Origin of the sequence: Streptomyces sp. 891-h, from assembly GCF_022760275.1 — a bacterium.
Taxonomy (GTDB): Bacteria; Actinomycetota; Actinomycetes; order Streptomycetales; family Streptomycetaceae; genus Streptomyces; species Streptomyces spirodelae.
Genome location: NZ_CP050693.1, coordinates 4207703 through 4263446, shown reverse-complemented (window position 1 = coordinate 4263446; position 55744 = coordinate 4207703). Strand labels below are relative to the sequence as shown.

Here is a 55744-nt window from a genome sequence, read left to right as displayed (position 1 = left end):
TGACGCATCCCACCGACAACCGCGCCGCCCCGACCGTGTGCCGGTATCCGCAGCGTGCTGCGGACGGTTGACAGGAGAAAGGTCCGGACCTCAACGTGAGCGCCGTACTACGGAACGGAACCGGGTCCGATCACCTCGCCCGGTCCACGGTGACGGACGCGAGGGGCGCGTATGGGCGAGCAGACCGGCGAGACGGAGCAGTCCCACAGGGTCGCGCAGGGCGACGCGGGGACCACGGCGGCGCGGGAGTTCTTCGACGCGGCGATCGCGCTGCTGAGCCGGATCAGGGACGGCGAGGCGGCGGGGATCGAGGCGGCGGGCAAGCTGCTTGCCGAGACGGTGACCGACGGTGGCCGGATCTTCGCCTTCGGCGCCGGGCACTCCTCCCTCCCCGCGCAGGACACCGTCTACCGGGCGGGCGGACTGGCCGTGATGAACCTGCTCAACGTGCCAGGGGCACTCGGGGTCGCCGTCCGCCCGGCCACGCTGGGCAGCGCGCTGGAGCGGGTCTCCGGGCTGGCGGCCGCAGCGCTGGACTCCAGTCCGGCGCGTGCCGGGGACGTACTGATCGTCATCTCCCTCTCGGGCCGCAACGAGCTCCCGGTGGAGCTGGCCCTCAACGCGCGCGCCCTCGGGCTCAAGGTCGTGGGCATCACCTCGGTCGCGTACGCGGAGCAGACCCGCTCCCGGCACGCCACCGGCACCTTCCTCAAGGACCACTGCGACATCGTCGTGGACAGCCGGATCGCCGTGGGTGACGCCGTGCTGACGGCCGAGGGCGTGGCAGCCCCGTTCGCGCCCGCCTCCACGGTGGTGACCAGCGCGGTGATGCAGGCGATCGTCGCCACGGCGGCGTGCGAGCTGGCGCGCCGGGGCGTGGAGCCGCCCATGCTGCGCTCGGGCAATGTGGACGGCGGCCACGACTGGAACGCGCACGTCATGGACGAGTACGCGGACCGGATCTTCTACCGCTGACCGTCCCCGAGCGCGTGACCGCTCCCCAGCGCGCCCGCCAGGTCCACGGCTGCCGCGACGTGGGTGGCGATCTGCTCCGCGTAGTCCGCGTCCTCCCGGTCGAAGGGGCGGCGGCCCGCGTCCCTCAGGAAGGTGACGACGCCGAGCGAGCGGCCCCGGCAGCGCAGCACCGTGCACAGCCCGTGCACGGTGCCCTGCGGCCACTTGCGGGTCCGCGCCCACTCGGCCGCGTCCGGCCCGCGCTGCGCCCCGCAGCTGGCCCGTACGGAGGTGCAGCGCTGGTACGCCTGGAGGGCCGGGTGCCCTTCCGGGTAGGCGACGGGGATACCGCTGGCGGTACCGGGCTCGATGAACGGCGGGCGGCCGCGTTCGGCCGCGGGTGTCAGCGCCGCCCGCACCAGCCGCGGATCGCGGGGCGGCAGCGCGTCCAGCGAGGTGTCCTGGGTGCGCGAGGGCTCGGGTCCGGGGTCGGCGGTCAGATCCAGCAGCGCGTGGTCGGCGAATCCGGCCAGCGCGAACTCCAGGTGGAGGCACGCGGCTTCCATGGGGTCGGCGCACTCGGCGGCGGCGCGCGCCGCGCGGTGCGACTGGCCGTCGCGGAAGCGCAGCCGGGCCGCCTCCCGCTCGGCCTGCTTCTGGTCGGTGGCGTCCTGGAAGAGCCAGGCGACGCCGAGCGGTACGGGTTCCTCGGCCAGCGGTGAGGACAGCCGCAGGAAGCCGCTGCGCCAGCAGCGGCGGCGCGCCGACTCCGCGGTGGGCGCTGCCGCCCGCCCCTCGCCGTCGCTCATCCGGGCGGTGTCGCCCTCGGCGGCCTCCCCGGGGGCGGAGGCGGGGTCCGCGCCGTCGCCGCTCTCGCCGTCGGCAGGACCGGTTCCGGTACCGGTACGGCCCGTGCCCGTACGGTCGCTGGGCGCTCGGAGCGTCACCCAGATCTCGGCGGGCGCGGGCGGCGCCCCCTCACCGAGCACGTGCTGGAGTGCGCCCTCCAGCTCCTCCATGCCCTGTTCGAGCAGTTCGCCCAGCGGGCGGCCGAGCATCCCGGCGCGCGCCGGGACGCGGAAGGCCCGCGCCGCGTACGCGTTGACGACGGTGGGCCGCAGGTCGGCGTCGACCAGGACGACACCCCACGAGGCGTCCTCCAGCAGCGCCTCGCTCAGCGCTATGCAGCGCTCCAGATCGATCTGGGCGTGCACCTCGCTGAAGGCGCAGTAGACGCCCTTGGGACGGCCGTCCGCGCCGCTGACGCCCGAGGACTGGATACGCACCAGCACCCGTCCGCCGTCCTTGGTCAGCAGCGCGAACTCGTGCACCTGACGGCCGGGCGAACGCATCGCGTCCAGCAGCCGGCCCTCGACCTCCTCGGCGTCGGCCGGGCGCACCGCCCAGCCCGCCAGGCCCTTGCGGCCGACGGCCTCCTCCTGCGTCCACCCGAGCATCCGCTCCGCCTCGCGGTTCCAGTGGGTGACCACGCCGTCGGCGTCGAAGGCGCACAGCGCGGCGTCCATGCCGTCGAGCAGCGCGGCGAGCAGAAGTTCGTCGTCAGGCCCGCCGTCACCGTCCGAGGACGACGCGGAGTGAGTCTCGGATCGAGCCGCCACCTCGGCACCCCCCTTGTTGCTGTGCCCGTCTTGTTGCCGTACCCGTCTGCTGCGTCGTCGCTCAGCGCCACGACGTATGTACGGATCATTCAACTCGAACGTGACGCACCCCACAGGGAGTTCCCCGAAATCGTTGTCGCCCCGAAATTCGTTTGCCGCCCACCGGAGCGGTGCCTACGGTGTGGAGCACACAGGAAAGGAGGTGATCCGGCTGATGATCAATCACCGGACGTGTGAGGTGGCTGCGGCCTGAGGCCGACGCCACTAGCGTGACGCCGGTTCGCCGGCCAATCCACAGCAGTCACCCGGCCCGTGGGCTCGTCGGACTCGTCCGACCGACGCCGCCGCCTCCGGCGGTGGAGTCGCCCACGGGCCGTTTCCTTTTCGTGCGCCCCATGGGGCGGTACGGGGCGCGGGTCCCCTCAAGGACAGAGCCGCTCGATCTCCCACGTGCCGGCCGCCGCGAGGCGGTACCGCAGGCGGTCGTGCAGGCGGTTCTCCCGGCCCTGCCAGAACTCCACCGTCTCGGGCCGCACCCGGTAGCCGCCCCACTGGGCCGGTGCCGGAACGTCCTCCCCCTCCGGGTAGCGCTCCGCGAGTTGTGCGTACAGCCGGTCCAGCTCCTCCCTGGAGGCCACCCGCGAGGACTGTTCGCTCGCCCAGGCGCCCAGCTGCGAGCCGTGCGGGCGGGTGCGGAAGTAGGCGGCCGTCTCGTCCCGCCCGGTGCGCTCGACAGCACCCGAAATGATCACCTGACGGGCGATGCCGTGCCAGGGGAAGAGCAGCGAGGCATACGGATTCGCCTCGATCTCCCGCCCCTTGCGGGAGCCGTAGTTGGTGAAGAAGACGAAACCGCGCTCGTCGTAGCGCTTCAGCAGGACGGTGCGGGAGCTGGGGCGGCCCTGCTCGTCCGCGGTGGAGCAGACCATGGCGTTGGGTTCGTGCAGCCCGCTGGCTGTCGCCTGGGCGAACCAGAGCGCGAACTGGGCGAAGGGGTCGGGCGCCAGGTCCTTCTCACTGAGCCCTTCGTCCCGGTAGTGGGCGCGCATCGCGGCGGGATCGAGAGTGGTCGAGGCCACAGGCGTCTCGGGGGCGGTCGCGTCGGGAGCGTCGTCGGTCTCGGCAGTGTCATCAGCGTGAGGCACGTCGCTATCTTGCAGCATCCATCCAGGCCGCGGTCGGACAGTCTGCCCGGTGGACACCCTCCGCACACCTGCCGGACGGGAATCGGCCGCTGTGCCGCTTCTCACCCTCCCCTACAGGTGCCGGAACCGACAGAATCCTGCCCCGAGAGCTGTGGTGGCCGCACACCAAGAGCTATCGTTGCCGCTCCGCCCAGCAGCGTGCTCCAGGCCACAGGCAGCGGAGCGTGACCACCGTCCGGGGCGGGCATGACCGAGGTGACGGCCCGGTCCGTGAGCCGCAGACGCCGGCAGCGGAACCGTTCGCCGCGCTCACACAGCATGCGCCGCATGCGCCGCACGCGCCGTATGCACGCAGACCACGCTGCCCCGCGCAGCCCACGCCAGCAGGTCGTTCCGCCGTCAGCACAGCTTGACGACGCTTTACGAGGGAGCCGCCAGATGTCCGACTTCGTACCCGGACTCGAGGGAGTCGTCGCGTTCGAGACGGAGATCGCCGAACCCGACAAGGAAGGCGGCTCGCTCCGCTACCGAGGCGTGGACATCGAGGACCTGGTCGGCCACGTCTCGTTCGGCAATGTGTGGGGCCTGCTGGTCGACGGCAGCTTCAACCCCGGCCTCCCGCCCGCCGAACCGTTCCCCATCCCCGTGCACTCCGGGGACATCCGGGTGGACGTCCAGTCAGCGCTCGCCATGCTCGCGCCCGTCTGGGGCCTCAAACCGCTCCTCGACATCGACGAGGGCACCGCCCGTGACGACCTGGCCCGCGCCGCCGTCATGGCCCTCTCCTACGTCGCACAGTCCGCACGCGGCCAGGGCCTGCCGATGGTGCCGCAGAAGGAGATCGACAAGGCCGACACGGTCGTCGAACGCTTCATGCGCCGCTGGCGCGGCGAGCCCGACCCCAAGCACGTCGCCGCCGTCGACGCCTACTGGACCTCCGCGGCCGAGCACGGCATGAACGCCTCCACCTTCACGGCCCGCGTCATCGCCTCCACCGGCGCGGACGTCGCGGCGGCGCTCTCCGGTGCCGTGGGCGCCATGTCCGGCCCGCTGCACGGCGGTGCACCCTCCCGCGTCCTCGGCATGATCGAGGAGATCGAGCGGGAGGGCGACGCGGACGCCTATGTGAAGCGCCAGCTGGACCGCGGCGAGCGGCTGATGGGCTTCGGCCACCGCGTCTACCGCGCCGAGGACCCGCGAGCGCGCGTGCTGCGCCGTACGGCCAAGGAACTGGGCGCCCCGCGCTACGAGGTCGCCCTCGCCCTGGAGAAGGCCGCCCTCGCCGAGCTGCGCGCCCGCCGCCCCGACCGGGTGCTGGAGACCAACGTCGAGTTCTGGGCCGCGATCGTCCTGGACTTCGCCGAGGTCCCGGCCCATATGTTCACCTCGATGTTCACCTGCGCCCGCACCGCCGGCTGGTCGGCGCACATCCTGGAACAGAAGCGCACGGGCCGCCTGGTGCGCCCCTCCGCCCGCTATGTGGGCCCCGGCCCGCGTGACCCCCGCGAGATCGACGGCTTCTCCGGCTGACGCCTTCTCCGGCTGACGCCGCACACACGCGTCCCCGCCACCTGGTGTGGTGGCGGGGACGACGTGCGCGGGCTCACGTGTCCGTCGTGCCCGTGTCCACCGGCCGACGGTCACTCCGACGCTGCAGAGCCCGGAAGTCCTCGAACCACGCCTGAGTGCGCCCGTCCTCGCCGTCGGCGTGCCTCCGGACAGTCCGGGTGGCGTACAGGCTGTTGAGCAGCCACGGCCGTTTGTCCGGACCGATGTCGCGCACCATGGCTTCGGCCTGTGCCACGCCATAGGTGGCCACGGCGAGCTTCCCCGTGTCGCGGAACCGCTGCACCTGGTCCGCGAGGTAGTGCCTGTTTCTGCTGAACCAGGGACACATGGACAAGAAGGCGTTCCACTTCCGCTCCGGGAACGGGTTGCGGACAGCGCTCCGGAGAAGCTCCCACACCCGCGTATCCGGATCGATGCCGTAGCGCCGGGCGAACCGGGCCGGAATCCTGTCCCGCATGTGCGCACTCCAGTCGAGCACCAGGGAGAACTCGGTGGCAAGGAACCTCTGATCTGCACGGAGCAGTGGGACCACGTAGTCCAGGTACTGCTGGGCGGCGTCGAGGGAGGCCACATGCGGGTGGATGTCGACGCCTTCGATCTCCCGCGTGTCCTGGACGAACTCCATCCACCGACGGGTGGCCGCGGTCCGCCAGGCCGGGTCGTCCAGGTGATTCAACGCACCCATGTACAGCCGGGTCCTGCAGCCTTGCGCGTAGTGCTTCTTGCGGTACGCGACAAGGTGCTGTGCCAGATGCTCGTAGAAGACGTTGAGGTCCGGGCCGCCGCGCTCGGCCCGGCGACTCTCGATGAACGGCTCGTTCCCGATCACCAGGATGTCGACCTTGTCCAGCACGGCGCTCGCCACCTTCTCCACGCGCGCGAGTTCAGCATCCATGAGCGCGCTGCCGACTGCGGGGAACGCACGCTCGTGGTAGGGGAACTTCAACGACAGGACGGTGCCGTACCCCTGCTCGTGCGCGTCCAACAGCGTGGCCACGGCCCGCTGGCGCTCCAGTGCGCCTTTGCCGACCTCCCGCATCGGAAGGAAGCCGCGCAGCCAGCCCGCGGAGAGTCCACGTAACTGGGCGAAGCTCAAATCGCGGGGGTCTCCGTTGAAGTTGGCCCCCAGTGCGCCGCTCGGGGCCACCCCGCGGCCCGAGCGCCCGGCTCCTGACTCATCCGGCGCCCGCTTCTTCTCCGCACTGCATCCCGCCGCCAGGAACGCGGCGGCGGACGCGCCGAGCAGCAGACGCCGCCGCGACACTCCGGGCTCCTTTGCGCGGCGCGTACCGGACTCCGGCCGCGACTGGTGAGCCATCCCGTCCTCCTCCTCGGTGTTCCAAGGGATACGCGTACGCGGGGCCGGACGTGTTCAGCTCGTTCAGCCCGAGCGACCGGCCCCGCCCGAGCGGTGGGTTCAGCCCAGGACGACCGGGTTGACGAAGGTGCCGGGACGCGTGGCGCTGGACTGGTCCAGGATGGCGCCGCCGTAGGGCCAGTCGAGAGTGACGTGGGTCGTCTCGTTGGGCGGGGTGATCAGGACCTTGCTCGGCACGAAGAGCTTGGGACCCTTCATGTCACTGGGCACCGGCAGGATGTTCATGCTGACCGCGGCGGTGCTCTCACCGGGATGCAGGGTGATGGTGCTGGGCGTGTCCGCGGAGCGGCGCAGGTCCCAGGTTTCGCCGGACTTGCTGACCAGCTGGACCCCCGGGAAGCCGCGCAGGGTGCAGGTGCGCCCGCTGTCGTTCTTCAGTTGGACGGTCGCGATCTGCTGGTGGTCGGCGTCCATGTCCGGGGCGCCACCGTGCGGGCCGCCCCAGGTGAAGTCCAGCTCGCCGGTGTGGCAGCGCTTGCTGCTGCCGGCGGCGGAGGAAGTGTTCACCGCGTCGGTCCGCGACCCCTTCTGGGCGGCCTTCTTCACCTTCACACCCGAGGAACCCTTCGCCTCGGCGCCCGAGGAACCCTTCGCCGCGTCGGCGTGCGTGCCCGCCTTGGAGGAGGACGCGTCAGTGGACGAGCTGCACGCGGTGGCACCTGCGCCGACCGCGACGACGGCCAGCACGGCGGCAGTGCAGCGAACGGCGCGAGTGAGCTTGCGAGTCATGGTTCCTCTTTCCCGGCGCCGGACCTCTCCGTCCGGCGCTCCCCGTCTCATGGAGTGCGTCTTACGGGAGGTGTGATGCGGCCCCTCCTGCGGAGGTTCACGACCCTGGCCGGAAAGATTGTCCGGAACCTGTAACAGCCATCCACGCCGGCACGTCCCGCCCTCGCAGTCCCCCCGACATACGTCGTCCCCGCCACCTGTAGCGGTGGCGGGGACGGTGGGGCCAGCCCTTTCTCGTACTCAGTCCTTGTAGTACGGGGTGACCGAGACCGTGCCGTTGTCGTTCACCATGCAGGCGTAGCCCTCGATCAGCCCCTCCTTCTGCAGCGCGTCGCCGAACGCCTGGCAGTCCTTGATGGAGTTGCCGGGCACCACGAGGTCCCGGCCCTGATGAACCGCCGGAGCGGCCTGGGCCGCGCCGATCGTGAAACCCGAGATGGCCAGAAGACCGGCGCCGACAACTGCTGCACGCTTCAGCTTGCGCATACTCTCCCTCTCTGCGGGCACGCCTTGGTGACGTGCGGTTTTGCAGAGAGTTCGATGGCGGCACCACCGAGAAAGTTCACGCCCGATGGCAGCTTTTTGATCTCTGTTCCGCCACGCTCTCCATGAAGACCGCCCACTGGGCGGACGGGAGGGAGAGGACGGGACCGCGCGGATCCTTGGAGTCGCGCACGTGGACGCTCGTGACGGTGTGCGCTACCTCCACACAGTTGCCACCGTCCGAGCCGCTGTAGCTGGACTTGCGCCAAGAGAGCCCGCTCATCCCTACCGCGCCACCTCCGCAATGAAAGCTGCCCACTGGTTGGACGGTACGAAGGCTCTCTCCCACAATCCGGAAGCCTCGACTGACTTCTTCGGCCACCCGAACGAGCAGACAGGAGCGGACGGCAAGGGCGGACAGTCCCACTTCGACTACCTGTTCAAGGACCGCGAGTGGGAGTCGCTCCCCGGCTCGGAGGGCGGGAAGCCAGGCCGCGATGCGATGGGTGACGCGCTGGAAGCCGGTGCGACCGGCCACGTCGCCGGCGCCAAACCGGACTCCCTGGTACACACCCCCGCCCAGGCGCGAATCATGGAAGACGTCGTCAAGGCCGTCTCGGACGAGCCGTCCCGCCTCACCGACCACCTGGAAATGGGCGACAGCCTGGGCCGCATGGCCCGGGAGTACATGCCCGACATCTATCGAGGCCTGGAAAGCGGCACGCCCCCAAAGGATCCGGGAATGGCCCATCTGCCCGAGGACCAGCGGTTGACCTCACTCGAGCGGCTGTTCCCTATCGCCGGGGAGCCAGCGGTATTCGGATCCTCTGGAGAGGCCGAGTCGAAAGTGGCCAGATTCCTGATATCTCTCGGACAGAGTCCAGAGGGCTACCAGGAAGTGCTGGCCGGGCAGAAGCTCTACGGTGACGCGGTCCTGAAGCACCATTTGGACCCGGACGTGCAGGCCCAACTGCAGCCGTACGAACGGTTCGAGGGGTCGGAGACAGATGTCAAGGACCGAGCAGCGCATATCGTGGAGCGCGTCAGCCGACAGTCAGGATATGTCACAGGGGCACTCACACTCGGTCGGCAGGAAGCTGTGGTAAGCGAGGGGCTCGCCCACGACGCCGCTTACGAGAAGGCGCAGACCCGAGTAGGAACGTGGGGCTACGGTGCAGGTGCCACCGCTACCAACGTGTTGTTGGCGCGCACCGGCGTCAAACCAGTCGCCAGCGCAGTAATCTCCGGCTTGACGGGTTCCGGACTCTTCGTCGGCCCGAGCGAGTGGAACATGGCCAACGAGCAGAACGAGGGCGCCGAGAAGGCGAAGCTGACATCGGACTACTGGTCGCACGCCAAGGCGGACGACGTCACGTCGACCAATAAGATGTATCACGGATATGACGGTGACAAGTACGGGCCGGACCATTGGGACACTTGGGTGCGGGCAGGATCCACAGACGGCTTCAATGAGGCGCTGGTCGCCGGCCAGACAATGGCCACTGAATTCACTAACAGCGACCAAGTGAAGTCTCTGAAGTAGACGGAGGAACAATGGCGGTTCTTGGCGAACGCCGCAATGTCACAGTGTGGTTGCTCGTTGCGGTGGCTGTTCTTCTTGTCGCGGTGGCCCTCGTGTCTTATGCCCTGATTTCGAAAGAAGACGGTGGTCCTTCATCCCATTTCGACTCCACGGAGGCGGACTGTTCCTCGGTGACTGGGACGAGTAACACCGAGGAACTGCGCCGCATCGTCCCGGACGCTTCTTCCTACTCGGTGAAGGCCGAGCGAGTCATCCAGGAGAGGTCTGCCAAGTTCCTGTGTGAGGTGCGCGCAGATGACCGGGTCGCCGTGCGGTTTCTGGTGAAGGAGACAGCGGGGGACCGGAACGACTGGGCGAGGTACATCACACACACCGACATCGACTGGTCTTCCGACCGGCACAGGGTGGACGCATACGGAGGAGGCTTCTCCGACGCGCACGCAGCAGCACTGTTCCTACCTTGTCCAGGGCGGGCCGAGTCGATGGGTGCGAATCAAGGCATGAGCCTGACCGTCACCGCGCCGTCAGGTGACCACGAGGAGGACCTGCTCCGGCTCGCCAAGCGCACCGCGAAGTACGCCTCACAGCAGTTGGGGTGCCAGAAGTAGCAGTGCGGCGGGCGGCCGTACCGCGGTAGGGCCGCCCGCCGCCTAGCGGAGCTCCAGTGGGGGGAGGGTGGCCGCGTCGGGGGTCGCCGGCTGGGCTTCCGCTCGGGGGTCCTCCCCCAGGGAGTCGACGATGGCGTTGCCGGCCGTGGTGTGGACCGGGCGGAGGAAGCCGACGGCCAGGTAGAGGGCCAGTGAGGTGAGCAGGGGGAGGCCGACCGTCATGGGTTGGGAGGCGTCCTCCACGCCCCAGTAGAGGATCGCCCAGACGGCGATGCCGCCGGCCCAGGAGGTGATGGCGGCCAGCGAGCCGTGCCGTTTGAACCAGGGGAGGAGGCCGAGCATCAATGGAATGGAGATCGGGCCCATTGTGGCGGCGACGATGCTGACGACGACGGTCATGATGAAGCCGTCGGGGTCGGAGAAGAGCGCGAAGCCCATGCTGAGGGTGACGAACGCGACCGTGGTTATTCGGGCGAAGAGGAGTTGGCCGCGCTCGCCCAGGGTGCGCAGCCGGCGTACGAGTACGGGCGCCAGGTCTCGGGTGATGACCGCCGTGATGACGTTGGAGTCGGAGGCGACCATGGCCATGGTGTGGGAGAAGAATCCGGCCAGCAGCAGTCCGACCATGCCGCTGGGCAGCAGTTCCTGGGCGAGTTTGATGTACGACTCCTCGCCGTTCTCGATGCCCGGCACGATCAGCGGCGCCGCGATCATCGGGATGAAGAGGATCAGCGGCCAGATCAGCCACAGGGCGCTGGACAGCAGCGCGGACTTCCTCGCCCGGGAGCCGGAGGGCGCGGCCATGTAGCGCTGGGCGAGGTTCCACATGCCGCCGTTGTACTCGAACGTTTTGACCAGCAGGAAGGCAAGGATCAGCGTCGTGGTGACCGGGCCGGCGACCGGGTCGCCGTGGCCGGCCGGCAGCTCGCCCCACATGGTCCACAGCGTCGAGAAGCCGCTCAGCTGCGCCATGACGGCCACCAGCATGGCGATCCCGGCCGCGAACTGGATGATGAACTGGCCGAAGTCGGTGAGCACATCGGCCCACAGCCCGCCGAAGGCCATGTAGATCATGGTGCAGACGCCGGTGAGGGTGATGCCCCAGGCCAGCGGTATGTCGGCGAAGCCCTGCAGCAGTACGGCGATGGCGACCCACTTGGCCGCGATGTCGACGACCTTGAGCGCGGCGCCGCTGTAGGCGAGCACCTGCTGGGTGGGCAGGTTGTAGCGCACCGCCAGGTACTCCAGCGGGGAGTTGACGCCGTGCTTGGCGCGCAGCCGGTTCCAGCGGGGCGCGAACAGGAAGGCGCCGATGCCGACGCCGATCCCGATGGTCATCGGCCACCAGAAGTAGACGGTGACGCCGTAGTCGTAGGCGACGGCGGCGAAGGTGACGAACATGATGGCGCTGTAGCCGGACATATGGTGCGAGATCCCGGACAGCCACCAGGGGATGCGGCCGCGCGCGGTGAAGAAGTCCGCGACGTTGTCGACCCGGCGCGTCGCGTACAGGCCGATCGCCAGCATGACGAGGAAGTACGCGCCGACAACTCCCCAGTCCAGTCCGGACATGGCGGCTCCCCTGGTTCGGTTCGCATCAATCAATTCATGTGCGTGAACGCGTGCCAGATCGCTGAACGAGCGTCACCCTAGAAGTGGGCTATAGGGGCGTCAAGACTGCGGACACGGGCCGGGCACCGCCGCAACACACAGCAGCACCCCGCCGCTTCACATCCATGTCGCTGAATGTGATTCGACGGGGTGAGAGGGGAAGGAAGCCGATAGGGAAGGCAGCCGTCGTCAGCCGTGCAGCGCTTCCTCCAGCAGCCGGGCCCACTGTGCGACGACCCGCTCGCGCCGCGCGCTGTCATCGGTCAGCAGATTGGCGAGCCCGAGCCCCCGCGCCATGTCCAACAGCCCCTGCACCGTCTCCCGGACACCGGGCCGGCTCTCCTCGACGCCCAGCAGTTCGACCGCCATCCGGTGCGTCTCCCGCCCGATCCGGGCCTCCAGCGCCGTCACCCGCGGCCCCAACTGCGGCTCGTTGGACGCCGCCACCCACAGCTGCAACGCCGCACGGAAGAGCGGGCCGGTGTAGAGGCGGACCAGTGTCTCCACCCCCGCCCGTACCGAAGCCGGGGTCGGCAGCTCCCGCAGCGCGCGCGACCGCTCCTCCGCCACGTACTCGACGGCCGCCGTGAACAGGTCCTCACGGGTGGGGAAATGGTGCTGCGCCGCGCCCCGCGAGACACCCGCGTGCTCGGCGACCACCGTGACCGTGCTGCCCGACCAGCCGTGCTCGGCCAGGCACGTCACCGCGGACTCCAGCAGCCGCTGCCGGGTCGCCCGGCTGCGGTCCTGCTTGGGCGCCTTCGGCGTGGCGCCTCGGGCCGTGGCCGTGCCGCCACCGCCGGGGGCCGTCGTCCGCTCGTTCCCCGCCCGCGTGCTCACCGCGCGGGCGCCTGCCGCACCGCCCATTCGGGCTCCCGTCGCTCGAGGAAGGCCGTCATGCCCTCGCGGGCCTCGTCCGACGCGAACAGCCGCGCCGACAGTTCAGCGAGCGTACCGGTGTCCCGGTCGAACGCGGCCAGCACCTCCCTGGTGACCAGCCGCTTCGACTCCGCCAGCCCCTGCGGGGAGCCCCGTCGCAAGCCGTCGAGTATGGGCGCCAGCGCCTTGTCCGGATCGTCCGCCGCCAGCGTCACCAGGCCGATACGGGCCGCCTCCCGGGGGCCGAACCGTTCCCCCGTCAGGTAGTACCGCGCCATCGCCCGCGGGTCCGTACGCGGCAGCACCGGCATCGAGATCACCGCCGGAGCCACCCCGATCCGCGCCTCCGTGAACGCGAACGTGGCCCCCGGCCCCGCGACGGAGATGTCACACGCCGCCAGGAGTCCGGTGCCGCCCGCCCGGACGTGCCCGGTGACCCGGGCCACGACCGGTTTGGGGAAAGCGACGATCGCACGCAGGAGGGCGGCCAGGGCCGTCGGTCCGTCGGACGGCGCCGCGTCCGCCTCGGCCTTCGCCTCCGCTCCCGCACCCGCACCCGCACCCGCCTCGTTCAGGTCGGCGCCCGCGCAGAAGGTGTTGCCCGTGTGGGTGAGCAGTACCGCCCGTACCGAAGTGTCCTCCTCCGCACGCGCCAGCTCCTCGTACAACTCGCCCACCAGGCGCGCGGACAGCGCGTTGCGGTTGTGCGGCGAGTCGAGAGTGAGCGTGCGGATGCCGTCCTCCGTCGTCGTACGGAGCGCGTTCTCCGGCGCCGTCATCCGTTCTCCCGTCCCCATCAGTACGACTTCGGGAGGCCGAGCGTCTGGTGGGAGACATAGTTGAGGATCATCTCCCTGCTCACCGGCGCGATACGTGCCACCCGGGACGCCGTGATCAGCGCCGCCAGCCCGTACTCACGGGTGAGACCGTTGCCGCCCAGCGTGTGCACCGACTGGTCCACCGCCCGCACGCAGGCCTCGGCGGCCGCGTACTTCGCCATGTTCGCCGCCTCACCCGCGCCGACATCGTCCCCCGCGTCGTACAGCTGTGCCGCCTTCTGCGTCATCAGCCGCGCGCACTCCACCTCGATATGCGCCTGCGCGAGAGGGTGCGCGATGGCCTGGTGCGCGCCGATCGGCTCCTTCCACACCTGCCGGGTACGTGCGTACTCCACCGCTTCGCCGAGGGCATGACGCGCCATTCCGAGAGCGAACGCCGCCGTCATGATGCGTTCCGGATTGAGCCCCGCGAAGAGTTGGAGAAGCCCCGCGTCTTCGTCGTCTTCGCCGACGAGCGCTTCCGCGGGCAGGCGTACCTCGTCCAGTACGAGCTCGAACTGTTTCTCCGGCGCGTCGATCTCCATATCGATCCGGTTCCGGGAAAAGCCGGGCGCGTCGCGCGGGACGATGAACAGGCACGGTTTCAATTTGCCGGTGCGGGCGTCCTCCGTGCGGCCCACGACGAGGGTCGCGTCCGCGATGTCGACCCCCGAGATGAAGACCTTGCGGCCGGTCAGCACCCATTCGCCGGTCGCCGCGTCGCGGCGGGCCGTGGTCGTGATGCGGTGCGAATTGGAGCCGGCGTCCGGCTCCGTGATACCGAATGCCATCTTCAGGCTGCCGTTCGCCATGCCGGGCAGCCATTTCTTCTTCTGCTCCGCCGTGCCGAAGCGGGCTATCACCGTGCCGCAGATTGCTGGTGAGACCACCAGCATGAGGAGCGGGCAGCCTGCGGCGCCCAGCTCTTCCAGCACGATGGAGAGTTCTTGGATGCCGGCGCCTCCCCCGCCGTATGCCTCCGGCAGGTTGACGCCTAGGTAGCCCAGTTTTGCGGCTTCCGTCCAGAGGGTGTCCGTGTGTTTTCCCTCGCGTACTGTTTCTGCGAAGTATTCGCGGCCGTAGCGGTTGCCTAGGGCGGCGACCGATGTTCGGAGGTCTTTCTGCTGAGCGCTCTCAATGAGTCCGGTCACAGATGTCTCCCTTTCATTGGCTGAGGGCCGAGCCCTGTGGCCCCCTCCCGTTTATGGGGGCTCCGCGGGTGGGTGGGCGCCGCTTCCATCGGTTGGGGGCCCGGCCCTGTGGCCCTCTTCCGTTTATGGGGGCTCCGCCCCCAAACCCCCGGGTCCTCGCCGGACGGGCGCTGGGGGGCTCCGCCCCCCAACCACCCCCCGCTACGGGGGCTCCGCCCCCCTAGGAGCCCCCTTCCGCAACAGCACAATCCCGTAGACGTTCGCCCACCCCGCCTTGAGGCGGATGCCCTTGGTTCGGCCGGTGACTCCCGCAGGGTCGTCACCGGCCGGTCCAAGCACCCGCACCAATGAGGGTGGCCTTGAAAGGCAATGGAGAGGCACGAGGCGGCAGGGGGGTCCTAGGGGGGCGAAGCCCACCTAGCGGGGGGCCGTTGGGGGGCGGAGCCCCCCAACACGACCACTCGGCGGCGAGCCGGGACACAAACGGGGCGTGCGTCCACAACGCGGCGGGCCACCCCGTGAGGGACTCGCCCCCCGACACGACCACTCGGCGGCAAGCCGAAGCAACAAACGAGGCGTGCGTCCACAACCGGGGAACCCCGAAGAGAGGGAGGTCTCATGGGGCGACGACCACCAAAACGGTGCCCACTTCGACCTGTTGCCCCGCGGCAACGTGCAAGGCGGCGACCCTCCCCCCGGAGGGGGCCACCACGCGGTGTTCCATCTTCATCGCCTCCAGCCACAGCAAGGGCTGCCCCGCGGCAACCTCGGCCCCCTCCGCCACACCCTCCGCGAGCCGCACAACCGTGCCCGGCATCGGCGCGAGCAGCGAACCCGGCGCGGCGGCCGCCTCGGGCTCCGCAAGACGCGGTTGAGCCGTGAAGGCGTGGCGCCCGGCGAAGACACGGTTGCCGTCGCCGTAGACGGCAACCGGATAGCGCCGCCGTACCCCGTCCACTTCCAGAACGACACAGTCCGGCCGCACGGAAACAGCCCGTACCCCGGGATGCGCGGAGGGGTCCAGAAAGACGCCGCCCCTCCCCCACCCGTACCGCACCTCGTACTCGGCGGCCCCGCCCTCATCCGCGTACCGCCGACTGGCGGTAGCCGACCGCACATTGCGCCAGCCCCCCACCCGCGCGGCGACCCGAGGCCGCCCCGGCACCTCCCGTACCGCCTCGGCGAGTCCGGCAGCCAGCACAGCGACGTCCGCGCCGTCGGGTGCCCCTCCGCTCTCGCGAGCGAGCAATTCCGCGAGGTGCCGGTCATAGAAACCCGTGTCCATCCGCGCCCCGCAGAAGTCCGGGTGCCGCAGCGACCGGACCAGCAAGTCGCGGTTGGTCACCGGACCATGGACCGTCGCCGTCTCAAGGGCGTGGGACAGCTTGCGGACCGCTCCCTCCCGGGTGGGCGCCCAGGCGACGACCTTCGCCAGCAGCGGGTCGTAGTGGACGGTGATGCCGGTGCCGTCGCGGACGCCGGAGTCGACCCGTACGTCACCGGGGACATCAAGCCGCCACAGCCGCCCCGCCTGCGGCTGCCAGTCCCGGCGAGGGTCCTCCGCGTACAGCCGGGCCTCCACGGCGTGGCCCCGCGCAGCGGGTGGCCCCTCGGCAGGAAGGGGCGCGCCCTCCGCGATCGCGATCTGGTGCGCCACCAGATCCACGCCGTGGACGCACTCCGTCACCGGGTGCTCGACCTGGAGCCGGGTGTTCATCTCGAGGAAGAAGGGGCGGCCCGATGACGGGACGAGGAACTCGACAGTGCCGGCGCCCACGTAGCCCACCGCGCGGGCCGCCACCACGGCGGCCCGCTCCAGCGTGCGCAGCACCTCGTCGCCGAGCCCCGGCGCGGGGGCCTCCTCGATGACCTTCTGGTGCCGCCGTTGCAGGGAGCAGTCCCGGGTGCCCAGCGCCCACACGGCACCGTGCGCATCCGCGAGCACCTGCACCTCGACGTGGCGTCCCCGCTCGATGTACGGCTCGACGAACACCTCGCCGTCGCCGAAGGCGGAGGCTGCCTCCGCGCGGGCCGCGCGCAGTTCGCCCTCCAGCGCGGTCAGCTGCCGTACGACGCGCATCCCGCGTCCGCCGCCGCCCGCGGCAGCTTTGACCAGGACGGGCAGGTCCGCCTCCCGCACCCGCGCCGGGTCGAGAGGCTCCAGCAGCGGCACCCCGCCACCGGAGCCACTGCCGGCGCCGCCACCGGCCGCCGCCAGCAACTTCTTCGCGGCGGTCTTCGACGCCATCGCGTCGATCGCCTCCGGAGGCGGGCCGATCCACACCAGCCCCGCGTCCTGGACCGCGCGCGCGAACTCCGCGTTCTCGGAGAGGAAGCCGTAGCCGGGGTGGACGGCGTCGGCGCCGGCCGCCAGCGCGGCGGCGACGACGAGGTCGCCCCGCAGATAGGTGTCGGCCGGGGCGCTGCCAGGGAGCCGTACAGCGGCATCGGCCTCTTCGATGAACGGCACGCCGGCTTCGGCGTCCGCGTCGGAGTGCACGGCGACGGTGGCGATACCGAGTTCGCGGCAGGTACGGAAGACCCGCCGGGCGATCTCGCCGCGGTTGGCGACCAGGATGGTTCGGATCATTCGCTGCTCCCTCTCCCGCTGCACGCGGCTCACATCCGGAAGACGCCGAAGCCGCCGCGGGCACCCCGCACCGGCGCGTTATGGATCGCGGACAGGCAGATGCCGAGGACGGTGCGGGTGTCGCGCGGGTCGATGACGCCGTCGTCGTAGAGGCGTCCGGAGAGGAACATCGGCAGCGACTCGCTCTCGATCTGCTGCTCGACCATGGCCCGCAGCCCGGCGTCCGCCTCCTCGTCGAAGGGCCGGCCCTTGGCCGCGGCCGACTCGCGCATCACGATCGACAGCACTCCGGCGAGCTGCTGCGGTCCCATGACCGCTGACTTGGCGCTGGGCCAGGCGAACAGGAAGCGGGGGTCGAAGGCGCGGCCGCACATCCCGTAGTGGCCTGCGCCGTAGCTGGCGCCGAGCAGCACCGACAGGTGCGGGACCTTCGAGTTCGAGACGGCGTTGATCATCATCGAGCCGTGTTTGACGATGCCGCCCTGCTCGTACTCCTTGCCGACCATGTAGCCGGTGGTGTTGTGCAGGAAGAGCAGGGGGATGTCGCGCTGGTTGGCGAGCTGGATGAACTGGGTGGCCTTCTGGGACTCCTCGCTGAAGAGCACCCCCTGCGCGTTGGCGAGGATGCCGACGGGGTAGCCGTGCAGCCGCGCCCACCCGGTCACCAGGCTGGCCCCGTACAGCGGCTTGAACTCGTCGAACGCGGAGGAGTCCACGATCCGGGCGATCACCTCGCGCGGGTCGAAGGGCACCTTCAGGTCGCCGGGGACGATGCCGAGCAGTTCCTCCGGGTCGTACCGCGGCTCGCCCACGCCGGCCGGGTCCGGGTCGGGGTGGGCCTTGCGCCAGTTGAGGCGGGCGACGACGCGGCGGGCCCGGCGCAGCGCGTCGGGTTCGTCCAGTGCGTAGTGGTCGGCCAGTCCCGAGGTACGGGCGTGCATGTCGGCGCCGCCCAGGCTTTCGTCGTCGGCCTCCTCGCCGGTGGCCATCTTCACCAGCGGCGGTCCGCCGAGGAACACCTTGGCGCGCTCCTTGACCATGATCACGTGGTCCGACATGCCGGGTATGTAGGCGCCGCCCGCCGTCGAGTTGCCGAAGACGACCGCGAGCGTCGGGATGCCGGCCTCCGAGAGCCGCGTGATGTCCCGGAAGAGGGCGCCGCCCGGGATGAAGATCTCCTTCTGGCTCGGCAGATCCGCGCCGCCGCTCTCCACCAGGCTGATACAGGGCAGCCGGTTGGCGTACGCGATCTCGTTGGCCCGCAGCGCCTTCTTCAGCGTCCACGGGTTGCTGGCACCGCCGCGTACGGTCGGGTCGTTGGCGGTGATCAGGCACTCGACGCCCTCGACGACACCGATCCCGGTCACCAGTGAGGCACCGGTGGTGTAGTCGCTGCCCCACGCGGCGAGCGGGGACAGCTCCAGGAACGGGGTGTCCGCGTCGAGGAGGAGTTCGATCCGCTCGCGGGCGGTCAGCTTGCCCCGCTCCCGGTGCCGCGCCACGTACTTCTCGCCGCCGCCCGCGAGGGCCTTGGCATGTTCGGCATCCAGCTCTTCGAGCTTGCTGAGCATCGCGGAGCGGTTGGCCTCGAACTCCGGCGCCCGCACATCGAGGGCGCTCTTGAGGGCGCTCATGGGAGGAATACCTCCGGTATGTCGAGATGGCGCGCGCGGAGCCATTCGCCGAGCGCCTTGGCCTGCGGGTCGAACCGGTGCTGTGCGGCCACGCCTTCCCCGAGGATGCCGTCGACCACGAAGTTGAGCGCCGCCAGGTTGGGCAGTTCGTGCCGGGTGACGTCGAGCGCGGCGGTCTCCGGGAGGAGTTCGCGGAGGCGGTCGGTGGTGAGCGTGTCGCGCAGCCAGCCGTAGATGTCCGGGTCCGCGTCGCGGGCCCAGACGCCGACGTTGGCGCTCCCGCCCTTGTCCCCGCTGCGCGCCCCGGCGACCAGGCCGAGCGGGGCACGGCGGGTGGGCGAGTACGTCGCTCCCGGGGCCCGACCCTCCCAGGGCCCGGTGGGCCGCTGCTCGTCGGCGCGCTCCGCGAGGGGGGAGTCCGTGAAGGCCGTGTCCACCCGCGTACCGTCCGGCAGCACCGCCACATGCGGCACCGACTCGGCAGGCACGTACGCCGCCTCGAAGACCCCGTACGGCGCGCCCCGCGACGGCGGGGCCGTCAGCTGGAAGCCCGGGTAGCTCGCGAGCGCCAGTTCGACCGCGGGTCCCGAGACGGCGCGGCCGACCACGCTCTCGTCCGGGTCCCGCACCACCAGCCGCAGCAGCGCGCTGGCCTCCTCCTGGACGTCCGCGTCCGTACGGTCCGTACGGGCCAGGCTCCAGCTCACCTCGGCCGGGCGCCGCGCACCTGACCGCGCGAAGGCGGCCTCCAGCTGCTCCTGGACGAGCGCCGCCTTGGCGGCCACGTCGAGCCCGGTCAGGACGAAGGTGACCTCGTTGCGGAAGCCGCCGAGCCGGGTGAGGCCGACCTTGAGGGTGCCGGGCCGGGGCTCTCCCCTGACGCCCTCGACGCGTACCCGGTCGGGGCCCTCCTGGCCGAGGCGTACGGAATCCAGCCGTGCGGTCACATCGGGGACGACGTAGCACGGCCCCGCGGTCTCGTAGAGGAGCTGCGCCGTGACGGTGCCGACGCTCACCGCACCGCCGGTCCCCGGGTGCTTGGTGATCACCGAGGAGCCGTCCGCGGCGATCTCCGCCAGCGGGAACCCGGGGTGGCGTACGTCGACGGCGTCCCGGACGAAGAAGGCGTAGTTGCCGCCGGTTGCCTGTGTCCCGCACTCCAGCACGTGCCCGGCGACGACGGCGCCGGCGAGCCGGTCCCAGTCGTCGTCCGCCCAGCCGAAGTGCGCCGCGGCGCAGCCGCTGACCAGCGCCGCGTCGGCCACCCGCCCGGTGACGACCACATCGGCACCGGCGCGCAGGCACGCGGCGATCCCGGCGCCGCCCAGATACGCGTTGGCGGTCAGCACGCCCTCGCCCCAATTTCCCTCCTGGAGCAGGTCGTCGCCCTCGACGTGCGCCACCCGAGCGGGCACACCGACCCGCTCGCTCAGCTCCCGTACGGCGTCGGCGAGCCCGGCCGGGTTGAGGCCGCCCGCGTTGGCCACGAGGGTGACACCGCGCTCACGGGCCAGGCCAAGGCCGTCCTCCAGCTGCCGCAGAAACGTCTTGGCGTAGCCGCGCGCCGGGTCCTTGAGCCGGTCGCGGCCGAGGATGAGCAAGGTGAGCTCGGCGAGGTAGTCGCCGGTGAGGATGTCCAGCGGGCCGCCGGTCAGCATCTCGGTGAGGGCGGCGAAGCGGTCGCCGTAGAAGCCGGAGGCGTTGCCGATCCGCAGGGGCTCGCGCGGAGCACTCTCCGGGGTGCTCACGCCTCTCCCTCCGGCACCACCCGGCCCAACGGCGCGCGTCCGACTCCGGGCGGGCCCGCGAACGCCTGCGCGATGCTCAACCACCGTTCGGCCTCGGTGCCTTCGGCCCGCAGGTCGGTGTCGTCCCGGTGCACCCGCTGGGTGACCAGGCGGCAGAAGTCCAGCGCGCTGCCGGTCACCGACTGGCCCGCGTCCTCGGGCCCGTGGGCCCACACCTGCCCTTCGGGCCCCGTCACCGCCACCCGGAAGGGCTCGGCAGGCGGCTCCAGCCCGCGCACGGCGTACGCGAAGTCGCGGGCCCGCACGCCGATCCGTACCACGTGCCGCAGGCGGTTCGTCGGCTCCCGTACGACACCGAGCGCGTCGGCGACATCCGTGCCGTGTGCCCAGGTCTCCATGATCCGAGCGGTGGCCATGCTCGCCGCGCTCATCGACGTGCCGTACCAGGGCAGCCGGACACCCGGCGCCAGCCCGGCCAGGGCCGCCTCCAACGCCTCGCGGCCCGACCGCCATTGCTCCAGCAGCTCACCGTGGGGGAGGCGGGCTCCGTCCTCGGCTCCGTCGTCGATGAAGCTGCCTGCTTCGGGGAGCGCCAGCCGCTTCTCGGCCTCACGGCGAAAGCCCTCGGGGTCCCGCACGGCGAACAGCGCCTGCTGGTCCGTCCACGCCAGGTGCGCGATCTGGTGCGCGACGGTCCACCCCGCGGCGGGGGTCGGCGCCGCCCATGCGGCGGGCGGCAGATCGGCCACCAGCCCGTCAACCTCCGCGCTCTCGTCCCGCAGATCCGCCAGCACCTCGCCGAGCACGCCCTGTGATACGGCCAACTTCCCGCCCTCCCTGGGTCCGTGGGCACGAGAGTGACAGCGCGGGCAAAAACAAGCAAGCGTGCTTGCATGACTTTTCCTCTCGCGGGTGGGCGGTTGTGCGGCGATCATGGCCGACCTCGCCGTCTTCACGGGACCGGCCGGCGACCTCGGCCAACTGCGGCCCGGCCGCTCGGGGCTCGCCCCGTGCGTGTGGGAGGCGGCTGTGCTGGCCCACGAGCGGGACGCCTTCACCCGGCACGTGCTGGACGGCACCTCGCCCCTGGAAGAGCGGCTGGCCGCATGGCACGCGGACGTACTGGAGGGCGAGGTGCGGTGACCGCGCCCCTCGTCCGTGCTGGGGAACAGCGCCCCCTCCCCGGTACAGGGAGGGGGCGCCTGGCTCACTCCGGTGAGGTTCCGTCCAGGCCCTCCGCCAGGACCTCCGCCAGGTGCCGGCTCTGGTAGCCGCCGAGCTGTTCCATCTGCGTACGGCACGAATAGCCGTCCGCCAGCAGCTCGGTTCCCGGCTCCGCCTGCCGCAAGGAGGGCAGCAGCTGGTCCTCCGCGCAGGCTGCGGAGACCTCGTAGTGGCCCTTCTCGAAGCCGAAGTTGCCGGCCAGGCCGCAGCAGCCGCCGCTGAGCTCGCCGGTGAGGCCCGCACGGTCACGCAGCCGGCGCTCCGCCGCGTCACCGATGACGGCGTGCTGGTGGCAGTGCGTCTGCCCGGCGACCGGGCGGTCGATACGGGGCGGCTCCCAGTCGGGGGCCTGCTCCTCCAGCGTCTGCGCGAAGGTGCGGACTGCCTGAGCCAGCCGCTTCGCACGCGGGTCGTCGCTCAGCAGTTCGGGAACGTCCGTCTGGAGCGCGGCGGCGCACGGGGGCTCCAGGACGGAGACGGGCAGGCCCGCGTCCAGGGCCGGTTCCATCACATCCAGGGTGCGGCGCATCACCGCACGGGCCCGGTCGAGCTGGCCCGTTGAGACGTAGGTGAGACCGCAGCACACCTGCTTGGGAGGTACGACAGGCTTCAGCCCCGCGTCCTGGAAGACCCGCACCGCCGCCGAACCGGCCTCCGGTGAGAGGTAGTTGGTGAAGGTGTCCGGCCACAGGACGACCGGCTTGCCGGTTGCGGAGGCGCGGCCCGGCTGCTTGCGCCACCAGTGCGTGAACGGCGTACGGGGCAGCGCCGGGATGTCCCGCTCGGGGGCCAGCCCGCCCAGCCGCTTGGCGAGCGCCGCCAGCGGGGGCACCTTGGCGCCGGCGTTCAGCAGCGGCACCGTACGGGTGGCGGCGGCCAGCCGCAGCCAGCGCGGCAGCCAGCCCATCGAATAGTGCGCCATGGGGCGGCGCTTGCCAGGTGTGCCGGTGGCTGCGTCGCCCTCGTAGTAGTGGTGCATGAATTCGGCCTTGTAGGTGGCCATGTCGACGCCGACGGGGCAGTCGCTGCGGCAGCCCTTGCAGGACAGGCACAGATCGAGCGCGTCGTGCACCTCCTCGGACTGCCAGCCGTCGGTGACGACCTCACCGGCGAGCATCTCGTGCAGCAGCCGGGCCCGCCCGCGCGTGGAGTGCTTCTCCTCGCCGGTCGCGCGGAAGGACGGGCACATGACGCTCGCCCCCGCCGTCTCGTTGCGGCACTTGGCGACGCCCACGCAGCGGCGTACGGCGGCGGAGAAGTCGCCCCCGTCGTGCGGGTAGCCGAACTCCACATCGACCGGCTTGCGCGGCAGCGGCGCGAAGCGCAGATTGGCGTCCAGCGGGTCAGGACGTACGAGAACGCCCGGGTTGAGACCGTCGGCCGGGTCCCACAGGTCCTTGAACCGGCCGAAGAGTCCGACCATCTCCTCGCCGTACATCCGGGTCAGCAGCTCGGCGCGGGCCATGCCGTCGCCGTGCTCACCGGAGAGCGAGCCGCCGTGCTGCACGACGACATCGGCCAGCGCGGTGGAGAAGTCCCGGAACTTGGCGATGCCCGCCTCGCCCAGCAGGTCGAAGTCGATCCGTACGTGGATGCAGCCGTCGCCGAAGTGCCCGTACGGCAGTCCGCGCAGCCCGTACTCGCGCAGCAGCTTGCGGAAGTCCCGCAGATAGGCGCCGAGCCGGGGCGGGGGCACGGCGCAGTCCTCCCAGCCGGGCCACGCCTCGGCGCCGTCCGGCATCCGGGTGGCCGTCCCGGAGGCGTCCTCGCGGACCCGCCACAGGGCGCGCTGTCCGGCCGGGTCGACGACGAGGGCGTGGTCGGTGGTGCCCTCGCGCGCCGCGCCGCACAGCTGTTCCGCGTTGGCCCGCGCGTGGGCCGCGTCGTCGCCGCCGACCTCCACGAACAGCCAGGCCCCGCCCTTGGGGAGGGAGGCGCGGGCCGCGTCGCCGACCAGGTCGTTGGCCATGCCCTCGACGGTGAGGGGGTGGTACTGGAGCAGCCCGGCCGCCGCCTCGGCCGCAGCGGACTCGTCCGCGTAGCCCAGTACGGCCAGCACCCGCGCACCCGGCGTGGGCACCAGCTTCACGGTGGCGCGGGTGAGGATGCCCAGCGTGCCCTCGCTGCCGGTGAAGACGCGCGCCCAGTCCTCGCCCTTCTCGGGGAGCAGCTCGTCCAGCGCGTAGCCGGAGATCCGGCGGGGCAGCTCGGGGAACCCGGTGCGCAGCCGGGCCAGTTCCCCCTGTACGAGGGAGGTGGCGCCGGAGCGCAGCCGCTCGGGGACGCCTTCCCCGCCGCGCCCGAGCCGGGCACGCTCGCCGCCGTAGGTGAGGACCTCCAGCTCGTGCACGTTGTCCGCCGTGGTGCCCCAGGCGACCGAGTGGGAGCCGCAGGAGTTGTTGCCGATCATCCCGCCGATGGTGCAGCGGGCGTGGGTGGAGGGGTCGGGCCCGAAGGTGAGCCCGTGGGCACCGGCCGCGTTGCGCAGGTCGTCCAGGATCACGCCGGGGCGCACCACGGCCGTGCGGCTGTCCGGGTCCAGATACTCGATGGTGCGCTGATGCCGGGTGAAGTCCAGCACCACACCCAGCCCTGTGGCCTGCCCGGCGATGGAGGTCCCAGCCCCCCGCGCCACCACGGGGACGCCCCGCTCACGGCAGACGGCCAGCACGGCCGCCACATCGTCGTCGTCCTTGGGCGCCACCACACCCAGCGGCACCCGCCGGTAGTTGGAGGCGTCCATCGTCATCAGTGCTCTGTCCTGGGCGCCGAACTCCACCTCGCCGCCGGGCACTGCTGCGCGCAGTGCCCGTTCCAGCTCCCGTGCGTCTGCGCCTGCGCTTGTGCTTGCGCCTGCCCTACGTGCGTCTCCCATGCGCACAGAGTGCACGCTGACCCGGGCCGCTCGCTGCCCCTGCGGGATCTTTCGTGTCTGTGGTCCGCGTCACGCTGTTCTCCGGCCGCCGGAAAGCGTCTGACCTGCGGATGGACGGGTTTTTGTCAGCCTGCCGATCTGGCCCAAGAGCGCCTGTGAAGCTGTCCAGCATGGCCATTGATGGCCTGGCACGGAATTGATGACCCGGCATGGAGGGGTGCCCGGCTCACTCCGCGTACGGATCGGGCACCGTGAACGCCTCCAGCAGCCGGGGTGGCGCGGCCTGCTGCCAGCTGTCGACGACGATGTCCCGCAGCTCCGTCATGTCCTCCAGCGCCGCCAGCCGCGCCCGCACCCAGTTGGAGCCCGCCTCGTGCGGCGGCACCCAGAACTTCTCCGGCTCGGCGGCGATCAGCTCCCCCCGCTCCAGGCGCGGGCAGCGCACCGCGAAGGAGGACTGGTCGTCCGGCATGGTGAGGAACATCTTCCCCGCCACCCGGAAGGTCGGCATGGCCCACGCCTCCACCTCCTTGGTCTCGGGGAGGACGAGGGCGAGGCGCCGTACGTCGTCGGGACCGGGCCGGGGGCCGGACTGGTGACCGGGCCGGGGATCAGGGCTGCGACCTGCTGTCATACGGCCAGCTTATGGACCGGGACCGACAGCGGACCGACAGCCGGGATGTCCACCGTTTGTCTCAGGCCCTGGACGGCTGCCGTCGTGGTCTGGACAGCGGCACTAGGCTGACCCCGTGGCTGATCTCCAGATTCCCGCTGACCTCAAGCCCGCCGACGGCCGTTTCGGCTCGGGCCCCAGCAAGGTGCGTCCGGAGGCGCTCAGCGCCCTGGCTGCGACCGGTACCTCCCTCATGGGCACCTCCCACCGGCAGGCGCCCGTCAAGAACCTGGTCGGAAAGGTACGCGAAGGCGTACGGAGCCTCTTCTCGCTGCCCGAGGGGTACGAGGTCGTACTCGGCAACGGCGGCTCCACCGCGTTCTGGGACGTGGCGACCCACGGTCTGATCGAGGGCAGGTCCCAGCACCTGTCGTTCGGCGAGTTCTCCTCCAAGTTCGCCAAGGCCGCCAAGCAGGCGCCCTGGCTCGGTGACCCGAGCATCATCCAGAGCGACCCCGGCACCCACCCCGAGGCGCGCGGCGAGCAGGGCATCGACGTCTACGCGCTGACCCACAACGAGACCTCCACCGGTGTCGCCATGCCGCTGCGGCGGGTGCCGGGCGCCGACGACGGCGCGCTCGTCCTGGTGGACGCCACCTCAGGCGCCGGCGGGCTCCCGGTCGACATCACCGAGACGGACGTCTACTACTTCGCGCCGCAGAAGTCCTTCGCCGCGGACGGCGGGCTGTGGATCGCGGTCTTCTCCCCCGCCGCCATCGAGCGTGCGGAGCGGATCGCCGCCTCGGAGCGCCACATCCCTGCGTTCTTCGACCTGCAGACGGCGATCGACAACTCGCGCAAGAACCAGACGTACAACACGCCGGCGCTGGCCACGCTCTTCCTGCTCAACGACCAGCTGGAGTGGATCAACGGGCAGGGCGGCCTGGAGTGGGCCGTCTCGCGCACCGCGGACTCCTCCTCGCGGCTCTACGGCTGGGCGGAGAAGGCGTCGTACGCGTCGCCGTTCGTCACCGACCCGGAGCAGCGCTCGCAGGTCGTGGGCACGATCGACTTCGCGGACGACGTGGACGCCGCGGCCGTGGCCAAGGTACTGAGGGCCAACGGTGTCGTGGACACCGAGCCCTATCGGAAGCTGGGCCGCAACCAGTTGCGGGTCGCGATGTTCCCGGCGGTGGAGCCCGCGGACGTCGAGGCGCTGACGGCGTGCGTCGACTGGGTGATCGAGCGCCTGTAGCTGATGAGGGGCTGCCCCTTGCTGTGTCTTGCAGGCTGCGGGTGTGCTGTGGCTTGTCGCGCAGTTCCCCGCGCCCCTGACGGGGCAACGCCCCATGCGGGGTAGCATCCCCTCCCGTTCCGCCGGGTACGGCACTCGCATGAGCACCCCCACCACCGGCTTCGAGCTGTTCGCCCGGGAGCGGCGCGTACGGCTGACGACGTACGAACGCGAGGGCACCCCCGTCGGGCGCCCCGCCCAGATCGCAGTCGAGGGCGACCACGCCTACGTCCGCACTCACACCCGCGCGAAACAACGTGCGCACATCGAGCGCTACCCGGAAGTGGAACTCTCGGCCGCCACCCTCACCGGCACCCCGAACGGGGCGCCGATGAAGGCGCGGGTACGGGAGCTGCGGGACCAGGAGGCGCGGCACGCCGCCGCGCGGCTGGCCCGCAGGCACCCGCTCACCCAGGGTCTGCTCGTACCGCTCGGCTACCTGCTGATGTTCGACCGGCCGGTCCACTACGAGCTGCGGCTGGTCGGCGAATAGGCCCCGGAGCCGCCCTGAGCCGTCATCTGCTGAGGCGTTGGAACCGGCGTACGGCCAGCGGCAGGAAGACGGCCGTCAGCGCCAGCGGCCACACCACCGCCATCACGTCCGAGTGCTGCTCGATCCAGCTGCCCCCGCTCGGCAGCGGGTTGCCGTACAGCTCGCGGACCGCGTTGGCGGTGGCCGAGACGGGGTTCCACATCGCGATGGCGCCCAGCCAGTCCGGCATCTCCGACGGTGGCGTGAAAACGCTGGAGACCATGCCGAACGGGAAGGCCACGGCGAACAGATTGCCCGCCGACTCCTGGGTCTTGGCCAGCAGGCCCAGCAGCACGCCCACCCAGATGAGCGAGAACCGCAGCCAGAGCAGCAGCACGAAGGCCCACAGCGTGGCGAGCAGGTCGCCGTCCGAGCGCCAGCCGACGACCAGCGCGATCGCCGCCAGCACCGCGAGGTCGAGCGCCGCGTGCAGCACGTCGGAGACGCCGCGTCCTGTGACCACGGCGGAGGGGGCCATCGGCATGGAGCGGAAGCGGTCGGTGACGCCGCGCTCCTTGTCCACGACGACGGCCATCGCGGTGTTCATGAAGCCGAAGGCCATGGTCATCGCGAACATGCCGGGCATCGCGTAGTCCTTGTAGTCCACCCCCTTGCCGACGTCCATGGCGCTGCCGAAGACGTAGACGAACAGCAGGACGGACACGATCGGGAAGCCGAGCTGCCAGGCGATGAGGGAGGGCTGTTTCGCCAGGTGGGTCAGGTCGCGGCGGACGATCGTCCAGCAGTCGGCGACCGCCCAGTACAGCCGCCCTCCGGCCCCCTGCCGCTCCGCGGTCTGTACGGCGCTCATACGTTCACCTCCGTGCGCTCCGTGCGCTCCGTGCTCTCCCGCTCCTCCGTGCGGCTGCCGGTCAGGGCCAGGAAGACCTCGTCCAGCGTGGGGCGGCGCAGGCCGATGTCGGCGACGGCCACTCCCTCGTCCTGAAGGCGGCGTGCCACCGCGGTGAGCGCGGGCACCCGCTCGGCGACCGGCGCGTGGACGCGCAGTCCGGTGGCGTCGGTCTCCGGCTCGGCGCCCTCGGCCGCGGCCTGTGCGACGGCGGCCGCGACGGCGGGCAGGTCGCGGGCCTCGGCGGCGACCACCTCGATACGGTCGCCGCCGATGGCCCGCTTGAGACCGGCCGGGGTGTCCTCGGTGACGTTGCGGCCCCGGTCGATGACGGCGATCCGGTCGGAGAGCTTGTCGGCCTCATCCAGGTAGTGGGTCGTCAGGACGACGGTGGTGCCCTGCTCGGTGAGTCCGCGTACCGCGTCCCACACCTCGCTGCGGCCGCGCGGGTCGAGTCCGGTGGTCGGCTCGTCCAGGAAGAGCACCTCAGGGGCGAGGATCATGCTGGAGGCCAGGTCGAGGCGGCGCCGCATACCGCCGCTGAACCCCTGCGGCTGCTTGTCGGCCGCCTCGGTGAGTCCGAACTGGTCGAGCAGTTCGGTGGCTCTGCGGCGGGCGCGATCGGCGCCGAGGTGGAAGAGGCGGCCGAACATCTCCAGGTTCTGCCGCGCTGTGAGTATCTGGTCGACGGCGGCGTGCTGTCCGGTGAGGCCGATCCTGCTGCGTACGGCGCGCGGGGCGCGGCTCACGTCGTGGCCGCCGACGGTCGCGCGGCCCCCGTCGAGCCGGACGAGGGTGGTCAGGGCGCGTACGGCGGTGGTCTTGCCGGCCCCGTTCGGGCCCAGCAGCCCGAAGACGGTGCCGCGGGGGACGGCCAGGTCGAGGCCGTCGAGCGCGTGTTTGTCGCCGTAGGTCTTGCGGAGCCCCTCGGCGACGACGGAGCACTGGTCCAGTGGTGGTGCGGGCATACTTCCCCTCCTTGAATCTGGGTACGCCGTACCCAGATGAAAAAGCGTACAGCCTACGCAGATGCTCGCAAGGGGATTTCCTACGATGGCCGCACCATGACGACAGAGCACACCGCCGACGGCGAAGGACTCACCCGCCTCGTCCGCAGCCTCGACCTGCTGTGGGGCCGCACCACCCGCGAGCGCCCCGCACGCGGACCCAAACCCGGACTGACGCTCGCGCAGATCGTGGCGGCCGCCGTCGACCTCGCCGACCGCGAAGGACTGGCAGCGCTGTCCATGCGCCGCGTCGCCACCGAACTGGGCGTCGGCACCATGTCCCTGTACCGCTACGTGCCCGGCAAGGACGAGCTGGTCGCCCTGATGTGCGACCAGGTCGCCCTCCCGCCGACCGACGTCGAGCAGTGGCGCGGCAACAACTGGCGCGAGACGCTGGAGCTGATCGCCGAAGGGTCGTGGAAGCTCTACACCACACACACCTGGCTGCTGCAGGTCAACCAGGCCCGCCCGATCCTGGGCCCGCACTCCATGGCCAACCTCGACTTCGCCCTGGGAGCCCTGGAGGACCTGCCCTTCACCGGCCAGGAGAAGATGACCATGCTCGTCGCCCTCGACAACCTCATCACGGGCTCGGCCCGCTCAGTCGTCCTGTACCAGCAGGCGGCCCAGCAGTCCGGCGTCAGCGACGAGGAGTTCTGGCGCACCCAGGAGCCCTACATCACGCGCGGCATGGAAGAGGGCGGCCTCACCCACCTGGCAGCCCTCCCCGACGACGCCTTCACCGCCGACCCCGCCGACAGCACCCGCTTCGCCGTCCGCGCCCTCCTGGACGGCTTCCAACACCTGCTGGACCAGCGCAGGGCGACGCCCTGAACCTGCCTGCCCCAACCGCCGGGCGGCCCCACCCTGACGAACGTCAGTACGAGAGAGGGCCGGAGACCTGCGAGGATCTATTGCCGGGGCCGCCGATCGCCGCGTCCGCCACGGACGGGTGCGTCGGCCCCGCAGCAACACAGGACGTCTCAAGGGGAATGACATGCCCAGGAACCTGCGCCGAATCGCAACGCTGGCCGCAGGAACGACACTTGCCGCGACCAGTGCCCTCGCTCTCGCCGCTCCCGCACAGGCCGCGACCGTCACACCGGCGCCCGGCCTGGAGTGCGAGACGAACATCCAGCACGACATCAAGTACGCCAGCGTCAACTGCACCGATGTGACCGGAGCCCACGTCTGGCGCGTGCACGTGATCTGCGGGTGGGCGCCCGACCAGTACACCGATTGGCTGGCGACCGGCATCGGCAGCACCGTCGGCAACGGCGCCAGGTGCCCCGCGTACAGCAGCGGAGTCGGCGGCGTGGAGGTCCAGGTCCAGTAGCGGCCGGCCGCGCGCCCGGCGACGCGCGTGTGCCGCCACCCCGCCGCCGGGGCGTCAGTTCCGGCGGCGGGTGAAGAGGCGGCGGAGGCCGAACCAGAGGACCAGGGCTGCGATGAAGGTGGCGCCGCCCAGGGTGAGGGTGCGGTTGTCGTCGTCGGACGAGCCGTTGTCGCCGTCGCCGCCCTTGGAGGGGGACTTCGAGTCCGACTCGTCGTCGGAGGGCGGCGCCGCCTCGCCCTTCAGCGCCACGGGTTGGACGCTGCTGCCGGCGCCCTCGGAGCCGTACATCAGGGTGCGGCCGTCGGGGGCGAACGTCACCGACTCGCCCTGCCGCTGCAGCGGTACGGACACATTGCCGATCTTCTCCGGCTTGCCGTCGCGCCACTTGTAGCCGTACGCGCTGAAGTAGCCGCGCAGCACCAGCCGGGAGCCGTCCGGGGAGAACGCTCCGTCGGTCGCCTCGAAGTCGACCTTCGCGACGCGCGAGAAGGTGTTGACGCCCCCGGGGTTCAGCTTCTCGGGGCCCGCGTAGAGACCGCCCTTGCCGTTGCCGCTCTTGCTGGCGATGTAGACGCGGCCGGTCCTGGGGTGCACCATCAGCGACTCGGCGTTGCGCGGGCCGTCGGCGTAGCGGACGGTGTAGCGGGTGGGGTTCACCGTCACATCGCCGCTCAGGCGCTTCGGTTCGGGGAAGCGGTAGATCCACACTTCGAGCCACTGGCCGTCCACGTTGTCGCCGATGTCGCCGACGTAGATGTCGCCGTCGGGGCCGATGGAGATCCCCTCGACGTCACGTGGCTTGATCCCGTTGAGCGTCACCCGGCTGACGGTCTTTCCGGTGCGGCTGTCGACGGCGTAGACGTACGGGCCGTCGTCGGAGTCGTTGTGCGTCCAGTAGATGCCCTTGTGGGCGCGGCTGGCGGCCAGACCGCTGGACTCGGTGATCCGCGAGTCGCGGATGGTGAAGCCCTGGGGCCCGTCCTCGGCGACGGCAGGCGAGGCTGCCGTCATCGCTCCCAGCAACACGGCAACCGCCCCGACCCCGACCCCGAACCCACGCATACGCACAGCCATGTGCTCCAGTGTCCAGCATCACGGTGCGACCCAGGACAAGATCCCGGAGGATGTGCGAATGCGCGTTCTCTTCGTCGGCGACTCCATGACGATCGGAGCGGCCGGCGACCACACCTGGCGGTACCGGTTCTGGCAGCACCTGTGCCGTACGGTTCCGGACCGCGCGGCGTGGGAGATCGTCGGTCCCCGCACCGCCCTGCACGAGGGCAGCCACGCCTACGCCGACCCGCTCTTCCCCCACCACGCGCGGGCCCACCTCGCGGGCTGGGGCTCGGGGTGGCTGCACATGGCGCCGGTCATCCGGGAGACGGTCGCGGCGCACGGTGCCGACACCCTGCTGGTCTCGCTCGGGCTGATAGACCTCGGCTTCTACACCGACCCCGAACAGACGCTCGCCAACGTGGAACTGTTCATGGCTCAGGCGCGCGCCGCCAACCCGGCGCTGCGCGCGGTGCTGCTGCCCGTCATCCCGAACGTCCGCGCCGCGACCGAGCCCGAGTTCGCGGCCGTGTGCACGCGCTTCAACACCCTGCTGGCCAAGGTCGTCGCCGAGCTGTCCCAGCCGGGCTCGCCGGTGCTGCCGGCTTCGGTGCCGGAGGACTGGTCGCTGGAGCGGGACACCTACGACGGGACCCACCCCTCGGCGGAGGGCGAGCACCGGATGGCCGCCGCCTTCGCCGACGCCCTGCACCAGGCATGGGGCGTGGGCGGCCCGTACCGCGGGAGCGCGCTGGTGCTCTGACCCGCTTTGCGGGACGAGCGCTACCGGGTGCGGCCAAGTCGGGCAAAAGCTGCCGAGTGCGCAGGTGTCGTCAAGTTCGGCAAAAACCAGCCAGGTGGCGTACCTTTCGCGCCGGAACCTCGCGCGGGCCGCAGCGGTGGGCGGCACCGGAGCTGCCGCTGCGCCAGACTGGCGCCTTGTGCCGCGAACGCCCCCAACGCGGCGGTTCAGAACCGCGCTGTGGGACGCTCGCGACATCCCCCGACTAATGCGCGCGAGCGCGCACTAAGTGCGGGAACAGTAATCGGAACCTGAGCCTCGACGCAACGCGGACCCCATGACTGCTCCACAACCGCACGGATCCGACCGACCGGCCGAACCCGCCCGTCCGCACGGATCGACCCGCCCCGGCGGACGCACCGCGCGCACCCGGGCCGCCGTACTGGCCGCAGCCTGGGAGGAGTTGGACCGCCGCGACTTCGCCTCGCTCACCATCGACCTGATCGCCCAGCGCTCCGGAGTGCACGCCGCGACCATCCGGCGCCGCTGGCGGACCGTCGAAGGTGTGATCAGCGACATACTCAGCCAGCACGGCGAGACCATCCCGGTGCCCGACACCGGCAGCCTGCGTCAGGACCTGCACGCGCTCGCCCGCTCCATCGCCGACTTCTACGCCGCGCCGCGCAACCAGCGCCTCGTCGAGGCCGTCGTCACGGCCGCCGCGCGCGAGTCGGGCGCCGCGGAAGTGCTGCGCACCGTCTTCGGGGGCCGCATCCGGCGAGTCGCCGTCATGGTGGAGCGGGCCGCGGAGCGTGGGGAGGTCGCCGCCGACACCGACGGCGAAGAGGTCATCGCCGCGATGGGCGCCCCCTTCTACTACCGGCTGCTGATGACGCGGCAGCCCGTCGACGCCGAGCTCGCCAGCAGGAGCGCGGAGGCCGCTTACCTCGCCGCCGTCGAGGGGGTGTTCCGTACCGGGCGCCGGGCCCCGTAAGGGGCGCGGGGAACTGCGCGACAAGCCACAACACACCCGCAGCCTGCGACGCGCAGCAAGGGGCACCCCCTTCCCAGCAGGGCGGGGCGGGGCGCAGCCCCTTGCTTCGAGTGTGCTCCAAGCGCCTAGCGTGGCGGCATGGAGTACACGCAGCTCGGACGTACAGGACTGAAGGTCAGCAGGCTCGTGCTCGGCACCATGAACTTCGGGCCGCAGACGGACGAGGCCGACAGCCACGCGATCATGGACGCCGCACTGGCGGCAGGCGTCAATTTCTTCGACACCGCCAACGCCTACGGCTGGGGCGCCAACAAGGGCCGCACCGAGAAGATCATCGGAAGCTGGTTCGCCAAGGGCGAGGGGCGGCGCGACAAGACTGTCCTGGCCACCAAGGTCTACGCCAACATGTCCCCGGACGGCGAGAACCCCTGGCCCAACCACGACAAGCTGTCCGCGCTGAACATCCGCCGCTCCGTGGAAGCCAGCCTGCGGCGGCTGGGGACCGACTACATCGACCTGTACCAGTTCCACCACGTCGACCGGGCCACGCCCTGGGACGAGATCTGGCAGGCCATGGACGTCCTCGTCCAGCAGGGCAAGGTCCTCTACGTCGGCTCCAGCAACCACGCCGGCTGGCACATCGCGCAGGCCAACGAGACCGCGGCGCGGCGCGGCTCACTCGGACTGGTGAGCGAGCAGTGCCTCTACAACCTCGCCGAGCGGCGCGCCGAGATGGAGGTCGTCCCGGCAGCGCAGTCGTACGGGCTGGGGATCATCCCCTGGTCCCCGCTGCACGGCGGACTGCTGGGCGGCGCGCTGCGCAAGGCCCGCGAGGGCGGCGGCAGCCGTACGGGCTCGGGCCGCGCGGCCACCGCACTGGCGGACGCCACCGTACGCGGCCAGGTCGAGGCGTACGAGAAGCTCCTCGCCGAGCACGGGCTGGAGCCGGGCGAGGTGGCACTCGCCTGGCTGCTGTCCCGGCCGGGCGTCACGGGGCCCATCGTCGGGCCCCGGACGGCCGAGCAGCTCGACTCCGCGCTGCGCGCCGTCGAGCTGAAGCTCGACGACGGACTGCTCGCCTCGCTGGACGAGATCTTCCCCGGCCCCGGCCCCTCTCCTGAGGCATTCGCCTGGTAGGCCCGCTGCTCGGAGCCTCCGGCTCAGCGGCCGCCCAGGGCCGAGGCCAGGATGACGACGAGGAAGAGCACCACCAGCACACCCGTCACAATGCGCATTCTGGTCTTAGCGTTCACGCCGACAACGGTAGCCGGGGCCCCGAGCGGCTTCGTCACGGGCCCAGGGGCCAGCGCTCCAGCGGCTCGTAGCGGGGCTGCTCCCCCGGCACCCCGCTGCGCGGCGGCACGCTGCACACCAGCAGCAGCTCCCGGGCCGTCCAGCTGGAGCCGTGGAAGGGCTCCAGCTGGGCGACGTACGGGCGCAGATCGGTCGTCCGCCTGCCCTTCGCGCGGGCCAGCGTGAGGTGCGGGCGGAACGAGGGGTGCTCGTCGGGAGGGAGCAGGCCCGCGCGGCGGCCGGCGGCAGTGGTGGCAGCCGCCAGCTTCTTGAGGGCTTCGCGGTCGGCGTCCGCCATGTGCAGGCCCGCCCACAGGGCGCGGTCCCCGAAGCGGCCGGCCCCTGCGAGGCGCGCCGGGACGGGGCCGGGCGCCTTTCCCGCTGCGCGGGCCAGGCGGGTGGTGAGCTCGGCCCTCTTCCCGTCGTCCACCTCGCCGTAGAAGCTCAGCGTGAAGTGCCAGCTTGCCGGCTGCGTCCAGCGGAGCGCGTCCGCGCCGGGCAGCCCTCTGAGGGCGTCGACGGCCCGTTCCAGTTCCCTGACCGCGTCCGGTGGGGGCCACAGTGCTGCGAACAGTCTCATGTGTGCGCAGCCTGCCATGAGGCGAGCTCCCCTGCCCGCCCCCGGGCAGAGGGGCTGCGCCGCCGGGCAACCATTACGCCGGCTCCCTCACTTCCGTGCGGGGCACGAACCGCAGATGCGGCTCCCCCCGCCGGAGGCTCACCGCAGGCCGCAAGCCGGCGAGGCGGGCCAGGACCAGGGCGACGGCCACGGCAGCGACCGCGGAGATCAGACCCCCGGCGACAAAGCCGGTGCGCGCGCCCCAGACGTCGGTGATCCAGCCCATGATCGGCCCGCCGATGGGCGTACCGCCCACGAAGACCATCATGAACAGGCTCATCACCCTCCCTCGCATCGCCGGGTCGGAGGCGAGCTGGACGCTGGAGTTGGCGGTGACGTTGAACGTCAGGCCCGCCAGCCCGATCGGCGCCATGAGAGCGGCGAACAGCCAGTACGAGGGCGAGAGGGAGGCGGCGATCTCCAGTACGCCGAAGACCAGCGCGGCGCCGACCATCAGCCGCATCCGGGACTGTCCGCGCCGGGCCGCCAGCAGCGCTCCGGCCACGGAGCCGACGGCCATCAGGAAGTTGAGGGTGCCGTAGGTGCCCGCGCCCGCGTGGAAGACGTCACTGGTGAAGGCCGTGAGCCAGATGGGGAAGTTGAAGCCGAACGTGCCGATGAAGCCGACCAGCACGATCGGCCACAGCAGCTCCGGGTGCCCGCCGACATAGCGCAGGCCCTCGCGGAGCTGGCCCTTGCCGCGCCGCACGGGCTTGCTGGTGTACAGCTCACCGGGGCGCATCAGCAGCAGGCCGATGAGGGGCGCACCGAAGGACAGGCCGTTGATCAGGAACGCCCAGCCGCCGCCGACGGCTGAGATCAGTACGCCCGCGACGGCCGGGCCGACCAGCCGGGCGCTCTGGAAGTTCGCGGAGTTGAGCGAGACGGCGTTGCGTATCTGGGCCGGACCGACCATCTCGGAGACGAAGGTCTGCCGGGTCGGGTTGTCCACGACGGTGGCCAGGCCGAGGGCGAAGGCGAGCGCGTAGACGTGCATGACCTGCACGTTCCCGCTCAGCGTGAGCGCCGCCAGCACCAGGCCTATGACGCCCATGGTCGACTGGGTGACGAAGAGCAGCTTGCGCTTGGAGCAGCGGTCGGCGATGACGCCGCCGTACAGCCCGAACAGCAGCATGGGGAGGAACTGGAGAGCCGTGGTGATGCCGACGGCGGTGGAGGAGCCGGTAAGGCTGTGCACCAGCCAGTCCTGGGCGATGCGCTGCATCCAGGTACCGGTGTTGGAGACGGCCTGGCCCATCGCGAACAGGCGGTAGTTGCGGATCTTCAGGGAGCTGAACATCGAAGGCTTCGAGGACTTCGCAGGCTGCGAGGACTGCGAGGGTTTCGAAGGCTGCGAGGGCTCGGCGGACTCAGCGGCGCCGCCGCCGCGCCGGTCACCCTGACCGGCCGGTCCTTGGCTCAGGTCGGCCGGTCCCCGACCGGCCGCTCCCTTGTCGGTTGTCCTGATGTCGTCGTCGGCTGTCGATGGTGCGGGTGCGGAGTCTGCTCCGTGGCCCGTACTCAAAGCGGCGTCGCCTCCTGTTCGGGTTCGTGCTCCTTACAGATGTGCCAGCTTCTCCAGTACCGGCGCGGCGGCGCGCAGCGTCGCCCACTCGTCCTCGTCCAGCTCCTGTACCAGTTCGGTCAGCCAGGCGTTCCGCTTCTCGCGGGCCGCGGCCAGCATGGATTCGGCCTGTTCGGTCTGGGTGACCACCTTCTGCCGGCGGTCCTCGGGGTGTGCGTCCAGCCGGACCAGCCCCTTGGCCTCCAGCATCGCGACGATGCGCGTCATCGACGGCGGCTGCACATGTTCCTTGCGGGCCAGCTCGCTGGGGGTGGCCGAGCCGCAGCGGGCGAGGGTGCCGAGCACGGACATCTCCGTGGGGCTCAGCGACTCGTCGACGCGCTGGTGTTTCAGCCGTCGGGAGAGGCGCATCACCGCGGCACGGAGCGCGTTGACGGCGTCCTTGTCCTGCTGTTCGTCCTGCTGTTCGTCCCGCTGCTCAGCATGCTGTTCGGCCGGCGGATCGTCGAGCTGGTCGAGCGCACCCGGCAGGGGCCCGTCCGCGAAGCGCGGAGCGGGGAGCTGTTCCGACATACTCCTTAGCCTAACTCATTACCTGGCCTAAGGACTACCGGGTTTACCCGGCAGGGGCTCACACGTACGAGTGAGTCAGAACACATTCGCCGGACAGCGGGCGGGGTGTGTTCGCGACCGTTGTCGTATGAACAGCCTTACTCCGCCGTGTGACAACGACCACCACGAGCAGCCCGAGTCGCAGGTGCTCAGCCTGCGGATAGAGGCCGCCCTCTTCGAGCGGCTGAACGGCCACGCCGCGAAACGCGGAATGAGCGTCCAGGACTATGTGGTCCGGACGCTCGTCCGCGACGACTTCGACGAGCGCTTCAAGGCGTCGGTCGAGCGGACCGAGCGGTTCTACGGCCACTCGGCCTCGAGCACCGGGGGCCTCACTTGACGCCGAGAGCCTGCTCGATCGGGTCCAGCAGGAAGTAGACGAGGAAGCACAGCCCGACCACGTTCAGCAGCCAGGGGATCTCCCGTGCCCGGCCGACCGCCGACCGCAGCACGATGAAGGAGATCACGCCGATGCCGATGCCGTTGGTGATGCTGTAGGTGAACGGCATCGAGATGACGGTGAGGAAGGCAGGAACGGCGACGGTGGAGTCGGCCCAGTCGATCTCCCGCACGTTCGACGCCATGATCAGGAAACCGACGATCAGCAGCGCGGGCGTCGCCGCCTGGGAGGGCACGACCTTCGCCAGGGGGGTGAAGATCAGCGCGAGCAGGAAGAGCCCGCCTGTCAGGACATTGGCCAGCCCGGTGCGCGCGCCCTCACCGACACCGGCGGTGGACTCCGCGAAGCAGGTGTTGGCCGAGCAGGAGCCGAAGCCGCCGGCCGCCACCCCGACACCGTCCATGAACAGGATGCGGCCCATCCGCGGCAGCTGCCCGTGAGCCCGGTCGTCGGCAAGACCGCTCTCCTCGCCGACGCCGATGATCGTGCCCATCGCGTCGAAGAAGCCCGACAGCAGCACGGTGAACACGAACAGGCAGCCCGTCAGCCAGCCCACCTCATGGAATCCGCCGAACAGGCTGATCTCCCCGATCAGGCCGAAGTCGGGACTGCTGACCACCGAGTCAGGCAGCGCCGGCACCGAGAGGCCCCAGGCCGCGTCGGGGATCTCGGCCACGGCGTTGATCACGATGGCGAGGACGGCGCCGGCCACGATGCCGATGAGGATGGCGCCCCGCGTCCTGCGCACCGTCAGCACGAACATCAGTATCAGCCCGATGACGAACACCAGCACCGGCCAGCCCTGGAGCCGCCCGTCCACGCCGAGGCCCAGCGGGACGCTGGTGTGCGCCTTGTCCGGGTTGCGGGTGACGAAGCCGGAGTCGACCAGGCCGATCAGCGAGAGGAAGAAACCGATACCGATCGCGATGGCGCGGCGCAGCCCATTGGGGATGGCGTCCATCACCCGCTGCCGCAGACCGGAGGCGACCAGGATCATCAGCACGATCCCGGCGAGCACCACCATGCCCATGGCGTCGGGCCAGCTCATCTTGGGCGCGAGCTGGAGCGCGACGACGGCGTTGATGCCCAGCCCCGCGGCGAGCGCGATGGGCACATTGCCGATGACGCCCATCAGCAGGGTGGTGAGCCCGGCCATCAGCGCGGTGGCCGTCACCAGCTGGCCGTTGTCCAAGTGCTGGTGGTACTTGTCCTCGCCCGCCCCGAGGATGATCGGGTTCAGCACGATGATGTACGCCATCGCGAAGAACGTGGCCAGTCCTCCCCGCAGCTCACGGCCGACGGTCGAGCCGCGCTCCGAGATCTGGAAGAAGCGGTCCAGTGCGGACGGGGAAGCGGGCGGGGTCCCCTGCGGGACTCCCTCGGAATCGACCGGGCCGGCCGAAGCGGACATGCGTGACCTCGGGTTGGTGCGGGTGCGTACTGCTACGCGCTGGTACGGGTGCCCGCCGGAACGGGCCTGGGGGCTGGGGCGACCGGATCAGTTTGGTGCATCGCACGAAAAAAACCGGCCACCGCCAGACCGATTCAGTATGAACAACCGAACGGGTTGATCGCCAACTCCGCCCCCCGCCCCCCGCCCCCCGGCACCGCCTCGCTAGGCTGGAGCCGGGGAACGGGCGAGAGACGAGGAGCCGGGGCGATGAGCCTGATGGACAGATGGACCAGCGGCGAGCGCGAGGCGCCCGAGCCGCTGGAGGGCAACGTCGTCGCCACCGTCGTCACCGGCACACTGGTGTGGCTCGTTCTGCTCCTCGTGCAGCTCCCCTTCTACGGCTGGTTCGCCGACCACGGCCACACCTGGTGGCTGTGGACCTGCGCCGCCGGCGCGGCACTGGGCTGCGTGGGCATCTGGTACGTACGGGCCAGGGACAAGGCCATCAAGCGCGCCCAGGACGACTGACAGCGCCCACGGCGCGTGCGGCGCACTCCCCCGGCGCGGGGGCAGTCACCGTACCGTCGGAACATGACACAAACGCGCGAAGGTCTCACCAGCGGCGAGGTGGCCGAGCGCGTTGCGCGGGGTGAGGTCAACGATGTGCCGCCGCGCAGCAGCAGGTCGGCTGCCGACATCGTCCGGGCGAACGTCTTCACGCGGTTCAACGCGATCATCGGGGTGCTGTTTCTGATCATCCTGGTGGTGGGCCCGGTGCAGGACGGGCTGTTCGGCTTCGTGATCATCGCCAACACCGGCATCGGGATCGTCCAGGAGCTGAGGGCCAAGCGGACGCTGGACAACCTGGCCGTGATCGGTGAGGCCCGGCCCCGGGTGCGGCGGGACGGGCGCAGCGTGGAGGTGCCCACAGCGCAGCTCGTGCTGGGCGACCTGATCGAGCTGCGGCCCGGCGACAAATGCGTGGTCGACGGCGAGGTGCTGGAGGCCGACAGCCTCGAAGTGGACGAGTCGCTGCTGACCGGCGAGGCCGAGCCGGTGCTCAAGCGCCCTGGCGACCCGCTGATGTCCGGCAGCTTCGTCGTGGCCGGCAGCGGCGCGTTCACCGCCACCAAGGTGGGCCGCGAGGCGTACGCGGCGCAGCTGACCGAGGAGGCCAGCCGGTTCACGCTCGTCCACTCCGAACTGCGCGGCGGCATCAGCGAGCTGCTGAAGTACATCACCTGGATGATGGTCCCGGCCGCGGTCGGCCTGATCCTCAGTCAGCTCGTGGTCGAGGACCACCACGTGGACGAGGCCGTGCGCCGCATGGTGGCCGGCATCGTGCCGATGGTGCCCGAGGGGCTGGTGCTGCTGACCTCGGTGGCCTTCGCCATCGGCGTCATCCGGCTGGGCCGCAAGCACTGCCTGGTCCAGGAGCTGCCCGCCATCGAGGGCCTGGCCCGGGTGAACGTCGTCTGCCTGGACAAGACCGGCACCCTCACCGAGGGCGGTATGGACGTCTCCGAGGTACGGCCGCTGAACGGCGCCGACGAGGCCCGCGTCGCCCAGGTGCTGCGGGCCTTCGGAGCCGCCGAGCCGCATCCGAACGCCAGCCTCCAGGCCATCATCGAGGCCTATCCGCCGACGCCCGACGGCGCCGGCCGCTGGCAGGCCACCCGGACGCTCCCGTTCTCCTCGGCCCGCAAATACAGCGGCGCCGCCTTCGCCGAGCCGGACGGCGGCCGCAGCGCCTGGCTGCTGGGCGCCCCCGATGTGCTGCTGGGAGAGGGCGACCCGGTGCTCGGCGACGTGGACCGGCTGGACCGGCAGGGGCTGCGGGTGCTGCTGCTGGCCCGGGCCGCCGACGGGGACCGGGACTTGCAGGACGAGGGTGCGGCGGACGCCGCGCGGCCGGTGGCGCTCGTCGTACTCGAACAGCGGCTGCGCCCGGACGCAGCCGAGACGCTGGGCTACTTCGCCGAGCAGAACGTCCGCGCCAAAGTGATCTCCGGCGACAACGCCGTCTCCGTCGGCGCCGTCGCCGCCAAACTGGGCCTGCCGGGCGCCGAACGCTCCATCGACGCGCGGGAACTGCCGGCACCTCAGCAGGAGCGGGCCCGGCAGGTGGCCGACGGCACGGTCTTCGGCCGTGTCACCCCGCAGCAGAAGCGGGAGATGGTGGGCGCCCTGCAGTCGTCAGGGCACACCGTGGCGATGACCGGCGACGGCGTCAACGACGTCCTCGCGCTCAAGGACGCGGACATCGGCGTCTGCATGGGCTCGGGCTCCGAGGCCGCCAAGGCCGTGGCGCAGATCGTGCTGCTGGACAACAGCTTCGCGACGCTGCCGTCGGTCGTCGGCGAGGGCCGCCGCGTCATCGGGAACATCGAACGGGTCGCCACCCTGTTCCTCACCAAGACCGTCTACTCGGTGCTGCTGGCGCTGCTGGTCGTCTGCTGGCAGGTGCCCTATCCGTTCCTGCCCCGCCATCTGACGCTGCTGTCCTCGCTCACCATCGGCATCCCCGCCTTCTTCCTGGCCCTGGCCCCCAACCGGGAGCGCGCCAGGCCGCACTTCGTCAGGCGGGTGCTGCACTACGCGCTGCCGTGCGGGCTGATCGCCGGCACCGCCACCTTCGCCACCTATCTGCTGGCGCGGCACCACTACAGCGGCCCCGGCTCGCTGACCGCCGAGACCAGCGCGGCGACCCTGACCCTGTTCCTGATCGCCATGTGGGTGCTGGCCATCGTCGCGCGGCCCTACACCTGGTGGCGCGTGGGGCTGGTACTGGCGATGGGCGCCGGCTTCCTGGCGGTGCTGGTGCTGCCGCCGCTCCAGCACTTCTTCGCGCTGAAGCCGGCCGGCATCCTGCTGCCGTGGACGGCGGTGGCGGTGGCGGCCGTCGCGGGCGTCCTGCTGGAGGTGGCCTGGCGGCTGGCGGCCGGGAAGCTGTCCGCGTAGGTCCCGCGCGGCTTCCCGGCCCGCCCCGCCGAGCGGGCGCTTACGGCGCGCTGTCCGCCAGCTGGGTGCGCCCCTGGGCGCGGGCGCAGTGTGCGCAGCAGTAGTAGTGGCCCTCCGACTCCATGCCGTGCCCCAGGATGCGGCAGCCGCAGTTCTCGCACACGGGCGCCATCTTGTGGGCCGCGCACTCCAGGCAGTCGAACACGTGCACCTGTCCCGCGGCGCGGACCTCGAAGGTGTGGGGGTAGTCGTTGTCGCAGACCTCGCAGACGGGCATGGACTCTCCTTGGTTCGGGTGCTGAGCCAGCACGGATCGGGTGCTGAGCGAGCACATCGGTACCCCGCACGCCCCGGCCCGGACCCGGCCTCAGCCAGCCGGGCGCACCCGTTGGAGCGGAACCCCGAGGAATACCACTCCACAATTCCCGAAATCATCTCGGGAACAATTGAACTGAACCCTCGGAAAGAAAAGCCGAGTTGAAAATCCACGCGCGATGCGGCAAGAATTCGCGGCACCGAATCCGCGGCATCGAATCCGCGATTCCTTCCGTTCCCCCCACAAGGAGATTTCAGATGTCCCGCTCCCGTACTGCGGCCCTTGCCGCCGCAGCCCTCTCGGTAGCCCTGGCCGTCACCGGCTGCGGCCCGGACGACTCCGGCGACGGGGGCGGCGAAGCCGCGGCCGCCGACTCGGCCCCGGAGGCGAAGCTGGCGCACAAGGTGCCGATGGCCAAGGTGTCCGAGCTCGCCCACGCAAAGGGAATGTGGGTGACCGAGAAGAATTTTGTGAAGGCCGATGTGAAGAAGATCGTCGGCTATCCGCCGGCGGGTGGAGCGCCCGCCTGGACGGTGCCGCTGACCGGTGAGACCTGCTGGACCTCGCCCGAGCCGACGAAGGACGGACTGATAGCCGTCGTCTACGAGAACGGCAAGTCGAACTCGGTCTGCACCGAGGTCGGCGTCATCGACCTCAAGCAGGGCAAGATGCTCTGGCACCGGCAGGCGATGGAGAGCGGCTCCGCCGTGATGTTCGACGAGGTGACCATCGGCAACGGCACCGTCGCCGCCGCAGGCACCAGCGGCAGCGCGGGATGGACCGTCGGCGGCAAGCAGCTGTGGGGCCCCTCCTCGGACGCACGCTGCCCGGCCGAGGGGTACGCCGGAAGCGACGAGAAGCTGATCGCCGTCCGCGACTGCGGTACGACGGACAGCCCCCGGCTCAAGGTGCAGACCGTCAACCCACGCACCCGCGCCGCCACCTCCACCTTCTCGCTGCCGGCCGGTACGGAGAACGTGCACGTGGTCTCCACCGACCCGCTGGTGCTCGCAGCCGACGACGGCAAGGCGCAGGGCGGCTCGGGCGTCTCCCGGTTCCTGTCCGTCGACGACAGCGCGGCACGCGGCCGGCAGCTCGCCGACATCCAGGTCAAGGGCGGGAAGTACGGCAAGTACAACGCGGACTGCCCGGCCACCGAGGTGACCGACTGTCAGAACCTCGCGGTCGGCAAGGAGGCCGGCGTGCTGTACCTGGGTACGGAGAAGCCTCTGAAATCCGGCTCCGAGGCGGACAACGACATCGTCGCCCTCGACCTGCGGACGGGTGAGCGCAAGGCGCACGTCGAGGGCACCGACGCCGGTGAGATGGCGCCCATCGGTCTCGACAAGAGCGGCAATGTGCTCGTCTACCAGAAGGCCAACATGTACCGCGAAGAGGGCGGCGCGGTGTGGCAGCTCGACGCACGCACCCTGAAGAAGAAGCCGCTGCTGCGGAACGAGGGCTCCGCCTACAAGACGGAGACCTCGTTCGAGATCGGCGACTCCCGAGTGCGGTATTCAGCGGGGCGGCTGTACCTGGGCCACGACGACGCAAGCAAGCCCTCCACCGGAGGGCCCACCCCGCTGGCGGTCGTCTACAGCACCAAGGGCTGACCGCGCCGTCCCGCTCAGTCGAACCAGCGGGCCGCGGCCAGTTCCGCCGCCCGTTCCGGGTCCTCCAGCAGCGCCGTGACCTCGAAGCGGCGCGGCCAGGCGCCGGCCGACCAGGCGAGCGCCGAGGCCAGGCCCTCCAGGGTGGCGGCGTGCAGGGTGCCGTCGGGGGTGCGGCGCCAGTCGAGGTCCACACCGCCGATGGTCAGCTCCTCGTGCTCGCGGTAGCGGTCAGGAACCCTGGGCAGCAGTTCCCGTACGACGGCGGGCACCTCGCGCTCGGTGCCCGCCGATTCGGGCACCTGATGCGCCACGGCCTCGCTCGCGCACCGCACCTCCAGCAGCGCTGCCAGCTCTCCGGCGTCGGGCGGCGCCACCGGCAGCAGTGGCCTCTCCCCCACCAGCAGGAGGGCGTCGGGGGCGTCGGCGATCAGCGCCTCGGCCGCGTCCACGACGACCGTCCCGCCGTCCCGCACCGCACGCAGTTCGTCGGGCAGCGTCACCTCAGCGGGGTCGAGCCCGGCGGTGGCCAGCAGGGTGTAGAGCCCGTGCAACTGGGTGGGCTCCACATCCGATTCCGGGTCGGCGAGCCTGCGCAGCAGTTCGGCGGGGCCGCCCGGCTCCGCCACCAGTGCGGCGGCGGTGGTACGGACGCCGAGCGCGCGCAGCACCCCCTCATCGGTGACGTCGCCCGGGTCGGCCTCCTCGTACAGCCCGCGCAGCAGCGGGTCGGCGCCGGCCGCGCGCAGACCGGCCGGACGGCGGCCGTCCAGCACCGGATGGCCGCGCAGCCACCAGGCGGTGTACGGGCGTACGTCGGTGACCGTGCCGTCGCCGAGCCGCACCCGCACCGGCGCGGTCAGCGCGTCCCGCAGCGGCGGCCGCGCCAGCATCGCCAGCGCCTGGGGCCAGTGCGCGTCGTCCACCAGGTCCAGGTCGCGTACGGCCACGAACTCGACGGCCACCGGGGGCACGGAGGCCGCGGCGTCGTCGGCGTGGCCGTCGGCCGCCAGCTGGTCGAGCACGTCCTCGCACCACACGTCCACGGCGTCCAGCAGCCCCGGGTCGTCCGGCTCGGGGTAGTCGCCGTCGCGGGGCTCGAAGCCGTCCGGGTCGAGCACCACGTCCTCTGCGCGTACGAGTGCGAAGTCCGCTTGGACGCCGACGGCCGTCAGCGGCTGCTCGCCCCAGCGTTCGGCCAGCTCCGCGTCGCACGCCGCCAGCTCGCCCTCGCGCAGCACCCGGGCGAACGGGGAGCCCGGATAGACCAGTTCGGCGGCCGGTGCCGGATCGCCGTCCTCGTCGGGCAGCGCCAGAGCGCCCAGCCACGGTTCGTCGCCGGGCGCCAGACGCGCGTCACGGACGAGGCCCAGGACGGTCTCGGCCAGCTCGTCCGGGTCCAGCGCTCCGGTGTCGAGGCTGTCGTCCCATGACTCCTCGGCGTCCAGCGAGGCGGCGACCGCTGCCCGCACCTGCGGGGTCGTCAGTACGGCGCGCGGGGTGGCGGGCGTGGCACCCAGCCGCTCCAGCAGCGGATGAACGGCGTCCGGGTGCGCCGCCTTCAGCCCCAGGCGGGCCAGCTTCCCGGGCGGTACGGCACCGTCCGGCAGCGGCAGCAGCACATGGCGCGGACCGACCGCCGTACGCGCGTCGGCCAGCGGCACCGGCAGCCCGGTCAGCCGCTCCGGGTCGACGCCGGCCAGCGAGTCGTACAGTCGCCACCACCAGCCCGGCTCCCGCTCCACACCGGTGAGCCGGTCGATGGCCTCGCCCAGCGGGACGCGGGGGACCTCCAGCACCCGCAGCTCGGTGCGGCGCTCCAGCCCGGCGGGCAGCAGGCTGGGGAAGAGTTCGGCCAGTACGGCTACTGTCGCGGCGCCCGCGCCCTCGACGATCTCGGCGTCGCGGGGCCGCAGCGCGTACGGCTCGTCGGCTTCGGTTTCGGCCCGGGTGGCCGCGCTCGCCAGGAACGGGACGTCCGGCAGCCGCTCCAGCACCATGGCGCGCAGCTCGCCGTCGAGCTCGCCCGCGCCCAGCGGCCCTGGCACCAGGTCGACGGTGCTGGTGGCGACCGGCCGCCAGTCGCGCAGCAGCGCGGCGTAGGCGTCGGCGGCGCGGGCCAGCAGAAAACGGGTCAGCGGCCCGGGCGCCACATGGCGCCTGGTGGGCTCCAGCGGGAACGAGGCCAGCAGCAGCGCGGGGAAGCCGACCGGCTCATCGGTGGGCGTCGGCGCGTGCAGGCACGCTGCCGTACGAGGCTTTGCGGGCGCTCCCTCGTCGTCCACCGGTACCGCCCAGGTCACCGACCAGGTGGGACGGGCGCGCTCCTCCACCGGCCGGTCGGCGAGCAGTTCCGGGTCGGCGATGCCGCTGTCCTGCGCCAGCCGCCACCGGGTGCTGCCGGCGGCGGAGTCCTCGATCCGGACACAGCCGCCCTCCGCGCGCCGGGTGAGGGTGCGGGCCGGTCCGTCACCCGTCTCGATGACGACCTCGGCCAGGCCGGGCAGCGCCAGCAGCAGCGCGTCGTCCACAGCTGTCAGCAGCCGCAGGGTCAGCGAGAGCGCCGCCTCGTCCCGCAGCGGGAGCAGCACGGCGGTGTCGTATCCGGCGGGCACCACGGACGGCTCGTACCGGGCGGGGAACGGCAGCCGCAGCAGCGGCACATGCGCCTCGCGCCGGTCGAACTCGGCCGCCAGTTCGGGGTTGGCGGTGGCGGCCTGCCGGGTCAGCTCGCGGGCCTCGGCCAGCGACCAGCGCACACCGTCACCCGCCGAGGTGGTGACGGCGGGCTCGTCGGTGACGGCCAGCACCGCGGAGAAACCGACACCGAAGCGGCCCACCGCGCCCCGGTCGGTCTCGGCGCGCTTGGCCGAGGCGCGCAGTGTGGACAGCGACTCCACACCGGCGGCGTCCAGTGGCTCCCCCGTGTTGGCGGCGGTCAGCGTCCCGCCGGCGAGGGTGAGCCGGAGCCGCCCCGGTACGCCCGCCCGGGCGGCGGCGTCCGCGGCGTTCTGGGCCAGCTCCACGACCAGGCGGTCGCGGTAGCCGCCCAGTGCCAGGTCCTGCTCGGCGTTGGCGTCCTCCCGGAAGCGGGCGCTGGACGCCTTCCAGGCGTCCAGCACGCTTTGCCGCAGTCGTTCGGTCCCGAACGTGTCCCTCACGAGGCTGGCCTCCTCGGCATGTGCATCCTCCCCTTGGCCCCCGTTGCGCACCGCCCGCACCTGCGGGTGCGCTGTGGCTGGTCGCGCAGTTCCCCGCGCCCCTGACGGGGCGCAACTGATCCCGCGAAGCTCGGGCAGTCTGCTCCCCCGGACTCCCTCCGCAAAATGCGGCGGCTACCTAGTCCCCGAAGGGGTCTGCGACCGTTTCGTCGATGACCGGCGGCGGAGGCTGCGGAGCCTTCGGCATGACGGCGGCCTCCGAATGGCCCCCGCAGCCGAAGGCGAGGGAGACGACGTGGCCGTCGGCGGGGCTGTACTCGTTCGAGCAGACCCCGAACGCCTGCCGCAGCGAACCGGCCAGCGGCACCAGGAAGCCGCAGCTCGTACAACTGGCCGGAGCCGCCTGGGCCATCGGCGTCTTGGGGCCGTGCGACTCCTCCCAGCGGTCGGCCGCAGCGTGCAGCCCGTACCGGGAGAGCACCCGCGGCCGTCCCATGCCCAGTTCCTCGGCGACGGCGCCGAGGGCGGCGCGCGAGTGCCCCCGCGCCTCGGGCTCCTCCTCGGCGACAGCCGAGTCCGGCGGCGGCGCGTCCGCTCCCGAGTAGCCGGGCTCCAGCCGCAGGTCGTCGGCGTCGGTCGGGAGCAGATCGCCGGGCCCCAGGTCGCCGGGGCGCAGCCGCTCGCTCCAGGGCACCCACTCGGGGGCCAGCAGCGCGTCGGGCCCGGGCACCAGAACGGACTCGTCGACGGTCACGTTCTTGGCGCGGGAGGCCCGCGCGACGGTCACCGCCCAGCGCCAGCCCCGGTACCCGGGCTCCCGCGCCTCGAAGAAGTGGGTGACCACACGGTCCGCGTGGGGGTCGGGGACGGCTTCGAGCCACGCGCCGACGGTGCCGGGCGCGGCGGCTTCCTCGGCTGCGGCACGGGCCAGCTCGACAGCCTCGGCACACAGTCGGTCGGGGGCGCGCCGGCTCCGCGCGCCACGGCTCGTACTCCGCGTCGCGGCACTCATGCAGCACTCACAAGAATCGTCTCTCCTACGCCGTCGCGCCGTTGTCGGCGTGCGCTGCCCGTACGGCCACGAGTGGAGGGGCGGGGTCGGGGACGGAGCGGGACCGGGTGGCCGCTGCGACGTCCGCGCCCGCGCTCAAAGGCCATACGGTGCGCACCGTTCACCCACGCTACCCCACAGGGTCACCCGGGGAATCCGCAGCCAGCCGTCCCCGCCCTCCGGCAGAAGCCGGCGGCGAGGGGACGACAAGGAGAGGAGACGTGGCGGAAAGGAACTGAACGGCGTGTTTCGGGGCACACTGACCGCGTGCCTGTCGACAAGCCCGGCAAACGCAGCACACGCGGCAAACTCCGCGGCGTGGGACGCGCCGCGGGCGCGCTGCGGCGCCCGCCTGCCGCGCTGGGCCGCCACATCCGGCGGGCCACGCACGCCGAGGGCGCCGGCGAGTCGGGGCTGGGCAGGCTGATCGAACTGCACGCCGTCAACTCGGCGGGCGACATGCTGATCACGGTGGCGCTGGCCTCCACCGTCTTCTTCTCCGTCCCCACCGGCGAGGCCCGCGACCGGGTGGCGCTGTACCTGGCCGTGACGATGGCGCCGTTCGCGCTGCTGGCGCCCGTGATCGGCCCGCTGCTGGACCGCGTACCGCACGGGCGCCGCGCCGCGATGGCCGCCGCGATGCTGGCCCGCGCGCTGCTCGCGCTGACCATGGCGGGCGCGGTGGCGACGGGCGGCCTGGAGCTGTACCCGGCCGCGCTGGGGGTGCTGGTCTCCTCCAAGGCGTACGGAGTCGTACGGTCCGCGGTGGTTCCCCGGCTGCTGCCGCCACGGGTCTCCCTCGTCAAGGCGAACTCGCGGGTCACACTCGCCGGGCTGCTGGCCACCGGTGCGGCGGCGCCGGCCGGGGCGGGGCTGCATCTGCTGGGCGAGCAGTGGCCGCTGTACGGGGCCTTCGCGGTCTTCCTCGCCGGGACGTTCCTCTCCTTCTCCCTGGACCACAAGGTGGACTCCGCCAAGGGCGAGCGCCCGGCACGGCTGGCCCCGGTGGCACCGGTGATGCCCGTCCCCGGTGCCGAGGAGCCCCGGGAGCAGGCGGCTCCGCGGCCCGGGCTGCGTACGGTCGGCGTCTCGGTGCTCAGCGCGCTGTTCGCCAACTCCGCGCTGCGTGCCCTCTCGGGCTTCCTCACCTTCTTCCTCGCCTTTCTGCTGCGCGAGCACCCCTTCCAGGGGGTGGGGGCCGTCGTCTCGCTGGGGCTGGTAGGGGTGGCGGCGGGTGCCGGGAACGCGCTGGGTACCGCCATCGGGGCCTGGCTGCGCGCCCGCGGCCCTGAGGTGATCATCACCTGTGTGCTGTTCTGCGCCCTCGGCGCCACGATCACCGCCGCACTGCTGTACGGCACCGTCACCGTGACCGCCGTCGCCGCCACCGCCGGGATCACGCAGGCCCTCGGCAAGCTGTCGCTGGACGCGCTCATCCAGCGCGACGTCCCCGAGCAGGTCCGCACCTCCGCCTTCGCCCGCTCCGAGACGCTGATGCAGATGTCCTGGGTCGTCGGGGGCGCCCTCGCCATGGCGCTGCCGCTGATCGGCCGGCTGGGGATGGGGGTGGCGGCCGGTGTGGTGGCGGCGGGGGTGCTGACGGCGGTGCGCGGACTGCTGAGGGCAACCCGCCGCGGCACACCGAACCCGCGTGCGGCGTGACACCGGCACCCGCGTGCGGCGTGACGCCGGCCCATCACGCTGTGCCACCAGCCCGCTACGGCGGACGCGGCACGCCGTACCCCCGCGTCGTACGGCGGTGCGGGCCCGATAGCCTGCCCGCATGAGCAAGCTCGCGCGGCAGGGCCGCATGTCGTCACAGTCGAGGCGGGGCGTGCGCACCGCCACAGCGCTCGGTGCCGCCTCGCTCGGCCTCGTCGCCCTCTCGGCCTGCGACCAGCCGTCCCCCATGGTGACCGTGACCGTCGGTGACGACTCGGTGTCGACCGAGGCCGCCTGCTACGACGACGGGAAGGCGATCCCGTCCATCAACGGGAAGTCCGTCCCCCAGGGCGAGCTGCGCAAGTGCCTGGCCAAGGCGCCCGACGAGACGATCTCCGTCGACACGGGCGAGAAGGTGCGCATCGGCGTCGACCCGAAGACGGCGCACGACGGGTGGCTCGTCCTCGTGGACGGGTCCGGCGTGCTCCCCGAGCGGCTGAAGAAGACCTACTACTCGCTCCCGGGCAACGAGCTCTTCCAGGAGCGGGAGCCCGGGAAGGCGCCGGTGACGAAGAAGCGCGTCCAGCTGACCGTGGTGCAGACCTCCGGCGGCGACTTCAACGGCGTCTGGCACATCACCCTGAAGAACACCTCGGGCGAATAGGCTCCCTGGCCTTCCGTCCGGAGAGGAGGCGACGAGGTGCTGTCGGCGTACCGACGGGTACTGGTGGTCGCGGCGGTCGCCGCTGAGCGCGAGGCCGTCGTCGCCGCCGCGGAACGCACCCGCGCCCCGCACCTCGACGTCGTCGCCGCCGGCGTGGGCCCGGCTGCCGCGGCGGCCGCGACCGCGACGGCGCTGGTGACGGCCGCGCACCAGGCGCGCCCCTACGACCTGGTGATCGCGACCGGGATCAGCGGCGGCTTCGCGGCCAGCGGCGTCCACGTCGGTGACACCGTCGTCGCCGACCGCATCGTCGCCGCCGACCTGGGCGCCGAGACCCCGGCGGGTTTCGCCTCCGTCACCGAACTGGGCTTCGGGCACGCCGAGCACACCCCGCCGCCGCACCTCGTACGGGCGGTGGCCGAGGCGACCGGCGCCCGCACAGGACCGGTGCTGAGCGTCTCGACGACCACCGGCACCCAGGAGCACGCCGAACAGCTGCTGGCGCGCCATCCGGACGCGGCGGCGGAGGCGATGGAGGGCTTCGGCGTCGCGGAGGCGGCGCGGGCGCACAGCGCCGAGCTGCCCGTCCTCGAACTGCGTACGGTCTCCAACGCCGTCGGACCGAGGGACCGGGCGGCCTGGCGCATTCCGGAGGCCCTGGCGGCTCTCACGACCGCCTTCGGGAAGCTGGTCCCCCAGCAGCACACAGAAGGACTCCCGTCATGAGGACTCCCGTCATGGACACCAACGCCATAACAGCGCCGCTCTCCATCGCCTACTCGCCCTGCCCCAACGACACCTTCGTCTTCGACGCCTGGGCGCACGGACGGGTGCCCGACGCGGCTCCGCCGAAAGTGACGTTCGCCGACATCGACGTCACCAACGGGATGGCCGAGCGCGGCGAGCTGGACGTACTGAAGGTGTCGTACGCCGTACTGCCGTGGGTGCTCCAGGAGTACGCGCTGCTGCCGTGCGGCGGGGCGCTGGGCCGGGGCTGCGGACCGCTGGTGCTCACCGCTCGGCCGGGCGGCCCCGCGTCGCTGAGCGGCAAGCGGGTGGCGGTGCCGAGCGAGCGTTCCACCGCGTATCTGCTCTTCCGGCTGTGGGCCGCGGCCGAGGTGCCGGGTGGGGTGGGCGAGGTCGTGGTGCTGCCCTTCCACGAGATCATGCCCGCCGTACGGGACGGCGCCGTGGACGCGGGGCTCGTCATCCACGAGGCACGGTTCACCTACCAGGAGTACGGGCTGCACAAGCTCGCCGACATGGGCGAGCACTGGGAGGCCACGACGGGGCTGCCCATTCCGCTGGGAGCGATCATCGCCAAGCGGGCGCTCGGCGACGGGACGTTGCGGGCGCTGGCCGACACGATTCGCACTTCCGTGCGGATGGCGTGGCAGGACCCGTCTGTGTCCAGGCCCTACGTGCTGGAGCACGCCCAGGAGATGGACCCGGCGGTGGCCGAGCAGCACATCGGGCTGTACGTGAACGAGTTCACCGAGGGGTTGGAGGCGGACGGCTATGCGGCCGTGCGCGGGTTGCTGGAGCGGGCCGCCGATGAGGGTTTGGTGCCGGCCCTCGGGCCTGAGGCGCTCGCTTTTCCTTGAGCCTGCCCGGCGCCTGCGGCGGGGGCCCGCCGTAGGCGCTTCGTTGGTCGGCCGGGTGCCCGTGCGTCTCGGCTGAGCGCGCCCACGCGGCGGAGCCGCATACAAGACAGGGCCCCGCGCCCCTGGCGGGGCGCCCCTGACGGGGCGCCCCCCTTTACACGTCCAGTTGGTCGGCGACTGCGCGGAGCATGCCGGCGATCTTGCGGCCGTGCTGTTTGTCCGGGTAGCGGCCGCGCTCCAGGGACTGGGAGACGCCGTCCAGCAGTGTCGTCAGGTCCTGCACGATGGAGGCCAGCTCGTCCGGCTTGCGGCGCTGGGCCGCCGCCACGGACGGGGCCGGGTCCAGCAGCGTGACGGAGAGCGCCTGGTCGCCGCGCTGTCCGGCGACGACGCCGAACTCCACACGCTGTCCCGGCTTGAGCGCGTCGACGCCGTCCGGGAGCACCGACGAGTGCACGAAGACGTCACCGCCGTCGTCGCGGGAGAGAAAGCCGAAGCCCTTCTCGCTGTTGAACCACTTGACCTTGCCGGTAGGCACGTCTGTCCTCGTCCTCGTACTCGTCCGGATACACCGGGCTGCGGCTGCTGGAAACTGGCTGACTCTGCTGCGCCGGGGCGGGCCAGGCCCCGAGACATCCCCGAACCCCGACCCCCGATCCCCCGGAATAGCAGTCGGGCGGGCCGCATGACCCGCCACCACCAAGGTTAATGGCCCGGGGCGCCGTGGCAAGGTGCCACCGAGGGCGGGTGCCGTCGGTGGTTCCCGGCCGGACGTGCTCCGGGCGGCCCGAGTGCCCGCTGGGGGAGCACTCGATCCCGGATCTACCCTGTGTGGGTGAACACTGAAACTCCGTCCGCCGGTGATCTTCTCGTACGTATCGGCGGGATCGTCTTTCTGATCGGCGCGGTGGCCACACTCGTCACGGTGGCACCGCTGTTCCTGGGCACCGACCCGTTCCCCGCTCCCGCCTACTTCGTCTGCATGCTGATGGGCCTCGGCTTCCTGCTGGCGGCCGCGGGCGTCGTCCGGACGGCACGCGCCCAGCGGCGCCGAGCCGCCCAGTAGGAGGCGGCGCGGGGCAAGCCGCCGACCGGCGACTGCCGGCCGCTAGCCGCGGGTGAAGTCGGCGAACCAGGCGGGGAACGCCGTCAGGTCCGGCAGCACCACATCGGCGCCCGCCTGGGTGAGTTCGGTCTCGTCACACGGGCCGGTGGCGACGGCCACCGAGGCGGCGCCCGCCATCCGCGCGCCCCGGACATCGCCGACGTGGTCCCCGACGTAGACGGCCGCACCGTGCGCGGTCAGCGCCTCCGCCTTGCCCTCCGCCCACAGCTCACCCGCCAGTACGTCCGGGGCGAGTCCGAGGTGGTCCAGGTGCAGCTTCGCGCTCGGCCCGTGCTTGGCGGTCACCACCAGCGTGCGCCCGCCCGCCGCTCGTACGGCCTCCAGCGCCTCGTGGGCGCCCGGCAGCGCGGGGGACGGTTTGATGGCGTAGTCGGGGTAGAGGGCGCGGTAGCGCTCGGCCATCGCCGGGATCTGCTCCTCGGGGAACCAGTACGCCATCTCCTGGACCAGCGGCGGGCCGAGCCGGCTCACGACCAGGTCGGCGTCGATGGCCACGCCCGTCTCCTCCGCCAGCCGCCGCCAGGCCGCGTGGATACCGGGGCGGGAGTCGATCAGCGTCATATCGAGGTCGAAGCCGACGGTTGGACCGGGCGAACCGCTCGACGCCGACGCCGGGGTGGGGGACGACTCCGACGCCGGGTCGGAGGACGACGCCGACGCCTCGGCCGGGGAATGGGCGTGCGAAACCATGCCGGTCATTGTGCCCGGACCAGCACCTTGCCCGGTGGCCCGCCCGGGCGCGGGCCTTCCGTTACGGCGTCGCCGGGTACTTGGTGGCGCTGGTGACCTGGCAGGAGTAGACCATCCGCTCGTTGGTGGAGTGCGAGACGTCCACGGTGACCGTACGGCTGCCACTGGGGCTGACGGTCACCGTCTTGAAGCGGGTGCCGATGGTGCGGGTCGCGATCGAGGAGTCGGGCGAGGAGCCGATCTTGAAGGTGACGGTGAAGTTGTACTTGAACGCCTGCTCGCTGGAGGCGTTCTGGATCTCCACGTCATAGCTGATCTGACCGAGCGAGCGGCTGTAGCGGCACCGCTCGCCGTCGACCTCACCGAGCGCGCTGGAGTTGTACGTGGGCGGCGCGGACGGCGTCGGCCGGTCGGTACTGCCGCCGGTCAGGCCGCTGGAGCTGGAGCCGCTGTCGGAACCGCCGCTGTAGCCGCCGGAACCGCCCGGCGAGGGCAGCGACGGCGCGGACGGCGCCGACGGCATGTCGTCCAGATCGCCCAGGCCACCGAACGCCTTGTCCTTCGGATCGTCGGCGCAGCCGGCGAGGCCGGCCGTGGCGACAAGGACGAGACTCGCGGCCCCAATGGCCCGACGTATACGCATGAGATCCCCCGTTGAGAGCGCTTGCGCTCGAAGCTGCTACCGCTTGTACTTGTACAAGCTTGTACTGGAACGCCGCCTCGATGTCACGGCAGTTGCCAGGTCATGACAGTCCCGAAGCACTGAACCGGCAGAGTAACCGATGCGGAACGGCCGCGGCTCTCGCGCCTGCGGCGTTCTTCCACCCCTGGGAACTTGGGTACCTTTGGCGCTCAGGTCCCAGCAGGTCCCAGCAGATCTCAGCCCATCCCGGCAGATCTCGGCAGAAGTTTCACATACGGGGGAACGATGAGTCAGCCTTGGCCGCCACAGCAACAGCCCATGCAGCCCATGCAGCCCGCGCCGCACATGCAGCCGATGCCGCCGGCGCCCCCCATGCAGCCGGGCTACCCGTACCAGCCAGGCTTCCCGCCGCAGCGCCGCGGCAGCGGTGCGAAGGCGTTCCTGCTCGGCTGGCTCATCTCCGGCTTCGGTGCGACGGCGTTCGCCCTGCTGCTCCTCGCCAGCTATGAGGACCTGTCCAAGGTCGGCATGCGGGTCCTGTACATCGTCTTCGCGCTCGGACTCGCCCTGGCCGTGGGCGGGGTGGCCGGCAAGATGGGCGGGCCCAACCCCGGTGCGTATGTCGCCCCGGCCCTGCTGGCCATGCTCGCCGTCTTCATGGGCGTCTGCAACGGCTTCGTTTTCGTGCTGCTCGACGCGGGCGGCGCCGATGCCTTCGAAGCGATGATGGAGCACGAGGCGGGCGCCCCGGCCGAGTTCTGGTGGAAGGGCCTCAAGGGCGGCATCGCGCTCCTCGGCCTCGCCGTCGCGGGCGGCGGCACCTTCGGCATGGCCAGCCTGATCGGCAAGCGCGCGAGGTAGCCCGAGGGGCTCAGCCCTGGGAGGGTCTTCTGGACCGCCAGACCAGGTAGAGGGCGCTGGCTGTCGCCGCCACGCGGAGCGCGACGGGGAAGGCGTCGCTCATGGCCTCGCGCAGCGCGTCGCCGCCCTGGGCCAGATGAGCCCCCCACCGGCCGGTCGCGCGGCCCCACAGCCAGACGGCTGTGCCGCCGAGCACCACGCCCGGCATGCCCAGGACCGCCCACTTGCCCTCGTTGCGGCTCAGTTTGGGCGACCACCAGGCCGCCAGCCAGCCCACCGCCAGTGGGATGAGCGAACCGAGGACGGCGCCGGCCACCAGCAGTACAGCGGCGGCCCACTCCACCACGCCGCCGCGCCCGCTGCCCTGCTCGCCCTTGCCGCGCAGCAGGCGCCGCAGCAGCACGGCCGCGCCCAGGCCGGTCGGGGTCGTCGGCGGGGACTCGGCCGGGGGAGCCGACGCCGGGGCCACCGGTACCTGTCCTGCGGGCTGTGGCGCGGCGGGGGCGTGCGGAGTTGCCCGGCCCTCGTCGCTCGGCGGCGGCTTGAGGACTTCCGGCAGCTCGATGCCGCCCAC

Annotated in this window: 52 protein-coding genes (1 of these 52 only partly in view); 22 read left to right on the top strand and 30 right to left on the bottom strand. The window is 71.5% G+C overall.

The window, feature by feature from the left end; genetic code table 11:
* Positions 1-171: 171 nt before the first annotated feature.
* Positions 172-975: an SIS domain-containing protein gene (locus HC362_RS18665; protein WP_243085086.1), complete on the top strand. Its 804-nt coding sequence runs from the start codon at positions 172-174 to the stop codon at positions 973-975.
* Here HC362_RS18665 and HC362_RS18660 read toward each other — a convergent pair.
* Together HC362_RS18660 and pdxH are read right to left on the bottom strand one after the other, a co-directional pair.
* The gene (locus HC362_RS18660) at positions 966-2573 is read right to left on the bottom strand and encodes a PAS domain-containing protein (RefSeq protein ID WP_279240120.1); all 1608 of its coding nucleotides are present in this window, start codon (positions 2571-2573) and stop codon (positions 966-968) included. The genes HC362_RS18665 and HC362_RS18660 overlap by 10 nt on opposite strands.
* A gap of 422 nt (positions 2574-2995) precedes the next feature.
* A complete protein-coding gene (gene pdxH, locus HC362_RS18655) occupies positions 2996-3622 on the bottom strand; it encodes a pyridoxamine 5'-phosphate oxidase (protein WP_243088685.1) in 627 nt (208 codons plus the stop codon).
* Positions 3623-4156: 534 nt separating this feature from the next.
* Between pdxH and HC362_RS18650 the strand changes: the two genes are divergently transcribed.
* Positions 4157-5248, top strand: coding sequence for a citrate synthase 2 (locus HC362_RS18650; RefSeq protein ID WP_243085084.1), 1092 nt, complete (start codon positions 4157-4159; stop codon positions 5246-5248).
* A gap of 73 nt (positions 5249-5321) precedes the next feature.
* Here HC362_RS18650 and HC362_RS18645 read toward each other — a convergent pair whose 3' ends face one another.
* The 4 genes from HC362_RS18645 to HC362_RS18630 all read right to left on the bottom strand — a co-directional run bounded on the left by HC362_RS18645 (position 5322) and on the right by HC362_RS18630 (position 8160).
* A complete protein-coding gene (locus HC362_RS18645) occupies positions 5322-6551 on the bottom strand; it encodes a hypothetical protein (RefSeq protein ID WP_243085082.1) in 1230 nt (409 codons plus the stop codon).
* A 153-nt stretch (positions 6552-6704) separates the two neighbouring features.
* A complete protein-coding gene (locus tag HC362_RS18640) occupies positions 6705-7394 on the bottom strand; it encodes a DUF4232 domain-containing protein (protein ID WP_243085080.1) in 690 nt (229 codons plus the stop codon).
* A gap of 240 nt (positions 7395-7634) precedes the next feature.
* Entirely contained in the window at positions 7635-7880 is a 246-nt protein-coding gene (locus tag HC362_RS18635) for a hypothetical protein (protein WP_243085078.1), read from the bottom strand.
* 76 nt (positions 7881-7956) lie between these two features.
* Positions 7957-8160, bottom strand: a complete 204-nt coding sequence (locus tag HC362_RS18630) for a DUF397 domain-containing protein (RefSeq protein ID WP_243085077.1) — start codon at positions 8158-8160, stop codon at positions 7957-7959.
* A 39-nt stretch (positions 8161-8199) separates the two neighbouring features.
* On the opposite strand from HC362_RS18630, the gene HC362_RS18625 reads away from it, so the two are divergent.
* Both HC362_RS18625 and HC362_RS18620 read left to right on the top strand, forming a co-directional pair.
* Positions 8200-9420, top strand: coding sequence for a hypothetical protein (locus tag HC362_RS18625; protein ID WP_243085075.1), 1221 nt, complete (start codon positions 8200-8202; stop codon positions 9418-9420).
* An 11-nt stretch (positions 9421-9431) separates the two neighbouring features.
* Positions 9432-10028, top strand: coding sequence for a hypothetical protein (locus HC362_RS18620; RefSeq protein WP_243085074.1), 597 nt, complete (start codon positions 9432-9434; stop codon positions 10026-10028).
* A gap of 42 nt (positions 10029-10070) precedes the next feature.
* Here HC362_RS18620 and HC362_RS18615 read toward each other — a convergent pair whose 3' ends face one another.
* The 8 genes from HC362_RS18615 to HC362_RS18580 form a co-directional block, all read right to left on the bottom strand.
* Positions 10071-11600 carry a sodium:solute symporter family protein gene (locus HC362_RS18615; protein ID WP_243085073.1) on the bottom strand — a complete coding sequence of 510 codons (1530 nt, stop codon included), beginning with the start codon at positions 11598-11600 and terminating at the stop codon, positions 10071-10073.
* A 228-nt stretch (positions 11601-11828) separates the two neighbouring features.
* Entirely contained in the window at positions 11829-12506 is a 678-nt protein-coding gene (locus HC362_RS18610; RefSeq protein WP_243085071.1) for a TetR/AcrR family transcriptional regulator, read from the bottom strand.
* A complete protein-coding gene (locus tag HC362_RS18605) occupies positions 12476-13297 on the bottom strand; it encodes an enoyl-CoA hydratase family protein (RefSeq protein WP_243085070.1) in 822 nt (273 codons plus the stop codon). The genes HC362_RS18610 and HC362_RS18605 overlap by 31 nt, the downstream gene beginning before the upstream one ends.
* Positions 13298-13314: 17 nt before the next feature.
* On the bottom strand, positions 13315-14487 hold the full coding sequence (locus HC362_RS18600) for an acyl-CoA dehydrogenase family protein (RefSeq protein ID WP_243085068.1): 1173 nt from the start codon (positions 14485-14487) through the stop codon (positions 13315-13317).
* Between the two features lie 616 nt (positions 14488-15103).
* Positions 15104-17077: a biotin carboxylase N-terminal domain-containing protein gene (locus HC362_RS18595; protein ID WP_243085067.1), complete on the bottom strand. Its 1974-nt coding sequence runs from the start codon at positions 17075-17077 to the stop codon at positions 15104-15106.
* 29 nt (positions 17078-17106) lie between these two features.
* Positions 17107-18711, bottom strand: a complete 1605-nt coding sequence (locus HC362_RS18590; RefSeq protein ID WP_243085066.1) for a carboxyl transferase domain-containing protein — start codon at positions 18709-18711, stop codon at positions 17107-17109.
* Entirely contained in the window at positions 18708-20459 is a 1752-nt protein-coding gene (locus HC362_RS18585; protein ID WP_243085065.1) for an acyclic terpene utilization AtuA family protein, read from the bottom strand. The genes HC362_RS18590 and HC362_RS18585 overlap by 4 nt, the downstream gene beginning before the upstream one ends.
* Positions 20456-21283: a TIGR03084 family metal-binding protein gene (locus tag HC362_RS18580; protein WP_243085063.1), complete on the bottom strand. Its 828-nt coding sequence runs from the start codon at positions 21281-21283 to the stop codon at positions 20456-20458. Before HC362_RS18580 ends, HC362_RS18585 begins: the two co-directional genes overlap by 4 nt.
* Before the next feature lie 88 nt (positions 21284-21371).
* On the opposite strand from HC362_RS18580, the gene HC362_RS18575 reads away from it, so the two are divergent.
* Complete coding sequence (locus HC362_RS18575; protein ID WP_243085061.1) at positions 21372-21602, top strand: hypothetical protein; 231 nt, start codon at positions 21372-21374, stop codon at positions 21600-21602.
* Between the two features lie 64 nt (positions 21603-21666).
* Here HC362_RS18575 and HC362_RS18570 read toward each other — a convergent pair whose 3' ends face one another.
* A complete protein-coding gene (locus HC362_RS18570) occupies positions 21667-24558 on the bottom strand; it encodes an FAD-binding and (Fe-S)-binding domain-containing protein (RefSeq protein ID WP_243085060.1) in 2892 nt (963 codons plus the stop codon).
* 226 nt (positions 24559-24784) lie between these two features.
* Complete coding sequence (locus HC362_RS18565) at positions 24785-25192, bottom strand: MmcQ/YjbR family DNA-binding protein (protein WP_243085058.1); 408 nt, start codon at positions 25190-25192, stop codon at positions 24785-24787.
* A gap of 115 nt (positions 25193-25307) precedes the next feature.
* Between HC362_RS18565 and serC the strand changes: the two genes are divergently transcribed.
* Entirely contained in the window at positions 25308-26426 is a 1119-nt protein-coding gene (gene serC, locus HC362_RS18560) for a phosphoserine transaminase (protein WP_243085056.1), read from the top strand.
* Positions 26427-26565: 139 nt separating this feature from the next.
* Positions 26566-26958, top strand: coding sequence for a pyridoxamine 5'-phosphate oxidase family protein (locus HC362_RS18555; protein WP_243085054.1), 393 nt, complete (start codon positions 26566-26568; stop codon positions 26956-26958).
* 22 nt (positions 26959-26980) lie between these two features.
* Here HC362_RS18555 and HC362_RS18550 read toward each other — a convergent pair whose 3' ends face one another.
* A complete protein-coding gene (locus HC362_RS18550) occupies positions 26981-27808 on the bottom strand; it encodes an ABC transporter permease (RefSeq protein WP_243085053.1) in 828 nt (275 codons plus the stop codon).
* Complete coding sequence (locus tag HC362_RS18545; protein WP_243085052.1) at positions 27805-28815, bottom strand: ATP-binding cassette domain-containing protein; 1011 nt, start codon at positions 28813-28815, stop codon at positions 27805-27807. Before HC362_RS18545 ends, HC362_RS18550 begins: the two co-directional genes overlap by 4 nt.
* Positions 28816-28911: 96 nt before the next feature.
* On the opposite strand from HC362_RS18545, the gene HC362_RS18540 reads away from it, so the two are divergent.
* Positions 28912-29688, top strand: coding sequence for a TetR/AcrR family transcriptional regulator (locus HC362_RS18540; RefSeq protein WP_243085050.1), 777 nt, complete (start codon positions 28912-28914; stop codon positions 29686-29688).
* A gap of 163 nt (positions 29689-29851) precedes the next feature.
* Entirely contained in the window at positions 29852-30190 is a 339-nt protein-coding gene (locus tag HC362_RS18535) for a hypothetical protein (RefSeq protein ID WP_243085049.1), read from the top strand.
* Positions 30191-30244: 54 nt separating this feature from the next.
* Here the strand turns inward: HC362_RS18535 and HC362_RS18530 are convergent, their stop codons facing one another.
* Entirely contained in the window at positions 30245-31201 is a 957-nt protein-coding gene (locus HC362_RS18530) for a hypothetical protein (protein ID WP_243088684.1), read from the bottom strand.
* 121 nt (positions 31202-31322) lie between these two features.
* Between HC362_RS18530 and HC362_RS18525 the strand changes: the two genes are divergently transcribed.
* The 3 genes from HC362_RS18525 to HC362_RS18515 all read left to right on the top strand — a co-directional run bounded on the left by HC362_RS18525 (position 31323) and on the right by HC362_RS18515 (position 34116).
* Complete coding sequence (locus HC362_RS18525; protein ID WP_243085047.1) at positions 31323-32006, top strand: GDSL-type esterase/lipase family protein; 684 nt, start codon at positions 31323-31325, stop codon at positions 32004-32006.
* 316 nt (positions 32007-32322) lie between these two features.
* Positions 32323-32979 (top strand): TetR-like C-terminal domain-containing protein, encoded by a 657-nt coding sequence (locus HC362_RS18520; protein ID WP_243085045.1) that lies wholly within the window; start codon positions 32323-32325, stop codon positions 32977-32979.
* A 138-nt stretch (positions 32980-33117) separates the two neighbouring features.
* On the top strand, positions 33118-34116 hold the full coding sequence (locus tag HC362_RS18515) for an aldo/keto reductase (RefSeq protein WP_243085044.1): 999 nt from the start codon (positions 33118-33120) through the stop codon (positions 34114-34116).
* Between the two features lie 151 nt (positions 34117-34267).
* Here HC362_RS18515 and thpR read toward each other — a convergent pair whose 3' ends face one another.
* The 3 genes from thpR to HC362_RS18500 all read right to left on the bottom strand — a co-directional run bounded on the left by thpR (position 34268) and on the right by HC362_RS18500 (position 36827).
* Positions 34268-34852, bottom strand: a complete 585-nt coding sequence (gene thpR, locus HC362_RS18510) for an RNA 2',3'-cyclic phosphodiesterase (protein WP_243085042.1) — start codon at positions 34850-34852, stop codon at positions 34268-34270.
* Positions 34853-34925: 73 nt separating this feature from the next.
* On the bottom strand, positions 34926-36191 hold the full coding sequence (locus HC362_RS18505) for an MFS transporter (protein ID WP_243085040.1): 1266 nt from the start codon (positions 36189-36191) through the stop codon (positions 34926-34928).
* A 258-nt stretch (positions 36192-36449) separates the two neighbouring features.
* Positions 36450-36827 carry a MarR family transcriptional regulator gene (locus HC362_RS18500; protein ID WP_229376035.1) on the bottom strand — a complete coding sequence of 126 codons (378 nt, stop codon included), beginning with the start codon at positions 36825-36827 and terminating at the stop codon, positions 36450-36452.
* Between the two features lie 289 nt (positions 36828-37116).
* Here HC362_RS18500 and HC362_RS18495 point away from each other — a divergent pair, with 289 nt between their 5' ends.
* Entirely contained in the window at positions 37117-37368 is a 252-nt protein-coding gene (locus HC362_RS18495; protein WP_243085038.1) for a BrnA antitoxin family protein, read from the top strand.
* Here the strand turns inward: HC362_RS18495 and HC362_RS18490 are convergent.
* A complete protein-coding gene (locus HC362_RS18490) occupies positions 37361-38839 on the bottom strand; it encodes an NCS2 family permease (RefSeq protein WP_243085037.1) in 1479 nt (492 codons plus the stop codon). The genes HC362_RS18495 and HC362_RS18490 overlap by 8 nt on opposite strands.
* A 249-nt stretch (positions 38840-39088) precedes the next feature.
* On the opposite strand from HC362_RS18490, the gene HC362_RS18485 reads away from it, so the two are divergent.
* Together HC362_RS18485 and HC362_RS18480 are read left to right on the top strand one after the other, a co-directional pair.
* A complete protein-coding gene (locus HC362_RS18485) occupies positions 39089-39349 on the top strand; it encodes a DUF2530 domain-containing protein (RefSeq protein ID WP_243085035.1) in 261 nt (86 codons plus the stop codon).
* A gap of 63 nt (positions 39350-39412) precedes the next feature.
* Positions 39413-41782, top strand: coding sequence for a cation-translocating P-type ATPase (locus HC362_RS18480; RefSeq protein ID WP_243085033.1), 2370 nt, complete (start codon positions 39413-39415; stop codon positions 41780-41782).
* 40 nt (positions 41783-41822) lie between these two features.
* Here the strand turns inward: HC362_RS18480 and HC362_RS18475 are convergent, their stop codons facing one another.
* Entirely contained in the window at positions 41823-42059 is a 237-nt protein-coding gene (locus HC362_RS18475) for a hypothetical protein (protein WP_209265439.1), read from the bottom strand.
* A gap of 296 nt (positions 42060-42355) precedes the next feature.
* Here HC362_RS18475 and HC362_RS18470 point away from each other — a divergent pair, with 296 nt between their 5' ends.
* Positions 42356-43711 (top strand): PQQ-binding-like beta-propeller repeat protein, encoded by a 1356-nt coding sequence (locus tag HC362_RS18470; RefSeq protein ID WP_243085032.1) that lies wholly within the window; start codon positions 42356-42358, stop codon positions 43709-43711.
* A gap of 14 nt (positions 43712-43725) precedes the next feature.
* On the opposite strand, the gene HC362_RS18465 is transcribed toward HC362_RS18470, so the two are convergent.
* On the bottom strand, positions 43726-46869 hold the full coding sequence (locus HC362_RS18465; protein WP_243085031.1) for a molecular chaperone Hsp90: 3144 nt from the start codon (positions 46867-46869) through the stop codon (positions 43726-43728).
* Between the two features lie 178 nt (positions 46870-47047).
* Positions 47048-47881 carry a DUF3027 domain-containing protein gene (locus HC362_RS18460; protein WP_243085030.1) on the bottom strand — a complete coding sequence of 278 codons (834 nt, stop codon included), beginning with the start codon at positions 47879-47881 and terminating at the stop codon, positions 47048-47050.
* A gap of 306 nt (positions 47882-48187) precedes the next feature.
* Between HC362_RS18460 and HC362_RS18455 the strand changes: the two genes are divergently transcribed.
* The 4 genes from HC362_RS18455 to HC362_RS18440 all read left to right on the top strand — a co-directional run bounded on the left by HC362_RS18455 (position 48188) and on the right by HC362_RS18440 (position 51850).
* Positions 48188-49582 carry an MFS transporter gene (locus HC362_RS18455; protein WP_243085028.1) on the top strand — a complete coding sequence of 465 codons (1395 nt, stop codon included), beginning with the start codon at positions 48188-48190 and terminating at the stop codon, positions 49580-49582.
* Between the two features lie 121 nt (positions 49583-49703).
* Positions 49704-50246 (top strand): DUF2771 domain-containing protein, encoded by a 543-nt coding sequence (locus HC362_RS18450; protein WP_243085026.1) that lies wholly within the window; start codon positions 49704-49706, stop codon positions 50244-50246.
* A 36-nt stretch (positions 50247-50282) separates the two neighbouring features.
* Complete coding sequence (locus tag HC362_RS18445) at positions 50283-50972, top strand: futalosine hydrolase (RefSeq protein ID WP_243085024.1); 690 nt, start codon at positions 50283-50285, stop codon at positions 50970-50972.
* Positions 50969-51850, top strand: a complete 882-nt coding sequence (locus HC362_RS18440) for a 1,4-dihydroxy-6-naphthoate synthase (protein WP_243085023.1) — start codon at positions 50969-50971, stop codon at positions 51848-51850. Before HC362_RS18445 ends, HC362_RS18440 begins: the two co-directional genes overlap by 4 nt.
* Before the next feature lie 154 nt (positions 51851-52004).
* Here the strand turns inward: HC362_RS18440 and HC362_RS34915 are convergent, their stop codons facing one another.
* Complete coding sequence (locus HC362_RS34915) at positions 52005-52388, bottom strand: cold-shock protein (RefSeq protein ID WP_099882193.1); 384 nt, start codon at positions 52386-52388, stop codon at positions 52005-52007.
* Between the two features lie 297 nt (positions 52389-52685).
* On the opposite strand from HC362_RS34915, the gene HC362_RS18430 reads away from it, so the two are divergent.
* Positions 52686-52916, top strand: a complete 231-nt coding sequence (locus tag HC362_RS18430; RefSeq protein ID WP_243085021.1) for a hypothetical protein — start codon at positions 52686-52688, stop codon at positions 52914-52916.
* A gap of 42 nt (positions 52917-52958) precedes the next feature.
* Here the strand turns inward: HC362_RS18430 and HC362_RS18425 are convergent, their stop codons facing one another.
* Both HC362_RS18425 and HC362_RS18420 read right to left on the bottom strand, forming a co-directional pair.
* Positions 52959-53675 (bottom strand): HAD family hydrolase, encoded by a 717-nt coding sequence (locus HC362_RS18425; RefSeq protein WP_279240119.1) that lies wholly within the window; start codon positions 53673-53675, stop codon positions 52959-52961.
* A 52-nt stretch (positions 53676-53727) separates the two neighbouring features.
* Positions 53728-54309, bottom strand: a complete 582-nt coding sequence (locus HC362_RS18420; protein ID WP_243085020.1) for a hypothetical protein — start codon at positions 54307-54309, stop codon at positions 53728-53730.
* A 318-nt stretch (positions 54310-54627) separates the two neighbouring features.
* Here HC362_RS18420 and HC362_RS18415 point away from each other — a divergent pair, with 318 nt between their 5' ends.
* Complete coding sequence (locus tag HC362_RS18415) at positions 54628-55170, top strand: hypothetical protein (protein WP_243085019.1); 543 nt, start codon at positions 54628-54630, stop codon at positions 55168-55170.
* Between the two features lie 10 nt (positions 55171-55180).
* On the opposite strand, the gene HC362_RS18410 is transcribed toward HC362_RS18415, so the two are convergent.
* Positions 55181-55744, bottom strand: partial view of a hypothetical protein gene (locus tag HC362_RS18410; RefSeq protein ID WP_243085018.1) — the end only. The gene runs 564 nt beyond the window's last position; 564 of the gene's 1128 nt are visible here — the last part of the coding sequence; its start codon lies beyond the right edge, outside the window; the stop codon is at positions 55181-55183.

Excerpts from the sequence above, each read along its gene's own strand:
- HC362_RS18565 (WP_243085058.1), bottom strand. The coding sequence starts at position 25,192 with ATGACAGCAGGTCGCAGCCCTGATCCCCGGCCCGGTCACCAGTCCGGC.
- HC362_RS18570 (WP_243085060.1), bottom strand. The coding sequence starts at position 24,558 with ATGGGAGACGCACGTAGGGCAGGCGCAAGCACAAGCGCAGGCGCAGAC.
- HC362_RS18490 (WP_243085037.1), bottom strand. The coding sequence starts at position 38,839 with ATGTCCGCTTCGGCCGGCCCGGTCGATTCCGAGGGAGTCCCGCAGGGG.
- thpR (WP_243085042.1), bottom strand. The coding sequence starts at position 34,852 with ATGAGACTGTTCGCAGCACTGTGGCCCCCACCGGACGCGGTCAGGGAA.
- HC362_RS18460 (WP_243085030.1), bottom strand. The coding sequence starts at position 47,881 with ATGAGTGCCGCGACGCGGAGTACGAGCCGTGGCGCGCGGAGCCGGCGC.
- HC362_RS18540 (WP_243085050.1), top strand. The coding sequence starts at position 28,912 with ATGACGACAGAGCACACCGCCGACGGCGAAGGACTCACCCGCCTCGTC.
- HC362_RS18485 (WP_243085035.1), top strand. The coding sequence starts at position 39,089 with ATGAGCCTGATGGACAGATGGACCAGCGGCGAGCGCGAGGCGCCCGAG.
- HC362_RS18530 (WP_243088684.1), bottom strand. The coding sequence starts at position 31,201 with ATGACGGCAGCCTCGCCTGCCGTCGCCGAGGACGGGCCCCAGGGCTTC.
- HC362_RS18630 (WP_243085077.1), bottom strand. The coding sequence starts at position 8,160 with ATGAGCGGGCTCTCTTGGCGCAAGTCCAGCTACAGCGGCTCGGACGGT.
- HC362_RS18635 (WP_243085078.1), bottom strand. The coding sequence starts at position 7,880 with ATGCGCAAGCTGAAGCGTGCAGCAGTTGTCGGCGCCGGTCTTCTGGCC.
- HC362_RS18470 (WP_243085032.1), top strand. The coding sequence starts at position 42,356 with ATGTCCCGCTCCCGTACTGCGGCCCTTGCCGCCGCAGCCCTCTCGGTA.
- HC362_RS18425 (WP_279240119.1), bottom strand. The coding sequence starts at position 53,675 with ATGACCGGCATGGTTTCGCACGCCCATTCCCCGGCCGAGGCGTCGGCG.
- HC362_RS18420 (WP_243085020.1), bottom strand. The coding sequence starts at position 54,309 with ATGCGTATACGTCGGGCCATTGGGGCCGCGAGTCTCGTCCTTGTCGCC.
- HC362_RS18550 (WP_243085053.1), bottom strand. The coding sequence starts at position 27,808 with ATGAGCGCCGTACAGACCGCGGAGCGGCAGGGGGCCGGAGGGCGGCTG.
- HC362_RS18500 (WP_229376035.1), bottom strand. The coding sequence starts at position 36,827 with ATGCGCCTCTCCCGACGGCTGAAACACCAGCGCGTCGACGAGTCGCTG.
- HC362_RS18610 (WP_243085071.1), bottom strand. The coding sequence starts at position 12,506 with ATGGGCGGTGCGGCAGGCGCCCGCGCGGTGAGCACGCGGGCGGGGAAC.
- HC362_RS18480 (WP_243085033.1), top strand. The coding sequence starts at position 39,413 with ATGACACAAACGCGCGAAGGTCTCACCAGCGGCGAGGTGGCCGAGCGC.
- HC362_RS18450 (WP_243085026.1), top strand. The coding sequence starts at position 49,704 with ATGAGCAAGCTCGCGCGGCAGGGCCGCATGTCGTCACAGTCGAGGCGG.
- HC362_RS18495 (WP_243085038.1), top strand. The coding sequence starts at position 37,117 with ATGAACAGCCTTACTCCGCCGTGTGACAACGACCACCACGAGCAGCCC.
- HC362_RS18665 (WP_243085086.1), top strand. The coding sequence starts at position 172 with ATGGGCGAGCAGACCGGCGAGACGGAGCAGTCCCACAGGGTCGCGCAG.
- pdxH (WP_243088685.1), bottom strand. The coding sequence starts at position 3,622 with ATGCGCGCCCACTACCGGGACGAAGGGCTCAGTGAGAAGGACCTGGCG.
- HC362_RS18605 (WP_243085070.1), bottom strand. The coding sequence starts at position 13,297 with ATGACGGCGCCGGAGAACGCGCTCCGTACGACGACGGAGGACGGCATC.
- HC362_RS18505 (WP_243085040.1), bottom strand. The coding sequence starts at position 36,191 with ATGTTCAGCTCCCTGAAGATCCGCAACTACCGCCTGTTCGCGATGGGC.
- HC362_RS18615 (WP_243085073.1), bottom strand. The coding sequence starts at position 11,600 with ATGTCCGGACTGGACTGGGGAGTTGTCGGCGCGTACTTCCTCGTCATG.
- HC362_RS18545 (WP_243085052.1), bottom strand. The coding sequence starts at position 28,815 with ATGCCCGCACCACCACTGGACCAGTGCTCCGTCGTCGCCGAGGGGCTC.
- HC362_RS18595 (WP_243085067.1), bottom strand. The coding sequence starts at position 17,077 with ATGATCCGAACCATCCTGGTCGCCAACCGCGGCGAGATCGCCCGGCGG.
- HC362_RS18620 (WP_243085074.1), top strand. The coding sequence starts at position 9,432 with ATGGCGGTTCTTGGCGAACGCCGCAATGTCACAGTGTGGTTGCTCGTT.
- HC362_RS18515 (WP_243085044.1), top strand. The coding sequence starts at position 33,118 with ATGGAGTACACGCAGCTCGGACGTACAGGACTGAAGGTCAGCAGGCTC.
- HC362_RS18440 (WP_243085023.1), top strand. The coding sequence starts at position 50,969 with ATGAGGACTCCCGTCATGGACACCAACGCCATAACAGCGCCGCTCTCC.
- HC362_RS18475 (WP_209265439.1), bottom strand. The coding sequence starts at position 42,059 with ATGCCCGTCTGCGAGGTCTGCGACAACGACTACCCCCACACCTTCGAG.
- HC362_RS18415 (WP_243085019.1), top strand. The coding sequence starts at position 54,628 with ATGCAGCCCATGCAGCCCGCGCCGCACATGCAGCCGATGCCGCCGGCG.
- HC362_RS18525 (WP_243085047.1), top strand. The coding sequence starts at position 31,323 with ATGCGCGTTCTCTTCGTCGGCGACTCCATGACGATCGGAGCGGCCGGC.
- HC362_RS18520 (WP_243085045.1), top strand. The coding sequence starts at position 32,323 with ATGACTGCTCCACAACCGCACGGATCCGACCGACCGGCCGAACCCGCC.
- HC362_RS18650 (WP_243085084.1), top strand. The coding sequence starts at position 4,157 with ATGTCCGACTTCGTACCCGGACTCGAGGGAGTCGTCGCGTTCGAGACG.
- HC362_RS18590 (WP_243085066.1), bottom strand. The coding sequence starts at position 18,711 with ATGAGCGCCCTCAAGAGCGCCCTCGATGTGCGGGCGCCGGAGTTCGAG.
- HC362_RS18555 (WP_243085054.1), top strand. The coding sequence starts at position 26,566 with ATGAGCACCCCCACCACCGGCTTCGAGCTGTTCGCCCGGGAGCGGCGC.
- HC362_RS18535 (WP_243085049.1), top strand. The coding sequence starts at position 29,852 with ATGCCCAGGAACCTGCGCCGAATCGCAACGCTGGCCGCAGGAACGACA.
- HC362_RS18640 (WP_243085080.1), bottom strand. The coding sequence starts at position 7,394 with ATGACTCGCAAGCTCACTCGCGCCGTTCGCTGCACTGCCGCCGTGCTG.